The sequence below is a fragment of the Pedobacter alpinus genome (genome assembly GCF_042684645.1).
Classification (GTDB): domain Bacteria; phylum Bacteroidota; class Bacteroidia; order Sphingobacteriales; family Sphingobacteriaceae; genus Pseudopedobacter; species Pseudopedobacter alpinus.
Map to the genome: position 1 here is coordinate 1 of NZ_JBHULV010000045.1, position 57,671 is coordinate 57,671.

The 57,671-nt window shown below is 34.1% G+C and carries 41 protein-coding genes (1 of these 41 running past the window's edge); 20 read left to right on the forward strand and 21 right to left on the reverse strand.

Annotation, left to right across the window (positions count from 1 at the left end):
* Positions 1–258 (forward strand): hypothetical protein (locus ACFSSE_RS12675; RefSeq protein ID WP_379100964.1); only part of this gene is annotated, 258 nt, incomplete at its 5' end.
* Positions 259–446: 188 nt separating this feature from the next.
* On the opposite strand, the gene gltX is transcribed toward ACFSSE_RS12675, so the two are convergent.
* Together gltX and ACFSSE_RS12685 are read right to left on the reverse strand one after the other, a co-directional pair.
* Positions 447–1,961, reverse strand: a complete 1,515-nt coding sequence (gene gltX / locus ACFSSE_RS12680; RefSeq protein WP_379047089.1) for a glutamate--tRNA ligase — start codon at positions 1,959–1,961, stop codon at positions 447–449.
* 611 nt (positions 1,962–2,572) lie between these two features.
* Entirely contained in the window at positions 2,573–3,592 is a 1,020-nt protein-coding gene (locus tag ACFSSE_RS12685) for a dipeptide epimerase (protein ID WP_379047092.1), read from the reverse strand.
* Between the two features lie 113 nt (positions 3,593–3,705).
* On the opposite strand from ACFSSE_RS12685, the gene ACFSSE_RS12690 reads away from it, so the two are divergent.
* Positions 3,706–4,566, forward strand: coding sequence for a bifunctional helix-turn-helix domain-containing protein/methylated-DNA--[protein]-cysteine S-methyltransferase (locus ACFSSE_RS12690; RefSeq protein WP_379047095.1), 861 nt, complete (start codon positions 3,706–3,708; stop codon positions 4,564–4,566).
* A 686-nt stretch (positions 4,567–5,252) separates the two neighbouring features.
* Here the strand turns inward: ACFSSE_RS12690 and ACFSSE_RS12695 are convergent.
* Positions 5,253–6,590: a D-alanyl-D-alanine carboxypeptidase/D-alanyl-D-alanine-endopeptidase gene (locus ACFSSE_RS12695; protein ID WP_379047098.1), complete on the reverse strand. Its 1,338-nt coding sequence runs from the start codon at positions 6,588–6,590 to the stop codon at positions 5,253–5,255.
* An 85-nt stretch (positions 6,591–6,675) separates the two neighbouring features.
* Here ACFSSE_RS12695 and ACFSSE_RS12700 point away from each other — a divergent pair, with 85 nt between their 5' ends.
* Positions 6,676–7,920, forward strand: coding sequence for an aspartyl protease family protein (locus ACFSSE_RS12700; protein WP_379047101.1), 1,245 nt, complete (start codon positions 6,676–6,678; stop codon positions 7,918–7,920).
* A gap of 43 nt (positions 7,921–7,963) precedes the next feature.
* Here ACFSSE_RS12700 and ACFSSE_RS12705 read toward each other — a convergent pair whose 3' ends face one another.
* From ACFSSE_RS12705 to ACFSSE_RS12730, 6 genes are all read right to left on the reverse strand, one after another.
* Complete coding sequence (locus tag ACFSSE_RS12705; RefSeq protein WP_379047103.1) at positions 7,964–10,282, reverse strand: glycoside hydrolase family 3 N-terminal domain-containing protein; 2,319 nt, start codon at positions 10,280–10,282, stop codon at positions 7,964–7,966.
* A gap of 180 nt (positions 10,283–10,462) precedes the next feature.
* Positions 10,463–11,512 carry a family 16 glycosylhydrolase gene (locus tag ACFSSE_RS12710; protein ID WP_379047106.1) on the reverse strand — a complete coding sequence of 350 codons (1,050 nt, stop codon included), beginning with the start codon at positions 11,510–11,512 and terminating at the stop codon, positions 10,463–10,465.
* Between the two features lie 10 nt (positions 11,513–11,522).
* On the reverse strand, positions 11,523–12,422 hold the full coding sequence (locus tag ACFSSE_RS12715) for a PKD domain-containing protein (RefSeq protein WP_379047109.1): 900 nt from the start codon (positions 12,420–12,422) through the stop codon (positions 11,523–11,525).
* Positions 12,423–12,441: 19 nt separating this feature from the next.
* Complete coding sequence (locus tag ACFSSE_RS12720; protein ID WP_379047112.1) at positions 12,442–14,511, reverse strand: hypothetical protein; 2,070 nt, start codon at positions 14,509–14,511, stop codon at positions 12,442–12,444.
* Positions 14,512–14,522: 11 nt separating this feature from the next.
* On the reverse strand, positions 14,523–16,007 hold the full coding sequence (locus ACFSSE_RS12725) for a RagB/SusD family nutrient uptake outer membrane protein (protein WP_379047114.1): 1,485 nt from the start codon (positions 16,005–16,007) through the stop codon (positions 14,523–14,525).
* An 11-nt stretch (positions 16,008–16,018) separates the two neighbouring features.
* Entirely contained in the window at positions 16,019–19,117 is a 3,099-nt protein-coding gene (locus ACFSSE_RS12730) for a SusC/RagA family TonB-linked outer membrane protein (RefSeq protein ID WP_379047116.1), read from the reverse strand.
* A gap of 326 nt (positions 19,118–19,443) precedes the next feature.
* On the opposite strand from ACFSSE_RS12730, the gene ACFSSE_RS12735 reads away from it, so the two are divergent.
* From ACFSSE_RS12735 to ACFSSE_RS12810, 16 genes are all read left to right on the forward strand, one after another.
* Positions 19,444–22,341: a triple tyrosine motif-containing protein gene (locus ACFSSE_RS12735; RefSeq protein ID WP_379047119.1), complete on the forward strand. Its 2,898-nt coding sequence runs from the start codon at positions 19,444–19,446 to the stop codon at positions 22,339–22,341.
* Between the two features lie 188 nt (positions 22,342–22,529).
* A complete protein-coding gene (locus ACFSSE_RS12740) occupies positions 22,530–23,783 on the forward strand; it encodes a glycoside hydrolase family 88 protein (RefSeq protein WP_379047122.1) in 1,254 nt (417 codons plus the stop codon).
* The gene (locus ACFSSE_RS12745; protein ID WP_379047125.1) at positions 23,767–24,585 is read left to right on the forward strand and encodes an endonuclease/exonuclease/phosphatase family protein; all 819 of its coding nucleotides are present in this window, start codon (positions 23,767–23,769) and stop codon (positions 24,583–24,585) included. The genes ACFSSE_RS12740 and ACFSSE_RS12745 overlap by 17 nt, the downstream gene beginning before the upstream one ends.
* 204 nt (positions 24,586–24,789) lie before the next feature.
* On the forward strand, positions 24,790–25,371 hold the full coding sequence (locus ACFSSE_RS12750; RefSeq protein WP_379047128.1) for an RNA polymerase sigma factor: 582 nt from the start codon (positions 24,790–24,792) through the stop codon (positions 25,369–25,371).
* Positions 25,372–25,445: 74 nt separating this feature from the next.
* On the forward strand, positions 25,446–26,606 hold the full coding sequence (locus tag ACFSSE_RS12755) for a FecR domain-containing protein (protein ID WP_379047131.1): 1,161 nt from the start codon (positions 25,446–25,448) through the stop codon (positions 26,604–26,606).
* A gap of 255 nt (positions 26,607–26,861) precedes the next feature.
* Complete coding sequence (locus ACFSSE_RS12760; RefSeq protein WP_379047134.1) at positions 26,862–30,272, forward strand: SusC/RagA family TonB-linked outer membrane protein; 3,411 nt, start codon at positions 26,862–26,864, stop codon at positions 30,270–30,272.
* A gap of 13 nt (positions 30,273–30,285) precedes the next feature.
* Positions 30,286–31,752 carry a RagB/SusD family nutrient uptake outer membrane protein gene (locus ACFSSE_RS12765; protein ID WP_379047137.1) on the forward strand — a complete coding sequence of 489 codons (1,467 nt, stop codon included), beginning with the start codon at positions 30,286–30,288 and terminating at the stop codon, positions 31,750–31,752.
* Between the two features lie 152 nt (positions 31,753–31,904).
* Positions 31,905–33,371: a BNR-4 repeat-containing protein gene (locus ACFSSE_RS12770; protein ID WP_379047140.1), complete on the forward strand. Its 1,467-nt coding sequence runs from the start codon at positions 31,905–31,907 to the stop codon at positions 33,369–33,371.
* Complete coding sequence (locus ACFSSE_RS12775; RefSeq protein ID WP_379047143.1) at positions 33,371–34,867, forward strand: PQQ-dependent sugar dehydrogenase; 1,497 nt, start codon at positions 33,371–33,373, stop codon at positions 34,865–34,867. The genes ACFSSE_RS12770 and ACFSSE_RS12775 overlap by 1 nt, the downstream gene beginning before the upstream one ends.
* A gap of 3 nt (positions 34,868–34,870) precedes the next feature.
* The gene (locus ACFSSE_RS12780) at positions 34,871–36,085 is read left to right on the forward strand and encodes an Nramp family divalent metal transporter (RefSeq protein ID WP_379047146.1); all 1,215 of its coding nucleotides are present in this window, start codon (positions 34,871–34,873) and stop codon (positions 36,083–36,085) included.
* Between the two features lie 10 nt (positions 36,086–36,095).
* Positions 36,096–37,112, forward strand: a complete 1,017-nt coding sequence (locus tag ACFSSE_RS12785) for an NAD-dependent epimerase/dehydratase family protein (RefSeq protein ID WP_379047149.1) — start codon at positions 36,096–36,098, stop codon at positions 37,110–37,112.
* A complete protein-coding gene (locus ACFSSE_RS12790) occupies positions 37,112–38,176 on the forward strand; it encodes a dihydrodipicolinate synthase family protein (protein WP_379047152.1) in 1,065 nt (354 codons plus the stop codon). The genes ACFSSE_RS12785 and ACFSSE_RS12790 overlap by 1 nt, the downstream gene beginning before the upstream one ends.
* A 4-nt stretch (positions 38,177–38,180) precedes the next feature.
* Positions 38,181–40,133 (forward strand): hypothetical protein, encoded by a 1,953-nt coding sequence (locus tag ACFSSE_RS12795; RefSeq protein WP_379047154.1) that lies wholly within the window; start codon positions 38,181–38,183, stop codon positions 40,131–40,133.
* A gap of 10 nt (positions 40,134–40,143) precedes the next feature.
* Entirely contained in the window at positions 40,144–42,666 is a 2,523-nt protein-coding gene (locus tag ACFSSE_RS12800; RefSeq protein ID WP_379047157.1) for a family 20 glycosylhydrolase, read from the forward strand.
* A gap of 12 nt (positions 42,667–42,678) precedes the next feature.
* Positions 42,679–43,674 carry a Gfo/Idh/MocA family oxidoreductase gene (locus ACFSSE_RS12805; protein WP_379047160.1) on the forward strand — a complete coding sequence of 332 codons (996 nt, stop codon included), beginning with the start codon at positions 42,679–42,681 and terminating at the stop codon, positions 43,672–43,674.
* A gap of 132 nt (positions 43,675–43,806) precedes the next feature.
* Positions 43,807–45,222 carry an L-serine ammonia-lyase gene (locus ACFSSE_RS12810; RefSeq protein WP_379047163.1) on the forward strand — a complete coding sequence of 472 codons (1,416 nt, stop codon included), beginning with the start codon at positions 43,807–43,809 and terminating at the stop codon, positions 45,220–45,222.
* Between the two features lie 61 nt (positions 45,223–45,283).
* On the opposite strand, the gene ACFSSE_RS12815 is transcribed toward ACFSSE_RS12810, so the two are convergent.
* The 9 genes from ACFSSE_RS12815 to ACFSSE_RS12855 all read right to left on the reverse strand — a co-directional run bounded on the left by ACFSSE_RS12815 (position 45,284) and on the right by ACFSSE_RS12855 (position 54,321).
* Positions 45,284–46,960: a tetratricopeptide repeat protein gene (locus ACFSSE_RS12815; RefSeq protein ID WP_379047166.1), complete on the reverse strand. Its 1,677-nt coding sequence runs from the start codon at positions 46,958–46,960 to the stop codon at positions 45,284–45,286.
* Positions 46,961–46,977: 17 nt separating this feature from the next.
* A complete protein-coding gene (locus ACFSSE_RS12820) occupies positions 46,978–47,871 on the reverse strand; it encodes a PstS family phosphate ABC transporter substrate-binding protein (protein ID WP_379047169.1) in 894 nt (297 codons plus the stop codon).
* A 235-nt stretch (positions 47,872–48,106) separates the two neighbouring features.
* Positions 48,107–48,928 (reverse strand): energy transducer TonB, encoded by an 822-nt coding sequence (locus tag ACFSSE_RS12825; RefSeq protein WP_379047172.1) that lies wholly within the window; start codon positions 48,926–48,928, stop codon positions 48,107–48,109.
* A gap of 48 nt (positions 48,929–48,976) precedes the next feature.
* Positions 48,977–49,525 (reverse strand): ExbD/TolR family protein, encoded by a 549-nt coding sequence (locus ACFSSE_RS12830; protein ID WP_379047175.1) that lies wholly within the window; start codon positions 49,523–49,525, stop codon positions 48,977–48,979.
* An 18-nt stretch (positions 49,526–49,543) separates the two neighbouring features.
* A complete protein-coding gene (locus tag ACFSSE_RS12835; protein WP_379047178.1) occupies positions 49,544–50,155 on the reverse strand; it encodes an ExbD/TolR family protein in 612 nt (203 codons plus the stop codon).
* A 65-nt stretch (positions 50,156–50,220) separates the two neighbouring features.
* Positions 50,221–51,048, reverse strand: coding sequence for a MotA/TolQ/ExbB proton channel family protein (locus ACFSSE_RS12840; protein WP_379047180.1), 828 nt, complete (start codon positions 51,046–51,048; stop codon positions 50,221–50,223).
* Positions 51,049–51,330: 282 nt separating this feature from the next.
* Positions 51,331–52,914, reverse strand: coding sequence for a phosphoenolpyruvate carboxykinase (ATP) (gene pckA, locus ACFSSE_RS12845; protein WP_379047183.1), 1,584 nt, complete (start codon positions 52,912–52,914; stop codon positions 51,331–51,333).
* A 143-nt stretch (positions 52,915–53,057) separates the two neighbouring features.
* A complete protein-coding gene (locus ACFSSE_RS12850) occupies positions 53,058–53,411 on the reverse strand; it encodes a translation initiation factor (RefSeq protein ID WP_379047186.1) in 354 nt (117 codons plus the stop codon).
* A 37-nt stretch (positions 53,412–53,448) separates the two neighbouring features.
* On the reverse strand, positions 53,449–54,321 hold the full coding sequence (locus tag ACFSSE_RS12855) for a diacylglycerol/lipid kinase family protein (protein WP_379047189.1): 873 nt from the start codon (positions 54,319–54,321) through the stop codon (positions 53,449–53,451).
* Positions 54,322–54,520: 199 nt separating this feature from the next.
* Here ACFSSE_RS12855 and metK point away from each other — a divergent pair, with 199 nt between their 5' ends.
* Positions 54,521–55,774, forward strand: coding sequence for a methionine adenosyltransferase (gene metK / locus ACFSSE_RS12860; protein ID WP_379047191.1), 1,254 nt, complete (start codon positions 54,521–54,523; stop codon positions 55,772–55,774).
* 200 nt (positions 55,775–55,974) lie between these two features.
* Here metK and ACFSSE_RS12865 read toward each other — a convergent pair whose 3' ends face one another.
* The 3 genes in view from ACFSSE_RS12865 to cysS are tightly spaced (at most 35 nt apart) and all read right to left on the reverse strand, a layout consistent with a single transcriptional unit that may run on beyond the window.
* Positions 55,975–56,535: a DNA-3-methyladenine glycosylase I gene (locus ACFSSE_RS12865; RefSeq protein ID WP_379047281.1), complete on the reverse strand. Its 561-nt coding sequence runs from the start codon at positions 56,533–56,535 to the stop codon at positions 55,975–55,977.
* A complete protein-coding gene (locus tag ACFSSE_RS12870) occupies positions 56,535–56,879 on the reverse strand; it encodes a carboxymuconolactone decarboxylase family protein (RefSeq protein ID WP_379047194.1) in 345 nt (114 codons plus the stop codon). The genes ACFSSE_RS12865 and ACFSSE_RS12870 overlap by 1 nt, the downstream gene beginning before the upstream one ends.
* 35 nt (positions 56,880–56,914) lie before the next feature.
* Positions 56,915–57,671 carry the 3' portion of a cysteine--tRNA ligase gene (gene cysS / locus ACFSSE_RS12875; RefSeq protein ID WP_379047197.1) on the reverse strand. It continues 704 nt past the right edge of the window, so the window shows 757 of its 1,461 coding nt (coding positions 705–1,461); its start codon lies off the right edge, out of view; the stop codon is at positions 56,915–56,917.

Below are 57,671 nucleotides of genomic sequence, written 5' to 3' on the forward strand. Positions count from 1 at the left end.
TTTCGCAACTCAAAATTAGAATTATACAGGCCTTTTTTGTATATTATTTGTTCGGACAGTTATGATTTTAAATATTTAATAGTCAAAAACATATATTCAATATCACAACCGCACAGGCTTTCCTGCCCTCATGCCGGGCAATGGCAGATACTTTTTTTCCGCAAAAAAGTATCCAAAAAACTCTCGCCTGCGCCTGATGCTATGAGTGGCAGTGCTTTAACAATTTCATCTATTCCGCACCAGCCAAGGGCGAATTAACGGCAATTAGTGTTTTTACTTTAACCAAATAACGCGTAAAAATAATGAACAATAACAATCTAACTCAGGTTTATAGGCTCTTTGTGACATTATCATTTTAGTTAATTTTAGGGTATTATTGCTAAAGATAATTCTTCACAAAAAAACCCCTTGAAAAATCAAGAGGCTTTCTGATAAATATCAGAAATTTATTTAAAAGCTGCTAAAGCACTTTTAATTCTATTTATTGTTTCAGGAATTCCTATTTGGGTGGCAATTTCGAAGACTTGAGGTCCAAATTTTCCACCAACCAACATAATTCTAAAGGGCAACATTAATTCACCAACTTTTATGGCTTTTTCAGTTGCCAAGGTTTTAAATGTTGTTTCTAAATCGGCACTAGTAATACTTTTATTTGCTTCAATTGCCGCTATAAATGCATTAAAGTAATCTTCCTTATCAGTATTCCATTTTGGTTTTACTGCATCTGTATCAAATTTAGATGGTGCTTCAAAAAAGAATGCCGCTTGTTCATGAAAATCGGTTAATAAAATACAACGTTCTTTAACCATATCAATTACTTTCAATAAGTAATCATCGTTATCTGAATAAATTCCCTTATCGGTTAAAATATTTTTAACATAAGGCAATAGGTGTTCTGCCGAACTGGCTTTTACCCACTCGCCGTTGTACCATTTTGCTTTTTCGTAATCAAATTTGGCACCACCTTTATGTATTCTTTCTAAAGAGAAGTTTTTTATAAGCTGGTCCATACTAAATATTTCTTGGTCGCTACCATCATTCCAGCCTAGTAAGGCTAACATGTTGATAAAACCTTCTGGTAAAAAACCAGCTTCAACAAAACCTTGCGCCTTTTTGCCAGATGCAGCATCAATCCAATTGATAGGATAAACTGGAAAACCAAATTTCTCTCCATCGCGTTTGCTTAGTTTACCATGCCCGTCTGGCTTTAAAATAAGTGGCAAATGCGCCCATTGTGGCATATCTGCTGCCCAACCTAAGTATTTCCAAAGTAAAATATGTACTGGAGCTGATGGTAACCATTCTTCGCCTCTAAAGGCATGCGTAATTTTCATTAAATAATCATCAACAACAACAGCTAAATGGTAGGTTGGCATTCCGTCTGCTTTTAGCAAAACTTTATCGTCAACTTCACTGCTGTTAAAAGCTATATCTCCACGAATCAAATCTGTAAAAGTAACTTGTTCGTCTTTTGGCACTTTAATTCTTATTACATGTGGCGCACCTTCTTTTACCAAACTTTCTGCAGCTTCGTGTGGTATAGTTAAAGAATTTCTTAAAGTTTGACGCGTATTTTGATCATACCTAAAGTTTTCTATCACTTGTCTTTTACATTCTAATTCTTCGGAGGTATCAAAAGCATAGTAAGCGTGACCATCTTTTACCAATTGCTCTGCATATTGTCTGTAAATACTTTTTCTTTCGCTTTGGCGATAAGGACCGTATTCTCCACCGTTTCTGGTGCTTTCATCTTCTTTAATGCCGCACCAATCTAAACAGTTGTAAATATATTCTTCGGCACCTTCAACAAAGCGAGTTTGATCTGTGTCCTCAATCCTCAAAATAAACTCTCCGTTATTTTGTTTAGCAAAAAGATAATTAAACAATATGGTTCTTACACCACCAATGTGTAAACCACCGGTTGGACTGGGTGCAAATCGTACTCTAACTTTATTCTTCATTTTGATGGGGCTTTAAAAAATCGAAAAACAGCAAAAATCATGCTCGTTTTTTTAATTTCTCAAAGTTAATATTAAACAATTTAGAGATGGTAGTTTTTTTTAGTTGAATGTTAAGTAAGATGTTATTATTAATTAATAAACTGATTGAAAACCCTTTTTAAAGAAATTTTTCAACCTAAACAATTAACACCCATCAATTTTTGCTTTCTAGAAACGGGTTGGCTTTTTGGTTCGTATAAAAATCATTGCAAAAGCAGTAGTTGCAACCCCTATTATAAATGCAAAAACAGTACCTTGTGTAGCGTAATTTTTATAATTAAAATTTGCTTGAGCCTCTTCTGTTGATGTGTAGTATCCTAATTTCGTTGCTCTAGTTCAAAGAGAAGTTGACTGATAACCTTAAAATCTTCTGGCGCATCTTGAGCATTAGCCGTAGAAAATATGGCTATTAAGAAAAGAGTTAAAAGTTTCGATTTCATTGTTCTAAGTGCTTATAATTTGTATATACATTCTATTACATTTAGACAACAAATGTACAATCCATACACTACTATAACACTAAATATAAATATTTCATTTTACAGAAAGTTAAAAACTCTAAGGCAAAAACTCTACAAATCCCTCAATCCCAATCCCGGTAAATCTTCCAAAACATACTTTCCACCAACAAATTTTGGAGTTTTAAAAGGGTTGTTTGAAGTTAAGAATGGCCCGTCTAAATCTGCCCAATCGCATAAAGGAGCTAAAGCAATTCCAGCCAAAGTAGCAATGCTGGTTTCGCTCATGCAGCCAATTAATATTTTTAAATTATTGGCTTTTGCTTGCTCAATCATTTTTGAAGCCTCGTACATTCCGGCAGACTTCATTAATTTAATGTTAATACCATGGTAAACTCCTTTTGCTTTTACAACATCAGCTAAACGCTGTACGGCTTCATCGCCAACGGTGGTAACTGGGCTATGTTCTGTAAGCCAAGCATTGCCATCTATATCTTCTTTAGGCATAGGCTGCTCAATTAATAAAACACCATGCTCTTTTAGCCAATACGCCATTTCTAAACCTTCGTTTTTGTCTGTCCAGCCTTGGTTGGCATCAACATATAATGGCAAATTAGTAACAGATCGTATGGTCGAAATTAAAAGTTTGTCTGTATCTCTACCTAATTTTATTTTTAGGAGTTTAAAATCATCTGCCAAAGCATCGTTTACTTTTTTGATAATTATTTCTGGCTCATCAATACCAATGGTAAATGTAGTTTGGGGCATTAGATTGGGCGAAGCACCAAAAAGATCGTAACAAGGCTTGTTTAATAGTTTACCTGTTAAATCATGCAAAGCAATATCTACAGCTGCTTTTATTGCGGGTTGTCCAGCTGCCAAATCATCCATATAATTGATAATTTGTTCCATATTAAATGGAAAGCTGAATTTACTTAAATCAAGCTGTTTTAAAAAAGCGGTTGCTGTTTCAATATTTTCGCCCATGTAAGGCACCATAGATGCTTCTCCGTAACCTGTAAATCCTTCGTGGTTTATCTCAATGAGCATTAAAGGGGTTGATGTGCGAGAGAATTTAGCAATGGTAAAAGGGTATTTTAACGCTAGTTCAAAAGCTTTGTATTTTATTTGCATTTGATGATGATGTTAATGAGTAATCTATTCTAAGGTAAATAATTTAGCTCAAATAGCAAGTTTCGGGTTTGTAACAAACTATATAATGCATTAATTTGTTGAAAGCTTCAGGAATGACAGATCATATCAATTACCAACGTATAGCCAAAGCAATTACCTATTTAAAAGCTAATTTTAAATTGCAACCTAGCTTGGATGAAGTTGCGCAACATGTTGGATTAAGTCCGTTTCATTTTCAAAAATTATTTACTGATTGGGCAGGAGTTAGTCCGAAAAAGTTTGTACAGTATTTAAGCATAAATTATGCGAAAAGCTTGTTAAAAGAAGCCGAAACTAATTTGTTTGATACTGCTTTTGCTACTGGCTTATCTGGCACTAGCCGGTTACATGATTTGTTTGTGAATATTGAGGGGATGACACCTGGGGAGTATAAAAATGGAGGACAAAATCTCTCTATTAATTACAGTTTTCATACTACTTTTTTGGGAGAAATTTTAATTGCAAGTACTAAAAAAGGTGTTTGCTATTTAGCTTTTATAGATGAACACAATGCTTTTGAGTTATTGAAAGCTCAGTTTCAGAATGCAGTTTTTACTGAATGCAAAGATGATTTACAGGAAAAAGCTTTGTCCTTTTTTAAAGGACAAAAGTTAGAAAATAAAAGTATTTCTTTACACTTAAAGGGGACTGATTTTCAGCTTAAAGTTTGGGAAGCATTGCTAAAAATTCCTTTTGGTGGTTTAAGTACTTACGGTAATGTTTCTAATGAAATTAATAGCCCAAACGCGGCTAGGGCTGTTGGTACTGCTATTGGGAAAAACCCAGTTGCGTTAATTATTCCTTGCCATAGAGTGATACAAGGTAACGGATCTTTGGGTGGCTATATGTGGGGGCTTGAGTGTAAAGTGGTTATTTTGGGTTGGGAAGCGGGGAAAATTGATGGTGATTGTTTTAATGGGAATTTTCCTCTTTAAAAAGAAATTTTGTTTGAATCAATAATTATTTGCCAACTCCACGGGCTTTCCGTCCCTCTTGAGCAGGACCTACTCAAGTTCTTTTTTGCTAAAAAGAACCAAAAAGCTTTGGCTTCAGAATTTTTGTTCATTACACCTCAATAAATCTTTAGAACGCAATCCAAGTCGTGGGAATGGTATTGCTCTAAATAAGTTTCTGCAACACTTTTGCGGATTGCTGATGATTGTGCTTTAACTATGTTTTTGCAAAAGATTTCTTGGGCTACATTTCCAAATATTGTGAGGCCTACCTTGCAAGTTTGATCTGCTGATGGCTAAATAAATATAATTCCTCCCGGAGATTTCGCTGATTTACGCAGAACTTTAAGGATACGTGTTTTCATGATATTTCCTTGCTTTAAGAAATGTTTAAATCACCAAAAACTAAAAGCAAAAACTTTCATAACCCATAAATTCCGCCTTGTTTTTTGCGGATGTGATGAAGAAGTAAAAGCACTGCTAATGTAGCAAAAAACGCAGCGGAGAGTTTTTGGTTACTTTTTTCGGAAAAAAGTGACTAGCCTCCGCGGCAATGAGCGGGAGGATTTTAACAAAAAGAAAATTAAAAGTTGTACCCAGAATTTTATAACGCAGATTCCTATCCATGAGAAACTGTTGGGCATTAAAGTATCGACAAGCTCAAATTCCTAATAATTATTATGAATAAAAGTCAAAATCCTATCAACCTCTGCTCTAATTGTAGCTGTGGAATTAGTGAAATTGTTATTCATAAAAGAGAACAAATATTTTTTACCAGAAGCCCCAATTAAATAACCACTTAAATTATAGTTGTTGGATAAACTTCCGCTTTTAGCAAAAACAAATGGAGCATCGCTAGATTTAAACATGTTTCTGATGGTACCAGATTTACCCCCATTGGGTAATAAGGCAAATAAGCGCTCTTCGTTACCTACTTTATCATAAATTTTTTGCAAAAGCGCAGTCATATCTCTTGGAGTAAACAAGTTATGACGAGATAAGCCCGAACCATCTACCCATTGAATTTTATCTGGAAGGTCTTTTAAAAATGTTTTTGATGCCAAAGAGATTACGCTATCAGTACGCATGGTAATATGGTTTGCAGCAGCGCAGTTTAGTAAAATATGTTCTGCCATAAAGTTATCACTAGGTTGCAACATGTGTTTGTAAAGGCTATCTGCTTTTACGCTGTAAATGGTTTTTACATTTATAGGTATTTTACGCCAAGGTAATATTACTAATGGTTTTATAACTAAGCCAGTAGCCAATAATGTATCGTTAAGTAAGTTTTCTGTAAGGTTTCTATTTAGGTGTAATGGCACTGTTTGTTTATAGTTTACACTAACTGTTTTTGGAACCGTTAAGTTGTTGCTTTCCAAATCTCTTTTAACCGAATTTACATTTGAAGAAGCAGTAATTTCATTCAAATAAAGTGCTGATAAATTGGGAGTGTATTTTAAATGTCCTTGTGAACTTGCGCTAACTTCTGTAACGTTACCATACATCGGGAAATCAGTCATTTCTGTTTGGTAATAATCGTTATAATCGTTCCAATTCCAGCCGTAGCCTAATTTGTCTCCTTTATAACGTCCGCTAATTAAAAAAATATTTTTACCCGAGTTTTTAATAAAATCAAAGGCTTTGTGGTTTTTAAAATCCGGATGCAAGAAGGTAGCATCCGCCATAGGCCAAATAAATAAAGAGTCTTTTCTGGTACTATACTCAATTGACGGGATAGAATCGCCTAAAAAATTTAAAGCCGTATAAAAAGTGAAAAGTTTAGTATTTGAAGCCGGAGTAAAATATTTATCCTCATTTTTTTGAAACATGGTTTTATCCGTACCCAACTCTTTAATGGTAAAGCCCACATGGTGTTTACTCATGATAGGAGAATTATTCAGAATGTCTGCAATATTTTGGTAGGGTAAAGCCTTTGGTTTTTGTACTGCACAAGATGCTAAAAGGAGTACGCATAAAACATTTATTACAGTAAAAATTCTTTTCATAAAACAAATATTAGCGGTTGCAAATTACTAAATTGTATGTTAATCCAATTTTATAAGTTATTAACCAATTTATAAACAGCAAACAATGAGTTCCAATTTTTATAAACTCTTTTTTAATTTGCTTTTTGCCTGCATTTTCGCATTTATTATGCCAGTTTTTGGGCAAGGGGAGTTTGTGTTTTCTGGAAAAAGGAAGAAAGAGGTTTTAAGTTTTAAAAAAAGTAGGGGATTAATTATTCTACCAATGTATATCAATAATAAAGGCCCTTTTAATTTTGTTTTAGATACGGGAGTTGGGTCTGTAATTATCACTAACCCAAGTTTAAAAGACTCTTTAAATTTACAATATTTACGTAAAATTGAAATTAATGGCTTAGGCGAGCAAGAAAAAATTATTGCATATAGTACTCCTTTTTTAGATTTAAAAATTGGCAATGCAATGTTTAAAAGCGCTACTGTTGTTGTTTTAGCAGATGATGTTTTTAACCTATCTGGCTATGCCGGCTTACCTATTGATGGCTTAATTGGTCACGATTTTTTTAACAGTTTTTTGGTACAAGTTAATTACGAAAGCAATGTGCTAAAAATTTCAAAAAAAAGAACCTCAAAACTGCTTAAAAAAGGGACTAAAATACCGATAGAAATTAAAGAGAAAAAGCCATATCTAAATGCAACAGTTAAAACAGACCAAGGCGAGAAATTACCGCTTAATTTATTAATTGATACTGGAAGCGGACATCCTATAGTATTAGAAACCTATGGAAACAAGTCTTTCCCATTACCAGAAAAGTTTGTTATTGCCAATTTAGGAGTTGGTTTGGCGGGTAATATTAGAGGTTTTAATGGCCGAATAAAAGAATTAAAATTGGGTAAGTTTAGTTTTGATGATATTGTCGCCTCTTTTCCTTATTACGAGGATGTTGCGTCTAAAGTAACTAATAATAGCAGAAATGGAAGTTTAGGAAACCCCATATTTAGGAGGTTTAACGTGTTATTTGATTATGAACATAAAAGTATTTATTTAAAACGATTAGCTAATTATAAAATGCCATTTGAGTATGATATGAGCGGAATGGAGTTAGTAGCTGTTGGAGACAACTATGATAGATACCTTGTTACCCGGGTTGAAAGACAATCAGCAGCAGATGAATTTGGAATTATAGCCGGAGATGAAATTTTAAGCGTCAATTTTAAACCTGTAAATCAGCTTAGTTTAGAAGAAATTATAAAAATGTTTAGCTCTAAAGATGATAGGACTCTATTTTTAGAAATTAGCAGAGGAGAAAACGATGGCTTTGCTGGAGTTTTAACGTTAAAGAAAAGGATATAAAACAATGCGTATGGTTATAAATACGCATTGTTTATACTATTATCTATTGAACTGTAAAGCCCGTTTTTAAATTTGAAATGTAAATTTCAAAATCTCCTGCCTCAACAACTTCTTTACTTTCGTTGTTTATAAAAGAGAAATGGTTTTTTGAAAGTTTAAAAGTAACAGTTTTACTTTCGCCGGGTTTTAAATTTATTTTTTGAAACCCTTTTAAGCGTTTAACATCTGGTGATAGTGATGCATATAAATCTGCCAAATATAACTCAACAGCTTCTTTACCTTCACGTTCTCCAGTATTTTTAACATCAACAGTTACGGTTAAAACATCGCTTGCTTTAATTTTACTTGCACTCACATTTAAGTTTGAATAGCTAAAAGTGGTATAACTTAAGCCAAAACCAAATTCGTATTGCGGGTTATAATCAGCATCGTAATTATAAACGCCTTCTACAACGCTACGGCTTTCTGAAGGTTTATGGTTATAATTTGCTAATGAGTTTGGAAACTTAGGGTAGTTATAAGGTAGTTTACCTGATGGGTTTACATCGCCAAAAATAATATCTGCTAAAGCATCTCCGCCAAAATTACCCGGCAAATAGCTTTGTAAAACAGCTTTCATCTGAGGTTCAAATTTACTGATTAAACGCGGACGGCCTTCGTTCAAAACTAAAACTATTGGTTTTCCTGTTGCAGCTAATTTTTTTGCATATTCTGTTTGCATTTCCGATACGTATAAATCACTTAAATTACCCGGCGTTTCTGTATAAGTATTTTCGCCAAGGCATAAAACTACAACATCAACATCTTTAGCAGCGGCAATAGCCTCGTCCATATTATCAGCATATTCTTCAAAATATTTACCATCCATTTTATAGCTTATGCCCGCAATAAATTGTGCTTTATTAACACCTATTTTGTTTTGGATTGCCTTTGCTATGGTATTGTATTTTGCTGCAAACTCATCAACTTTTTCGCCTTGCCAGCTATAACTCCAACCACCATTTAAAGTTCGCATACTATTTGCATTTGGGCCAGTAACCAAAACTTTAATATCCTTTTTTAACGGTAAAACCTGATTGCTGTTTTTTAATAAGGTAATAGATTCTGCAGCGGTTTGGTAAGCAGCTAGTTCAAATTCTTTACTGCCAAATTTTGGGTAATCTTTAAAGTTAGTAACTGGTGTTTCAAATAAACCTAACTTAAATTTTAATTTTAAAATACGTGTTACAGCTTCATCTATGTGGCTTTGTTTAACTTTTCCTTCTTTTACCAAAGCCACTAGATCATCACAAAATGGTTCAAACTGGTAGGCAATCATAGACATATCTATCCCGGCATTTATAGCTAACATTACCGCTTCTTTGTTAGAGCTTGCCACTCTATCACGGTTATATAAATTTTCTATATCGCCCCAATCTGTTACAACTAAACCTTTAAAGCCTAATTCGTTTCTTAATAAATTGGTTAATAATTTTGGGTTTGCATGTACAGGTACTCCGTTAATTAAACCAGAATTTATCATAATAGTGTGCGCACCAGCAGCTATTGCAGCTTTAAAAGCTGGTAAGTGGTATTCTCTTAAAGCTTGGTCTGATATGATTGCTGGTGTACGGTCTTTACCAGAAAAAGCAACTTGATAACCTAAAAAATGCTTTAAGCAAGAAGCTACATTAAAAGGAGAAGATATATTGTTATCATCACCTTCGTAACCTTTAATTACTGCTTTACCAATTTCTGAAGTTAAAAATGGGTCTTCTCCATAGGTTTCCCAAATACGAGGAAAGCGAGGATCGGGTCCTAAATCTAATACTGGCGCAAAGTTCCAAGGAATTCCGCTTGCTCTGGTTTCGTAAGCTGTAATTTTAGCACCTTCTTTTATTAACGCTATATTACGCGTTGCTGCTTGCCCTATTTGTTGCGGAAAAAATGTTGCTCCGGCAGTATAAGTTACACCATGTATGGCATCAATACCATAAATAATAGGAATATTTAAACGACCAGAACCTTTTTTCTGAATTTCTGAAATGATATTATACCAAACTTCTGTTGTTCTGGCTCTGTTATTTGCAGTATTTAAAACAGATCCAACTTTGTATTTTCCGAAAGCCAAATCAAGCATTTTAGGATCAAGCACAACAGGTTCGTCACTGGTAAAACGATCTTTACCTTTTGTAATTACATCTAAAGTAATTTGTGCCATTTGCCCAACTTTTTCTTCTAAAGTCATTTTTTGCAAAAGTGCATTTACCTTGACATCAACTGGCGAAATGGTTGTTTTAGTTTGCGCCAAGACATTAAACTGAATGCTACAAAGTGAGGTTATAATGAACCCGTAAAGGATTTGTTTTTTGAAAATTTTCATATTGAAAATGTTTTTTTCGATTAGTTTTACGTTAACCTTAGTAGTGGACACCGAACGCCAGTTGGCAGATTAGCCCTTAGGCAGTACAAACGTACAAAGTGTTTAAACGCCATTATTAATTTTAAAAAAGGGAATGTTTTGCAACAAACCCTAATTTGCTTAAACCAGCTAACCTAAATTTTATTTATAAACTCTTATATAATCTACTTCCATTATGGCACTGGTTATGGCTGGATCTAAAGTGCCACCAAAATTACCTCCCATTGCTACATTAAGTATAAAAAAGAAGTTTTGATTAAATGGAATTGACGATGAATTATTTACTGTATGCACTGTTTGCCCATCCACAGTCATTTTAATTACAGATGCAGACCACTCTAAGCCGTAAATGTGAAACTCTGTAGTTGCGTTTGCAATTGTACGAGTAGCGCCATTTGCCGAGCCGCCAAAACGACCGGGGTAATGTAAAGTGGCATAAATTTTATTCAAATCTCTACCCAAATGTTCTGCAATATCAATTTCACCACATGCTGGCCAACCCACTGCATCTATATTGCTCCCCAACATCCAAATTGCAGGCCATGTACCTACACCGGCAGGCATTTTGGCTCTAACTTCTACCCTACCGTATTTAAAATCAAATTTGCCTTTTGATAACATACGAGCAGATGTATAAGTACTGCCACTGTAGTTTTCTTTTTGTGCCTTAATTTTTAGGATACCGCCTTCAATATTAACATTTTGCGAGCGATTGGTATAGTATTGTGACTCTGCATTTCCCCAGCCATTATCGCCAGTTCCAATATCATAACCCCATTTTGTTGCATCGGGTGCGCCATCTGCATTAAACTCATCAGACCATGCTAAACTATTTCCACTTCCGGCTTGTACGGTTATTTGTATATCGGCAGTTTTTTTAAGGGTTAAACCCGAATTGCTTATCGCTGTAACACCTACCTTATAGGTTCCTGATTGATTGTATTGATAGGTAACCGTTCCGTTTGTGCCAGTTTGTACAACGCCGTTTCCAAACTCATAATCGTAAGTAACAGCATTGGTTGCAGTAGCCTTAAAAGCTACTGAACCACTACCATCTGAACTTATATTTGCACTTAACTGCAAGTCTGTAGGAGCTACTTTATTGTCTGCACCCTCTGATCCTGATTTTTTACAACTGGATGTAGTTATAAAAAGCAAGAGTATTAAGATGTCGATTTTAAAATTTCTCATAGTTTTAATTTTAAGGTTTTACAGTTAATTTTTGGTACCAAGACAATCCGTCTGAACCGATATTTCGAAGAGTAATTTGGGTGTCGGTAAGTGCTATTATTTCATAAGTTACACCTCCTGTACCAAAATTTATGATACCATTACCCGGAACTGTAAATTGTATACGAGTTGAAATAGCTGGTGTTGATGCTGATGTTGCATTGGCAAAGCCTAATTTCTTTTTGCCACCAGTATTGATAGGATAAGAACCATCTCCTCCACTAAAGCCGTAAGATGATGTTGAAGCGGCTAGAGAGAATGATGCGCCTTTGTTATTTACTGTCATGTAAATATTGTTACTGGCATCTTTTTCAAAAGTTATTTCATCATCATAAGCGTATGCTTCTCTAGTATTAGGGTCTGCACTGTAACGATTGGAGAAAAACTTATCAGCATCACCTACACCAAAGTGTCCAACTACATTTTTATCAGTTATCCAAACTTTACTAGCACCGCCTGTTAAAGATGATATAACATTTGCCGGAATTTGAAAATCTACAAATACGCGTATTTTTTTGCTTGTTGTAGAGGTTAAACCACCAGTACCAACCGCATTAACCGTGATGGTATAATCTTTTGTACCAGGCTCTGAGTATTTGTGTTTGATTGTTCCAGAAGGAACAATTTCTGTAATACCATCGCCATAATCTACTTTATAAGTAATTACATTACTTGCTGTAGAAGTAATGATAACCTCACCAGTTCCGTTGCCTGTTGGCGCAGCAGTTGTTGCACCAGTGATAACGGTTGTTAGGGTAACATCTGTTGGTGCTACTAACTCGCCATAAGAATATTCTTCTTTTTTACAAGCGCTTAATAAAGCGCCTGCAAAAAGAAATATTGCCAGTATTGATTTTATATTTTTTGTCATGATTTTAATTTTTTAGCCCTTAAATTTGAGTAATATCATCCATGTAATAGGTGAAATTTGCAGAACCATCACCCACTGTACCTAAATCCATAATCCAAACGATGCGTGTGTAAGAACCTGCAGGTATAGCAGAAAAATCGAAGGTTAACTCTTCCCAAGCATTTGCTGTGGTACTTAAAACTTCTTTTTCATACTGTGCTCCATTTGGACCTTCTACTTTTAGTAAATATTTGGCACCAACTCTTGGAGAATAAACTTTCATTTTCATGGTTTTTTTAACCGAAAAGTTTATTGGATTTACCAATTCCAATGCGCTACCAGCATAAACAGCTCCCGCATTTTTTACCATTTTAGCAACTTTAGAACTAGTGTTAATTCCGCTAGCACTTGGGTTGTTTACTACAGAAACTACTCCACCTTCAAAATCGCCAAAAGCATAGGTGATTTTAGTTGATTGAAAAGTGACTGGGAGCGCTAAATACTCTGGAATTACATTGGCGGTTAAGAAGGTAACATCATCCCAATAAAAAACTTTACCATCTCCGGCTTTTCCAAAGTCAAAGAAAAGAGAGGCCATATCGTAATTATTAGCAATGTTTAAAGCTGATGTTCCTGCTGATGAATTAGCAAAATCAAAAACTAAAGTTTCCCAAGTGTTTGCTGCTAATGTCATGGCTTCTGTTTCTACAGATTTTGTATTATCAGTATGGTTTTCAACTTTTAATCTTACTCTAATACCAGCAGCTGGCGAGTAAACTCTAATGCTCATTTGAGTTTGCGTAGCTGTGAAAGGAATTTTTGAAGCAAAATAACTTCCCATTGTTGTACCCGCCCAAGTTTCGGCACCAGATGGCTTTGTGGTTTTTGCTACTTTATTTGATCCACCGGCTGGGTCAGCGGCAGCTTCGTTAGTGTTTGCATTTCCAAAATCGGTAACTGTATAGTTTACATTAGCTAAATCGAATGTTACTGGCAAACTTAAAACGCCAGTTGGCATTTGGTTGGTTAGCCTAATATCATCAAATAACCATGTAAAGTTTGCAGTACCATTTCCCATAGTGCCGTAATCAAAAATTAAAACCAGGTTATTATAAACTTTAGCGGCATCTATTGTGCGGTAATCAAAAGCTAAATCTTCCCATTGGTTTGCAACAGTTGTGGTTACTTCTTTTTCGAAATTAATTGTACCGTCTGCGGCGTTTTCTACTTTTAACAAAACTTTTGCTCCTACACGCGGAGAGTAAACCTTCATTCTGAAAACTTTATTAGCCGTAAAATTGATATTTTCGCCAAGTTTAAGTACACTACCACCCCAAGGTTGCCCAGCGTTTTTTACCATTTTACCAACTTTGGCACTTGTATTAATACCACCCGAATTTGGGTTAGCTATCACTGTAACTACACCGCCATCAAAATTAGAAAAAGCGTAATTTAATGTGGTAGATTCGAATGTTACTGGTAGTAAAACAGGATCAACAATACTGATCACTTTGGTAAAAGTTGTTGTTGCAGCACCACCACTAAAAGCGATTATTCTTACCGTATAATTTCCAATAGCAGCGTAAACATGGCTTACTACATCGCCTTCTAAAAACGTAACAGGAACTTCATTAGCACCGGCATCGCCATAGTAAACTTTAAACATGGTTTCAAAATCTGCTTTTGCACTCACATTTAGTTTAAAATTATTTGCGGCATCAATAGCGGTTGTTACCACCAAGTTTTCTGGTGCTTTAAAAGAAACTGTAAGTGGCTGTGTAGCTTCGGTGGTTTTACCACTAGCATTATAAGCTACTATTTTAACATTAAAAACACCTTCGGCATATTTATGTACTATGTTAGCACCTGGTTGCACTTTTGCAGGAATTGTAGTTGCATCACCAAAATAAATATCGTAAGCTGTTGCTCCTTCGCCATTTGGTGTTATGGTTACTAAACCTGTATTGTCTTGTGTAATTTCAAACAAAGCGCTTAATTTATCGGGTGCACTTTCGTTTTGTACAAAAGAAATATCATCATAAGTTTTTTTACATGCTCCTACAACTAAAGTTAGGAGAACAATGCTTAATATAAATCTATATTTTCTCATCACATTTAAAATTAATTGTAGTTAGGATTTTGTGTTAAACCAGAGATATCAACTTCTTGTTGTGGTATAGGGAAAACTTCGTTTTTACCAACTACAAAACCAGTAATTTTACCAGCAGCTTGGCCAGTTCTTACTAAATCAAAAAAGCGATCGCCTTCCATAGCTAATTCTAATCTACGTTCGTCCCAGATGGCTTGACGTAAAGCAGTACCTGTTAAACTAATATTATGTAATTGATCTGCAAATGCTCTTTGGCGTACACGGTTTAAATAAGTTTGTGCTTTAGTATCATTTGGCGCTGTTGCTCTGTTATTAGCTTCGGCTGCCATTAACAATACATCTGCATATCTTATTGTACGGTTATTAGTTAAATAATTTAACTCTACTTGGCCAGATGTTTCGCCTTTACGTGGTAAATACTTTTGATTGTATAACCCTGTATTTTTATAAGGAGCTACTTGGTAAGTAATATTAAATTGTGGATTAGCAGTTTTGTATGCTTCAATATCTAAAACGGTAACCGCTTTTCTTGTATCGCCAGTTGTGTAAGCATTAGCTAAGTTTTGAGTTGGCAAATTTGAACTCCATCCTTGTCCGTAAGGGCTATCGCCTGTTAAATTACGAATACCCGCTAACTGTACTGCTAAATTTCCTTGTCCGCGGCCGGCGTTATCCCAATCAAAAAATGGACTTAAATTAGAATATTGTATTTCAAATACAGATTCGGTTCCGTTTTCGCCAGCTTGTAAGAAAATATCTCTGAAATTTGTAACCAAACTAAAAGGTCCGTTTACTACATTTTCTAACATAGCAGCGGCTTCTGTAAATTTACCTTGATATAAATAGGCTTTACCCAATAATGCTTGAGCAGCAAATTTTGTAACTCTTCCTTTTTGAATGTTTGAGTTTGGTAAAACTGCAATTGCCTTTGTTAAATCTGCAACAACTTGATCATAAACTTGTTGTTTAGTAGCTCTAGTTAAAGCTCTAGAATCACTTACAGATAATCTTTTATCAGTAAATACAGGTACACCTCCAAATATTTTAACTAATTCAAAGTAGTAATATGCTCTTAAAAAGTAAATCTCACCATACAAAGCATCTTTACCCGTAAAATCTAGTTTAAGTTTATTTTCTTCTAAATAGTTAACGCGGTTAATACCTTCGTAACAAGATTTCCATATCTCTGCTAAATTACCATTATTTGCAACAACTTGATAATCATCTATTTGTTGCAGCGGTATTTGATCTGTAGCGTTTTCGCCACCAGCAACTGAGTTATCAGAAGCTACATCTCCAATTACAGGTACTGCCCATAACCATTGTAATGGAGAGTAACATCCAATTACCATTTTTTGGTAATCATCTGTGGTTTTTAAATAATCATCTGCTGTTATGATATAGTCTTCTTTTGGGCTATAATCCACAAACTTTTCGCAGCTTGTGGTAACAGTAATTAATAAAAGAAGAGTGATTATATATTTATTATTTTTCATCTTATTTCTTTTTAAAATTTAATATCTAAACCCATAGAAAATGTTCTTGCTTGTGGGTAAGCGCCTCTATCAATACCAGAGTCTAATATTCCACCAGAGATTTCTGGGTCAAAGCCCGAGTATTTTGTAAACGTATAAGCGTTTTTAACTTGTGCGAATAAACGTAAACGAGAAATTACTTTGCTTTTTAAAACTGAAGAAGGTAGTGTGTAACCAAATTGGATGTCTTTAATTTTAGCAAAAGAACCATCTTCAACATATCTGCTAGATACCCTAGTGTTCCTATTACCATCAGAAAAAGTATATCGAGGATTATTTGGATCATTTGTACTTCCTTCACCTGTCCATCTGGCTAATACACCGCGGTATTTATTAGTTGTATTTAAATTTCTTTCATACGCTCTGTAAATATCGTTACCTACAGAAGCGTAAATGAATGTATTAAAATCGAAGCTTTTATAAGTTAAGCCAAAGCTGTAACCCATTGTAAAAGTTGGAAATGGGTCGCCTATTTTTGTACGATCTAAATCGCTTATAATACCGTCTTCATTAATATCGGCAAATTTAATATCGCCAGGTTTTGCATTTGCTTGAGTTGGACTTGCAGTTATTTCCGCTGTATTTTGGAATAGGCCAATTGCTTGGAAACCGTAAAAATAACCTGGTGTAAAACCTTTTTCAAAACGAGTTACATTTTGAGATGGAATTCCATAGTATCCGCCATCTATTCTACCTCCATTAGTTTCGGTCACTTCATTTTTTGATGTTGTAAAAGTAATGTTGGTGTTAAACTTTAAATCTTTTGTAAAATCTTCTTTGTATCCTAAGGTAATATCAAACCCGCTGTTTTTGGTAGTACCAATGTTTGCAAAAGGAGATGCTGCAGAACCCAAGTAGAGTGATAATGTTGGAATAAATAATAATCCACTTACGTTTTTCTGAAAATAATCTGCAGTTAAACTAAATTTGTTTTTATAAAAAACTAAATCAAAACCAATGTTCATTTGCTTTTGTTTTTCCCAAGCTAAATCTTCGTTTTTAAACGACCCAATGGTTGCACCTGCTACTGTTTGTTCGTTACCAAAAGTATAACCAGCATTTTGACCTAGGCCATAGCTATAAATGTCTGTTGATATTCTTTGTATTTGGCGCTGTGCATTATCATTACCTGTAATACCATAACTCCCTCTAATTTTTAAGTAATTAAAAAAATCGGATTCAAAAAAGTCTTCCTGAGACACTACCCAACCTAAAGATCCGGCATAAAAGAATGCAAATCTATTATTAGCTCCAAAAGTGGTAGAACCATCTCTTCTTGCAGAAAATGAACCTAAATATTTCTCTTTATAATCGTAATTAACTCTACCAAAATAAGACATGTTTCTATTCTCATATTGGAAAGAACCGACGTTTAAACCAGATGTTGGCGCTACACCCGTTGCTGATGAAATGTCTGCATATTCCCAAGAGTTAAAAGGTACATCTTGACGAGAACCGTTTATTGAATTACCTGTTACTTTTGCTAAAGAATAACCACCAACCACATCAAAATTATGGTCTTCTGCTACTTTAAAGTTATAGTTTATAAAGTTTTCGAAAGTGAAGTTATAATAGGTAGTTTTAGATTCAGAAACATTGTTATGCGCTCCTGTTTTAGCATTACCTGCAGCATCTAGTGTAGAATTAATGTGTGCATCTCCATAATAAGATAGTGGGGTAAAGCCTTTACCAGTAACATCTGTATTGGTATAACCGTATCTTGCTGTAACTTTCAGGTTTTTTAAGATATTATATTGTGCTTCTAATTTACCATATAACTTATTGGTATTAGACTCGTTGTAAGTATCAGCTAACTGCGTTAGAGGATTATAAATTTCTGATAAAATGTTATTACTTACCCCATATTTACCGTAAGTATTAGGTACATTATTTAAAATAGGAACTGTTGGATCAAAATTTAAAGCATTTGAAATAACACTATTGATTGAGTTTTCTGGAACTCCAGATCCCTTAATATTTACAAAACTTGTGTTTGCAATAAATTTTAATTTTGAGCTTAGTTTTAAATCTAAATTAACAGTTCCGTTGGTACGGTTAAAGAAAGATTTATCGCCACCGCCAACTATACCATCTTGCCCTAAGTAACCTGCGGAAACAAAGTAATTTACAAATTCGCTTCCGCCTCTTGCATTTACATTGTGTGATTGCATGGCAGCATTCTTAAAAATCTGGTCTTGCCAATTTGTACCAACACCTAAAGTAGATAAATTAGGGAAAATGATATTTCCACCAGCTGCTACACTACCTTCATTAATGATAGCACCATATTCTGTAGCGTTTAAAACACCAATGGTACTCATCACCTGTTGAACACCATAGTTACTTCCAAAACTGTATTGGGGTTTTTGATTGGTTTTACCACTTTTTGTAGTAACTACAATAACTCCGTTACCCCCTTTTATACCGTAAATGGCAGTAGTTGCCGCATCTTTTAAAATATTGATAGACTCAATATCTGAAGCGTTAATAGAGTTTAAATCGTCTAACGTTTGGATAGAACCATCCACAACCACAATAGGATCGTTACCAGAGTAAGAAGGAATACCTCTAATTAAAAAGGTTGGCTTAGCTCCCGGCGAACCAGGAGAGATTACCGTAACACCCGAAGCTCTACCTTGTATAGCATCCTCAGCCCTTACTGGATTTAACTTTTCTATATCTTCGCCTTTAATTACTGATATAGCACCCGATATTTGAGTAACCTTTTGAGTTCCGTAACCCACAACAACAACTTCTTGTAAACTTGTTTTGTCTTCTTTTAAAATAATATTAAAAGTGGATTTACCTGCAATCATAATTTCTTGGGAAACAAATCCTATATAAGAAACTTTTAAAACTGCATCTGCTCCATTTGGAACATTAATAGCAAATGCACCAAGTGCATCAGTTTGAGCACCTAAACTGGTGCCCTTAATACTTATGCTAACTCCTGGCAATGTAACACCGCTTTCGTCGGTTACTTTACCCGTTACTTTTATTTCTTGCGCTTTTAGAGCTACAGAAATAGAGAAAAATAGCATAAGAAAAAGTAATGTATTTTTTCTTTTCATTTAATGGTTATTTAGTTATTAATTGGTTGGTTTTGATTAAAACGGCAATTGGATTTAGCCATATAATCACATTACAAATGTAATGTTACTGTTTGGTGGGTTACAATTTTTAGGTACTAGCAAAACCATACATTTTACTTAAAAACCAATTTAAACAGGTTTTAGAAGTACTACTTTACTACTACATCATATAAATTTACACAAAAAACAATGTTTTTAAATTAAAATGTGGGTATTATAAAAAACAGAATTAAAATTGTGTACCTTTTGTAAAGCAAATTTTTTAGAAAATATAAACACCTGTTTACATACCTTCATTTTAAAGCATGAAACGCGTTTTATTAACATTTTTATTTATAATCAATACTGTTTATTTATGGGCACAATTAGGCATTTCTCAAATCAACAACTTTAGCTCATTAAACTACAAAGGAGGTACCCAAAACTGGGAAATAGACCAAGATAAAAATGGCATTATGTATTTTGCCAACAACGAAGGCTTACTTACCTATAATGGTAAATATTGGAAATTGTACCCATTACCAAACAAAACCATTGTGCGTTCTGTAAAAGTAGCTCCCGATGGAAAAATATTTGTAGGTGCGCAAGACGAAGTTGGCTACTTTTTCCCTAATGAATTTGGGGTTTTAACCTTTAATTCATTAAAAGACTTGATACCAGCAGCAGATAGAAAGTTTGCCGATGTTTGGGATATAGTAATGTCTAAAAACGAAGTTTACTTCCGTAGTACCACCAAAATTTTCCATTTAAAAGACACTATTTTTAATGCATACAAAAGCAAGGGTGTTTGGGAGTTTTTAGGCGAGGCTAACCAAAGAGTATTTGCGCAAGATACTTCAAAAGGCCTTTTAAGCTTTAAAAATGGTACTTGGGATTTAATATGTAACCACCCAGATTTAAAGAACATTTTAATTACATCTATTTTACCTTTTAATGGTGATACCTTATTAATTACCACCAATAAAAACGGACTTTATTTATTAAATGGTGCTACTTTAACAAAGAAAAAAACCATTAATGATAATATTTTTTTTAACCATAGAATTTACCAAGCTATTACCATAAACAAGGATTGGTATGCCTTGGCAACTGTATCTTCTGGATGTTTAATTATAAATAAAGAAGGGGAAATTATTCAGCAGTATAACTATGATGATGGTTTACAAAAAAATAATTTACGGAGTATTTTTAAAGATAAACATAACAACCTATGGCTTGGTTTAGATGATGGTATTGATTTTATTGCTTTTAATAACGCAATAAAATACATTTACCCAGATAAGTTAAAACAAGCAAGCGGTTACGCTACTAGTATTTTAAACAGTACACTTTATGTGGGCACATCTAATGGGGTGTTTGCTTCGCCAATTCAATCTCAAATAGAAGATTATAGTTATTCTAGCAAATCATTTTCTGAAATTAATGGTACACAAGGCCAGGTTTGGAATTTAAACATCATTAATAATCAATTGCTTATTGCACATGAGGACGGCGCTTATACTTTAAATGGCAACAAAGCCCAGCAAATTTTTCATTACCCAGGAACATGGCAATTTCAGGCAATTTCTAGTTACTCGCCAACAGACCAGCTTGTTGCAGGTACTTATAATGGCTTACATCTAATTAGTTATCAAAACAATCAATTTATAAATAAAGGAGTATTAGCAAATATTGAAGAGTCTTTGCGTTTCATAGTTTATGATGCCAATGCTAATGCTGTTTGGGCTTCTCATCCATACCGTGGGATATTTAAATTTCAGCTCAATTCATCCAAAACTAAAATTATAAACAAGCAACTTTTTACTCAAAAAAATGGTTTACCTTCTACTTTAGGAAATTATGTTGCTAAAATTAAAAACAGGGTAGTTGTTGCTACGTTAAAAGGAATTTATGAATATGACAGTGTAAAGCAACAATTTTCACCATCGCCAACATTATTTAAAGTATTCGAACCAACTAATTACCAGTATCTTAAAGAAGATTCTTATGGTAATGTTTGGTTTGTTACCAATAAAAAAGTTGGTGTGATAGATTTTAATAGAAAAGAGGGCAAAAATAATTACAATGTAGTTTACTTTCCTGAACTTAATGCAAAAGTGGTTGCTGGTTTCGAAAACATATATCCATACAATAGTAAAAACATATTTATAGGTGCTAACAAAGGTTTAATTCATATTAATTACGAAAAATACTTAGAAAACATAAAGCCTTTAGAGCTTAACCTTACTCAAGTAAATCTCATCAATCAAAAAGACAGTTTAATTTTTGGAGGTTATTTTATAAACGAAGGGAAATTAAGTAAAACTCAAAATGAAAATCAAATTCCAAAAATTTCTTTTCAAAATAACTCGCTACATTTCGAATACGCATCTACCCTTTACGAACAGCAAAACAATATAGAATATAGCTACAAACTCAAAGATTTTGACAAAAGTTGGTCGGTATGGAGTAGTAAAAGTGAGAAAGATTATACCAACTTACCTAATGGCAAATATACTTTTGAGGTTAAAGCCCGCAATAACTTAGGTGGAGAGTCGCAAACTATGCGTTATTGTTTTATAATTTTACCGCCTTGGTACCAAACATGGTGGTTTTATATACTATGCTTTTTTACACTTTGTTTTATAATATATTTAATCATTCTGAGGCAAAAAAAGAAATACTTAAAAGAACAAGAGTATTTAAGAAAAGAACATCAATTAGAAAAGGAACATAACGAAAATGAGATTGTAAAACTGCAAAACGAGAAGTTAGAGGCTGATGTAAATTTCAAAAACAAAGAATTAGCAACCACCACCATGCACTTAATGCAAAGAGGCAAACTATTATCAAAAATTAAAGAGGAGCTTTTGCCAATTGTGAAAACAGAAAACATAGAGGAAAGTCCCGAAGAATTTAAGAAAATATTAAGCCTAATTAATGATGCAGAAAGAGCCGATAATGATTGGGAGCATTTTGCCATTCACTTTGACCATGTACATTCAAATTTTTTAACCAAATTAAAAGAACGTATTCCTACACTTACCGCCAACGATTTAAAATTATGTGCTTATTTAAAAATGAACTTAAGCTCTAAAGAAATTGCCCAATTAATGAGTGTAACAATTAGAGCTGTGGAAGTAAGCCGTTACCGTTTGCGTAAAAAACTAGATGTAACATCAGACACTAATTTGTTTAATTATTTGATAGAAATAACAAGTTGAAACCCTTAAATTATCTAACTTTTGCTTTAAAAATTAATTAGCGTTTACACAAAAACACCATTTCTAAATAGGTAAAACACACATTTCCTTCAGATATAAATAAAATTATTAAATACCTGTGGGAGTTTCTTCTCTTTTAAGCTCTTGTTAATAACAGACTCTAAATTTAAAATTTAAGCTTATTAATAATGATGAAACGAAAAATATTGGTTTTAAAATATTCTTTTTTAGCCATTTTACTAATTTTATTAAACACATTTAACGTAAACGGACAAGATGAATTTGTAAAGAAAAGTTTTACAACGGCAGACCCACTTTACACCAATTTATTAAAAGCTACTGAAGGTAATTTTAAAAACTATCCACACTCCTTTTTAGAAAACGGTAATATTAAATATTATCAAATAGACGAATGGACAGGTGGTTTTTGGCCTGGCTCTTTATGGTATATGTATGAGTACACTAAAGAAGAAAAATGGAAAAAAGCGGCCACCGCTTGGACAAATTCTTTAGAAAGTAACCAATATAACACCAAACACCACGATATTGGTTTTATGATGTATTGCAGCTATGGTAATGCCTTAAAATTTGATGATAATCCAAAATACAAAGAGATTTTAATTCAATCTGCTAAATCATTAACTCAACGTTACTCGCCTGTTGTTGGCTCCATACAATCTTGGAACACCCGAAAATCTAAAGGTGATATTAACCTTTGGGAATATGCTGTAATTATGGACAATATGATGAATTTGGAGCTGCTATTTTACGCATCAAAAGTAACTAATGACCCCGTTTATAAAAATATTGCTATAAACCATGCTGCCAAAACTATGCAAAACCATTTAAGGGCAGATTATAGTTCATATCATGTTGTTAATTACGATCCAAAATCTGGAAAAGTGCTACATAAGCAAACGCTTCAAGGCTTTTCTGACGAATCTACTTGGGCAAGAGGCCAAGCTTGGGGCATTTACGGCTTTACTACAGTTTACAGAGAAACAAAAGACAAACGTTTCTTAAAAACTGCTGTAAAAATGGCCAATTTTTTTCTTGATCATCCAAACCTTCCAAAAGATAAAATTCCTTATTGGGATTTTAATGTTGGGCAACCCGGGTTTAAACCAGATTGGGATTTTGACCCAAAAAGATTTAAAGAAACGCCAAGAGACGCCTCGGCAGCAGCAATTACAAGCTCTGCTTTATTAGAGTTAAGCACTTACGTAAAGGGTAAGCAAAAACAAAAGTTTTATAACGCAGCTTTAGCTATGCTTAAATCTTTAAGTAGTGATACTTATTTAAATACAAATAATGCAAATCCATATTATTTATTAAAGCACAGTACAGGTAATTTACCTAGCAATAGAGAAATTGATGTGCCTTTAATTTATGCAGATTATTATTTTTTAGAAGCCTTAACTAGGTATGAAAAATCTAAATAGCTTTAATTATAAATGGCCAATACTTTTATTAGTATTGGCTTTTTCGGGATGTAAAATCAACAATAAAAGTACAAATAACCAGCAGTTTATTGTTAAAGTAATGTCTTACAATATACACCATGGTAACCCGCCAGGTTATGAAAATAAAATTGATTTAAAAGCTATAGTAGAAACTATTAAGAATGCTGATGCTGATATTGTTGCTTTACAAGAAGTAGATGTAAATACCAAAAGAAGTGGCAATATAAACGAAGCCGAAATTTTGGCAAAAGAACTTGGTATGTTTCTGTTTTTTTCAAAAGCTATAGATTTTGATGGTGGTGATTACGGTTTAGCTATTATTTCAAAATATCCGCTAACGGAAACCCATTTTGAAAAGTTGAGCTTAGCCGCCGATGCTAAAGCCGAACCTAGAATACTACAAATGGTTACTGTAAATATCCCCAATCAAAAACCATTTGTATTTGCAAATACGCATTTAGATGTTTTAAATACTGGTAACAGACCGCTACAAGCTAAACAAATTGTAGCTATTGCCAATAAGCATAAGCTTCCATTTATTATTGCAGGCGATTGGAATGCTACACTAAATAGCACTACTTTAAGTATTATGGATGAAGCATTTACCAGAACTTGTTCAAACTGCCCAGTTACTTGTATAGAAGAAGGAGAGAACGGAGCAATAGATTTTATTGCATACACAAAAAGCGCTCCTTTTAAAACAAAAAATTATAGCGTGTTTAGTGACAATTATGCATCAGACCATTTTCCTATTTTAGCAGAAATTATAATAACTAAATAGCTATGTTTTAGGTTAGAAACAAAATTTTTAATTAAGCAAACAATACAGTATAAATATCTATAGTAGAAATAAATTAGATGCAATAAATATATTTAATTTAATTTGGTTAAATATTGAAGCCATAAAGTTTTACGCACTGTAAACTTTTTAAGACACAAGAAGTTGTTTTATCCAAAATAATCGATATTTTTGATTTGATCCTAAATGATTTTAGCCAACGAAAATAGAGAGTCGGATCTGTTGTTATTAAAACAGATAAAAGCCAATAACATGTTGGCCTTTGATGCTTTGTATGAAAAATATTGGGAAAAAGTTTACAATGCAGCCTTAAAAAGATCTAAAGACCCAGATTATGCGAAAGATCTTACTCAGGATATTTTTCTGAAAATTTGGGATAAACGGGCAGAATTACAAATAGATAATTTAGCGCCTTACCTTTATATTGCAGTTAGAAACAACGTATTTAAGTGGATAGAAAAAGAGCAAAAATTTACACCAATACCGGAACTTCTTGCCCAATTAGCACAAGATAAAAACCAAGCCGACGCAGAAATTTTACGCAAAGAATTTATGCAAAAATATGAAGCATTGGTAAACACACTCACCCCAGCGCAACAACAAATTTTCCGCATGCGCTTTAATGAAGATTTAAGCACTAAAGAAATTGCCGAACGCTTAAATATCAGTCGTAAAACGGTACAAAACCAATTAGCAAAAAGTATATTACAGCTTCGTACATCTTTTGATTTGCTTTATTTTGTATTAATGATTCAATTTTATAATTAAAAAATAATTTTCTGTGGGACTTTTCCTCTTTTACCGGTCTATGTATAAAAGGCTTGGTACAAGCCATTACAATAATGGATAAAAAAGAATTTTTAAAATTAGTAACTAAATATAATCAGGGAACAGCTACGGAAGAAGAAAAGTCTTTTTTAAACACCTACGATCAACTTTTTGAAGAACTAGAAAACCCATTAGATGAGTTAAAAGCCGAAGATAAAGATAGATTGAAACAGAATATGCTTAATGACATTAAGCTTAAAATGTTAGCTGAGCCCGTACCTTATAAAGAAAGTAACAATTGGAAATGGATAGCCGCAGCTATGTTTATAATTGCTTGTAGCGCAGCATTGTTTTTTACAATGTCAACTACTCAAAAGCAAACAGCCGAAATTCAAGAACACCACACAAAAGACACGCTAATTACTCCAGGTTCTAACCAAGCAGTACTTACTTTAGCAAATGGCAAACAAATCACTTTAAATGATAAAGCCAACGGACTTTTAACTGAAGAAGCTGGTGTTATTATATCAAAAAATGAAGATGGCTTATTAAAATATGAAATAGCTGCAAACGCTGAAGCTACAACCCATACCATGAGCACTCCTAGAGGAGGGCAATACCAACTTATTTTAGCAGATGGTTCTAAAGTTTGGCTAAATGCCGATTCTAAAATAATTTTTCCAAGCCGTTTTGATGGCGATGAAAGAAAAGTAGAAATTTTTGGTGAAGCTTATTTTGAAGTAGCAAAAAATAAAGACAAGCCTTTTAAAGTTGTTTCAAACAATCAAATTATTGAAGTATTAGGCACTCATTTTAATATCAATAATTATGCTGATGAACTTGCTGCAAAAACTACTTTGCTAGAAGGTAGTGTTAAGATAAGCCCATTAGTTAATGGTACTATTAATAATACTGCGGCAAAAATTTTAAAACCTGGTGAGCAGGCAATTTTAAATAACGGAGAAAGTAAAGTTAAAGTTGCCCAAACAGATTTAGAAGCTGCAATAGCATGGAAAAACGGATACTTTAGATTTAACAAAATAGACATGCAAAGCATGATGAGACAAGTAGCCCGTTGGTACGATGTAGATATTGAATACGAAGGTGCTATAAGCAAAGATTTATTTGTTGGAAACTTAAGAAGAAGTGATGACATAAAAGAAGTGCTCCACATTTTACAGTTGGGAAAAATAAATGCAACCATTAAAGGCAAAACTATTATAATATCAAATTAATTATTTAACCTAAATTTTAAAAATTATGAAGAAAAGTTAACCCCTAAAAAAAAGAGGCTTACTTTAAACAAGAAAACCGGAGTGCGCTAACACTTCCGGTTTCCGGTTTCCTTTAAAAGGAAATGTTTAGGCTAAACCCTAAAAGACCATCTGATAATCTCATTTTATTAACCCAAACTTTACAAAAGTATGCAATTAAAATTTCATAGTAAAACCCACAAAAGCGGGTTTTTTACTCCAAAATTGTTTCTAAAAATGAAACTAACTGTAATTTTATTGATCATTGGTTGTTTGCAAATTAGTGCAAAAAGCTTCTCTCAAAACATCAATTTAACAGGTAAAAATATACCATTAGAAAAGGTATTAACCGAAATAGGTAAACAAAGCGGTTATTACTTTTTTTACAAGTATAACGAGCTTGTACAAGCTAAACCTGTTACCATTAGCTTAAAAAACGTAAGCTTAGAAAAAGCATTAAACGAGAGTTTTAAAAACCAACCTTTTACCTATGAAATAGATTTAAAAACTATAGTTGTTACCAAAAAAGAAGTGGTGGTTGAGCAAGTTGCTTTAGCGCCCGTAAAAGGAAAAGTATTAGATGAAAAAGGGCTTCCTTTACCTGGTGCAGCCATAAAAGTTAAAAATCAAAATCAAGTTACCATGACAGATGTTAACGGGAACTTTAGTTTTGATGATTTAGCAGCAAATGCTGTTTTAGTAATTAGCTATACAGGTTATTTAACACAAGAAATAAGCGTTGCTGGGAAAACTAACATCTCTGTAACACTTAAAGAAGACAGCCAAAAGTTAGATGAAATTGTTTTTGTTGGTTACGGTACGCAACAACGTAAAGATGTAACTGGTGCAGTAAGTTCTATTGGTGCTAAACAAATAAAAGATCAACCTGTTGTAAGTTTAGATAATGCAATGGCAGCACAAATGGCTGGCGTACAAGTTACTCAGGCATCTGGTGCACCAGGTGGTGGTTCTACTGTAAGAATTAGAGGAGCAGGTTCTTTAAGTGCCGGAAACGAACCACTTTATGTTGTAGATGGTTTTCCTGTTACTAATGATTTTAACCAAAGAAACAATCCATTAAATACAATTAACCCTGCTGATATAGAAAACATTCAGGTTTTAAAAGATGCTTCTGCAACTGCCATTTATGGTTCTAGAGGTTCTAATGGTGTAGTTATCATCACTACAAAATCTGGTAAATCTGGTGTTTCTAAAATGGATTTCAGCATTACAACTGGTGTGCAACAGGTAGAAAAAACTTTAGATGTTTTAAACGCTACAGAATTTGCTAATTACATTATTGAATCTAGAAATAATGCTTGGGTAAATTCAGGTACTGGGCGTTTAGCTACAGATCCAAACTCGGCTCGTTTAAACAACGTGATGTATTTAATTCCAACTGCTTTTAACGATCCAAATTCTTTAGGTGAAGGAACAAATTGGCAGGATGAAATTTTTAGAACTGCCCCAATGAGCAATTATCAAATCAATTTTTCTGGCGGTTCCGATAAAACAAAATATTTTATCTCTGGTGGATATTTAACACAAGATGGAGTGGTTTTAAATTCAGATTTAAAACGCTATTCTTTCCGTTTAAATGTAGAGTCTCAAGTAAATAAAAGAATTAAAGTAGGCGCAAATTTAACACCATCTTATACCTTTTCTAATCAAACCTTAGCAGAAGGAAATTGGCAGGGTGGTGGTATTATTCAATCTGCTATAACTGCTAATCCCGCTTTAACTCCTTATGATGCAAACGGGAATTACACTAAAATTACTGGGCAACGTATTGGAACTAGTGAGGTGGATAACCCTGTTAAAATTGCTAGAGAATACTTTCACCAGCAAGGTAATTTAAGATTATTAGGAACCGCTTTTGTTGAGTTTAACTTGGCTAAAGATTTAAACTTTAAAACCTTAGTAGGTGCTGATGTTAGAAATTTTTCAGAAGACATCTTTAATCCGTCTATAATTAACCCAAACAGCGTAAACCCAACTAAGCCTTCGCTTGGTACAAATAACTTAACCGAAAACAGAAATTGGTTATCAGAGTTTACTTTAAACTATGCTAAAAAAGTTAAAAAGCACTCTTTTGAAGGTTTATTAGGTTATACCATCCAAAAAGAAAACTTTAATGCCAGTTCTATTAATGGTACCAATTTCCCTAATGATCAAATCAAAACCATTAATGCAGCAGGTTTAATTTCTAGTGCATTATCTAGAAAAGAAGAATGGTCATTATTATCATACTTAGCTCGTTTAAATTACAGCTTTAATGATAAATACTTATTAACCGCAACTTTCAGAACAGATGGTTCGTCTCGTTTTGGTGCTGATAATAGATGGGGTTCTTTCCCTTCTGTTTCTTTGGGTTGGAGAGTTTCTGAAGAAGATTTCTTGAAAAGTGTGAATTGGATTTCTGATTTAAGATTGAGAACTAGTTATGGTATAACAGGAAATAATTTTATTACTAATTATGGCGCTATCGGTTTAACCGGACAAGAAAATTATGTTTTTGGTAATGCTGGAGGTGTTTTAAACAACGGTATCAGATTAACAAATATCCCTAATAGCAGATTAGGATGGGAGCGTAACAAACAACTTGATTTAGGTTTAGAATTAGGAATTTTTCAAAACCGCATTGCAGTTGCAGCAGATTATTACAATAAAAGAACTTCTGATTTATTGTTAAACGTACCTGTACCAACTTTAACAGGTTATACTACTGCGTTACAAAATATCGGAGAAATCCAAAATCAGGGTTTTGAATTTACCTTAACTACTAGAAACACTGTAAAGGCTTTTAAATGGACAACAGATTTAAACTTATCTACCAATAATGTAGAGGTTTTAGCCTTAGGTCCTGATGGATCACCAATATTAGCCAGACAAGCAACTTTTGCAGCAGGTTCTACTCACATTACAGAAATTGGTGCAGCACCAGGTTCATACTTTGGTTACAAAGTTATTGGTGTTTACCAAAACGCATCCGATGTTGCAAACAGTGCTACTTTTAAAAACTCAGCTGGGGTACCAACTGTAAAGCCTGGTCAATTAAAATTTGCTGATATCAATGGAGATGGTGTTTTAACTGCCGCTGATAGAACAAATTTAGGTAACCCATTCCCTGATTTTACTTACGGAATGACCAATACATTCAATTACAAAAACCTTGATTTTGCTTTCACCTTACAAGGTGTGCAGGGTTTTGAAGTATTAAATGCAGCAAGAAGATTTTATGGTAATTACGCAGGTTCTTACAACGTTTTAGCCAGTACTGCAAACGGATGGAAATCAGAAACTGACCCAGGCGACGGTGTAAGCCCACAAATTGATAGAAACTTTAATGGTTATGCAGCAACATCCGTAATTAATAACGTTACCTCACAATTTGTTGAAGATGGCTCTTTCTTAAGAATCAGAAACATCACTTTAGGTTATAATTTGCCACAATCTGTACTTAAAACTTTAAAAGTTGCTAACGCAAGGTTAAACTTTACTGTTCAAAACGCTTACACTTTTACAAAGTACGAAGGTTACAACCCAGAGGTGAGTGTAGAAGGCGCAAATCCTTTAGTTCCTGGAGTTGATTCTGGCGGTTATCCATTAGCTCGCACATTTATGTTTGGTTTAAATTTTGGATTTTAATACAACAATTGATATGAGAAATATTAAAACATTATTTGCTGCAGGCGTAGTTATTATACTATCTGCTAGCAGTTGCAAGAAAGATTTTTTAGAACTTGCTCCAATATCTCAACAAAACGGTAACAATTTCTATAAAACAGCTGAGGATATGAAAAATGCCCTTACAGCAGCTTATGGAGGCCTACAGTACGGCGGTTTGTATTATTCTTCTATGCACATTATAGGAGATTTACGTTCTGATAACACAGAAATTACCAACCCTAATGCTGGCGCAGATCAACAAGCAGTTGATAATTTCACCAATTTACCTACTAACTCTATCAGTAGCACAACTTGGGCAGGGCATTACCAAGCTATCCAAGCTACCAACATCGTGATAGAAAAAATAGAAGCGGTAAACATGGATGCGACTTTAAAAGCAAGATACACTGGCGAAGCAAAATTTTTAAGAGCTTTAATGTATTTTAATTTGGTACGTATTTTTGGCGATGTGCCTTTGGTAACTAAAGTAATCAATAACCCACAAGAAGGTTATGATTATGGAAGAGAAACTACCGCTAACGTTTACGCTCAAATTATTGCAGATTTAACAGCTGCAGAAGCTTCTTTACCTTTTGAATACACAGGTGTTGATATTGGTAGAGCAACAAAAGGCGCAGCGATGTCTTTATTGGGAAAAGTTTATTTAACACAAAAGAATTGGACCTTAGCAGCAACAAAATTAAAAGAAGTAATAGACCAAACTGCCAGCAATAAATATCAATTATTACCTACTTATGCAGGTGTTTTTGGTATTGCAAATGAGAATAACAGAGAGTCTATTTTTGAAGTTCAGTTCAAAAGAGCAGCTACTGGTGAAGGTAGTCCGTTTACCAATCAGTTTGCGCCAATAGGTTCTGGTACTGCGGTAGTTTCTGTAGGTAACCCATTGGGGCAAAACATCCCCACTGCAAATATGAACAGTGCTTATGAAGCAAATGATGCAAGAAAGGCAGTATCTATGCGCACAAGTTATGTACTAGCTGGTAATACAGTTAATCATAATTATGTGGTTAAATACAGCGGAACACCTGCTGCAAATTTAGACAGCGATAACAACTGGATTGTTTTAAGATATGCTGATGTATTATTAATGTATGCCGAGGCCTTAAATGAGCAAGGTTATGTAGCTGATGGTCCCGCTTTTACATATCTAAATCAGATTAGAACCCGAGCAGGATTAGGGGCTAAAACGAGTAATAACTCTAATTTAGCTTTAAGAGTTGCAGATCAAGGAGCCTTCAGATTAGCAATTGAACAAGAAAGACGTGTTGAATTGGCTTTTGAAGGTCATCGTTGGTTTGATTTGGTACGTACTGATAGAGCTTTAGCTGTTTTAGGCACAAGCGGAATGTTGGCACACCATGCTGTTTTCCCAATTCCGCAATCTCAAATTGATATCAACCCGAGTAAAATCAAACAAAATCCAGTATATAATTAATTAAAAAAGAGACAACTATTGGTTAGTTTAAAAAGAGCAGCTCCTTCATTCTAAAAGATGAAGGGCTGCAATTTTTAGCCCTTTTTTAAGAGTTTAAATCTTGTTCAATAAGAACATCAGCTACGCTTTTGACTAAATTTTAATAAAACATCATGAACAGAAAACACATATTTCTATTCTTAATTTGCTTTTTAGTAGTGCAAATTTTAAAAGCGCAACAGGTAAAAACTTTAAACATAAAAGATACTGGTTACAGAGGGATTTGGTACAGCAACGAACCTTCTAAAGATGAGTATGTTTACAAATATAGCGGCGGTTTAGCTACTTATCCGGCAAATCACTATCCATTTTCTATATATGTTGCCAAAGTAAATAAAACTTTTTTTTGCTACGGCGGTGCAGATGTTGAAGGTAAAACTTTGCTCCACGCAGTTTCTTACTTTGATCATAAAACAGGTAAAGTACCAAAACCTACCATCGTTTTAGATAAAAAAACCAATAATGCGCATGATAATCCAGTTATGAACATCGATAGAGATGGCTACATCTGGATTTTTTCTACCGCACATGGCACTAACGGCCCATCTTATGTTCATAAAAGCTTAAAACCTTATGATATTGATGCTTTTGAGCAGATAAAGGCAACAAAAACCGTAGATGGTAAAACAGTACCGATGAATAATTTCTCTTATGTACAAACATGGTATCAACCAGAAAATGGATTTATTAATCTTTTTACACATTACGACAGGCAGGTGATACCAAACCAACCAAGTAAGCCTCGTAGAACCATCAGCTTTATGACCAGTAAAGATGGTATCAATTATTCTACCTGGAATGATTTAGCTACAATTGAAGAAGGACACTACCAAACCAGTGGGCAATACAAAAATAAATTAGGCACTTCTTTCAATTATCATCCAATTAAAGAAGGCGAAAACGGCTTAAATTACCGAACCAATTTATATTACATACAAACACAGGATTTTGGAAAAACATGGCAATCAGCAAATGGGAATGCTTTAGAAATTCCTTTAAAAGACATTAAAAATAGTGCATTAGTTAAAGATTATGCCGCTTTAGGCCTTAATGTTTATATTAACGATTTAGCTTATGACCAAAACGGAAACCCCGTAATATTATACGTAACCAGCAAAGGTTACGAAGCAGGGCCAGAAAAAGGACCAAGAACATGGCATACCGCCCGGTTTGATGGCGAAAATTGGGAAATATTACCTCTTGCAAATTCTGATAATAATTATGACATGGGTTCTCTTTATATTGATGATAAAGGAACATGGCAAGTTATTGGCCCAACCAACGTAGGCCCTCAGCCTTACAATACAGGTGGCGAAATGGTATTATGGAAAAGCAATAATCAAGGTAAAACCTGGAAAAGTAAAGCCATAACAAGCAATAGCCCTTTCAATCATTCTTATGCCCGCCGCCCAGTAAACGTAAACAAAGGTTTTTATGCTTTTTGGGCAGATGGACATGGCAGAGAACGTTCTTTATCACATCTTTATTTTTCTGACAGTAAAGGAAACGTTTATCAATTACCAGAAACAATGGATGCTGATTTTATAAAACCTATTAAACTAAAGAAACCTAAGAAATAATGACAAGATCTTTAGGCTACCTCTTTATCGTTTTGGTCACTTTTTGTATTGCTTGTTCATCGCAATCAGAAAATACATCGCTCCCAATTATTGATAATATCGCTTTATCAAAAAGTCTTTTAAAAGTGGAGGTTTTAGCTAAAGACTTAAATGTGCCATGGGATTTGGCTTATGCCGATGATGGATATTTGTGGTTTACCGAACAATCTGGCAGTATATCAAGAGCGCACCTTACAACCGGACAAAAAACTAAAGTTTTAACCATAAAAGAAGTTTGGAGTTTACGTACAACTGGTTTATTAGGTTTGGCCATTCATCCAGATTTTAAAAGAAACCCTTATGTGTTTGTAAATTATACAGTTAAGCAAGACACTACCGTTTACAACAAATTGGTAAGGTATTATTTTGCAAATGACACCCTAACGCAACCCAAATTATTACTAACAACAGTTGGTTACAGGGCTCACAATGGTTCTAGGTTAGCAATCTCCAATAATGGTAAACTTTTGTGGGCAACAGGCGATGCTTACAATGGCAATAATGCTCAATCATTATCTAGCTTAAACGGTAAAATTTTACGCTTAAATTTAGATGGCAGCATACCAAAAGATAATCCTTACCCAAATAGTTACGTATGGGCCCGTGGATTTAGAAATATGCAAGGCTTAACAGTATCTGATAAAGGTAAAGTATATACATCTGAACATGGAGATGCCATAGAAGATGAAGTGAATCTGATAGAAAAGGGGGGAAATTACGGCTGGCCATTTATTGAGGGAATGCATAACAAGCCAGAAGAATTGGCTTTCGCCGATGCTCATCAAACAAAAGAACCTTTAAAATCGTGGACACCAGTTATTGCACCATCAGGCATTAGTTATTACAATAGCAGCTTAATTCCCGAATGGAAAAACAGCCTTTTATTGACCACCCTAAAAGCAAAAAGTTTTAGAGTGCTTTCATTAAACGATGATGGTACACAAATAAAAGCAGAAGAAGTATTTTTTGAAAACCATTACGGCCGCTTAAGAGATGTTTGTTCTGACGCCGAAGGCAACATTTACATCAGCACCAGTAACCATGATTGGAATCCGCAGCCCGGTTTTCCTTTATCAGGCGATGATAAAATTTTAAAAATCAGCCCAGCAAAAAAGCCAACACATAAACCCTTAACAGCGGTTAAAGTTCAAAAAGGCAATGCTGCAATTGATGGCGCTCAACTTTACAATAGCTACTGCGCCTCATGTCATCAAACTAATGGACAAGGTGTAAAAGACGTCTTTCCTGCTTTGGCTGGTTCTAAAAATGTAACGGGTTCTACCACAACATTAATTAAAATGGTTCAAAACGGTATTAACAGTAAAAGCGGTCAACAAATGCCTTCATTCTCATTCTTAAAAGATCAAGAAACGGCTGCCATTCTTACTTACATCAGAAAAAGCTGGAACAATAAAAGTAGTGCTATTACTCCACAACAGGTAAAATCAAATCGTTAAACCATGGAAAAGAAAGCACAAAATAAATTTATAAAAACATTAATAGGTTTAGGCCCAGGCATCATAACTGCCGCTTTAGTTTTTGGCCCTAGTAAAATGACCATTACTTCTCGCTTAGGTGCAGAGTATGGTTATAGCACATTATGGGTGGTAGTAGTGGCTATTTTCTTTATGCTCATTTTCACCAATATGGGCGCAAGAATAGGCTTAAGTAGCCAGTTAAGTTTACTTAACTTAATCAGAAATAAATGGAGTAAATCTGTTGGAATTGTTATTGGAATTGGGGTGTTTTTAGTTGCAACTTCTTTCCAGGCTGGCAACTCTATAGGTGTAGGTATTGCCATTGCAGAAGCATCTGGCACAAAACCTTGGCTTTGGGTGTTAATATTTAACGCTTTGGGCATTAGCTTACTGTTTTTCAGAAGCTTTTACAAAACACTAGAAAAATTGATGATTGCATTGGTTGCGTTAATGCTCATCTCATTTATTACTACATTGTTCTTAGTAAAACCGTCGTTTAGCGGTATATTAAATGGCTTCATACCTAATTTTACTTTAGGTTCTGGCCCGTTATTAATTGCATTTGTTGCGTCTTGCTTTTCTATTGTGGGTGCTTTTTATCAATCCTACTTGGTGCAAGAGAATAGTAAATCAAATCCTACAGAAGCTTCAAAAAACAAAAGTTTTACGGGTATTTTAATTTTAGGATTTATGAGTGCCGTAGTAATTATTTGTGCAGCTGCGGTTTTAAACCCACAAGGAATAAAAGTAAATAGTGCATCGGAAATGTCTAAAGCCTTAGAGCCACTTTTTGGTACTTATGCCGCAGATTTATTTTTAGCAGGCTTATTTGGCGCTTCTTTTTCATCATTAGTAGGTAACGCTACAGTAGGTGGAAGTTTAATGGCTGATGCGCTTGGTTTTGGTTACCGTTTAAGTGATAAAGCAGTGCGCTTATTTATTGCATTAGTAATGGTTTGTGGAGCTGCAATTGCCATAATATTCGGAAAATTACCTTTAGAACTCATCATTTTTGCACAAAGTGTAACCATCTTTTTAGTCCCTTTTATTGGCTTTACCATGTACGTAATTGCCAACGATGCTCAAATTATGGGCAAATATCAAAACAACCGCTTAGCAAAAATAGCAGGAGCTTTAGGCTTGTTATTATTAACTGCTTTAGCGGTTTGGAATTTTTATCAGCTTTTTATCAAATAGAAAATAATAAATGAAAGATTTACATCAATTAGAGCTTGAATTAACAAAACCTTCTGCAGCTTTAATCGCAGATATAAAAAAAATAGAAGGAGATATCATCTTTTTAGGAATAGGCGGAAAAATGGGCCCAAGTATGGGTAAATTAGCTGTTGATGCTATAAAAGCAGCAGGAATTAGTAAAAGAGTAATTGGTGTTTCTCGTTTTTCTGATGAGAAAGCCAAAGCAGAGTTAGAAGCTTATGGTTTAGAAACCATTGCCTGCGATTTATTAGACGATGCACAATTACAAGCTTTGCCTTATGCTAAAAACATCATTTATTTAGCCGGAAATAAATTTGGAACCACCGGAAAAGAAGGTTTTACCTGGGCTATGAATGCATATTTACCAGGTAGAGTAGCAGAAAAATATAAAGATTCAAATATTGTCGCATTTTCATCTGGCAATGTATTGCCATTTGTACAAGTAACTTCTGGCGGCGTATCTGAAGAAACCACACCAGAACCAATTGGCGAATACGCACAATCTTGTTTAGGCAGAGAAAGAGTTTTTGAATACTTTGCTCAAAAAAACCATACACCAACTTTAATTTACCGTTTAAATTACGCTGTTGATTTTCGCTACGGAGTAATGATGGAGATTGCAAAATCTGTTTTGAACGAAAAAGAAATAGATTTACGTACCGAAAATGTAAATGTAATTTGGCAAGGCGATGCTAATGAAATAGCGCTTCGTTCTTTATTGCATTGCGAAGCCCCTGCAAAAATCTTAAACGTAACTGGCCCAGAAATTTTGTCTATTAAATGGATTGCAGAACAATTTGCAATCATTTTTAACAAAACACCAAAATTTATTTACGAAAGTGCAGGTACCGCTTTATTAAACAATGCTTCGGCTTGTCACAAATTATTTGGTTACCCAAAAGTTACAGTCAGAGAAATTATTGATATTACAGCAACTTGGTTATTACAAGGTGGCGAAGAGTTTGGAAAAGCAACACATTTTCAGGAAAGAGGAGGGAAATTTTAATGAAAACTTTAAATCAATCATTACTTACACATTTACAAGAAGGAACGGTTTTTCCTGCACATCCATTAGCATTAAATGCTGATAGAACTATTAACGAGGAAAAACAAAGACAGTTAACCAGATACTACATAGCTAGCGGGGCCGGAGGTGTAGCAGTAGGTGTGCATTCTACGCAGTTTGAAATTAGAGAACCTGCAATTAACTTATTTGAAACAGTTTTAAAATGGGCTGCAGAGGAAGTTGAAAATGCACAACTAAAACGCCCTTTTATAAAAATAGCTGGAATTTGTGGCCCAACTATACAAGCAAAAGAAGAAGCCAAATTAGCCGTTAAATACGGTTACGATATGGGTTTACTAAGCATGGGCGGTTTGCAAAATTATACCGAAGACGAAATATTAGACCGAGTTAAAGAAGTAGCTGCAATAATCCCTGTTTTCGGTTTTTACCTACAGCCATCTGTAGGTGGTAGAATTTTTAGCTATGATTTTTGGCTAAAATTTGCCGAAATAGATAATGTAATGGCTATTAAATGTGCATCATTTAACCGTTACCAAACATTAGATGTAATGCGAGCTGTTTGTAATAGTTCCCGTTGTAACCAAATTGCCATGTACACAGGTAATGATGACAATATTGTTGCCGATTTAATGACCACATACAGTTTCGATGTAAATGGTAAAAAAGTAGAAAAGCAATTTATTGGCGGTCTTTTAGGGCATTGGGCCGTTTGGACTCATCAAGCGGTTTCTCTTTTAGAAGAAATTAAATTGTACAGAAAAAATGCTAGTGCCCAATCTTCAAAAGAATTATTGAGCAAGGGCGTAGAAATTACAGACGTAAACGCGGCTATGTTTGACCCAGCAAACCATTTTCATGGCTGTATTCCGGGTATTCACGAAATTTTAAGGCGACAAGGTTTGCTAAACGGAACTTGGTGTTTAAACCCAGAAGAGAAACTTTCGGAAGGGCAATATGAAGAAATTAGTAGAATATACAACGCTTATCCGCACTTAAACGACGATAATTTTGTACGCACTTTTTTAGCGAACGATAAAATTTAATCAGATGAAATTGAAAAAAACTTTAATGCTTTTAGTGCTCATTACATTTATGTTATCAGCTACTCATGGTCAACAAGAGCAGGGAAAATTTACCAATCATGGGCCACAATTAACCGCTTCTATGATACAAGGAAGTATTTTTGTAACCACAACTGATGGTACAGAAATGATTTATACCGTGGTAAGAGGAGAACCAGCTCATTTATTGGGTTATGATGTAAAAACCAAGGCATTAAAGTTAGATAAACCTTTGGGCGATGCAGATGGCGTTTGGGATATGGCGCAGGCCAGCGATGGCGCTTTGTATATTCCCGGAGCAAGTGGAAGCTTATTTAAACACATCCCGGGTACGCAAGAAATTGAAGATTTAGGGATAGCCTTAACAGGTGAAACCTATTTGTGGAACTTAACGGCTGGTAAAGATGGCGAAGTTTTTGGAGCCACTTATCCGGGTTGCAGGGTTTTTAGATATCACCCAAAAGATGGTTTTTCTGATGTTGGAAAAGGACCTTTAGTTGAAGGAGAAAACTATGTACGTAGTTTAGCTTTTCATCAAAAAACAGGCTTACTTTACGCAGGCGTAGGTTCTCATGCTCATTTAATAGAAATTAACCCAAAAACAGGAACAAAGCAGGCGCTTTTACCTAAAAATTTTCAAGAAAAAGAGTTTGTTTACAGCTTAGAAATTGTGCCAGGTAAAAATGGTAACGACCGCCTTTTTGCGCTTCTTACATCTGGTAGTTTAACTTTAATTTATAACCTTAAAACCAAAAAATTTGAGCAAGAGGTTGAAGGTATGGATATGAAGGCAATTATTGCCAACCCCAAATCAAAACAAGTTTTCTATACCGGGCAATCTAATTTGATGCAATTTAATCCATCTAAATCAATAGCTCTAAAAAAAATAATAGCCGAAAAAACTGGAAGTGCAAATGCCTTTTCATGGGGGAAAGATAAAAATCTTTACTTGCTAAATTCTGCTGGTGAGTTAGTGCAATACAATCCTAAAACAAAAAACACAAGTGTTGCACAATTAGAAATTCCGGGTCAGCCTATACCAATTAATGCAATTATGGCCGCACCAGACGGTAAAATTTGGACGGGTGGATATTTAGCCGGCGGACATGCTACTTTTAACCCACAAACTGGAATTAACGAAAAACATGTTGGTTTAGACCAAACTGAAGGTATGGCTGTGCAAGGCGATAGCATCTACTTCGGAATTTATCCGAAAGGGAGATTTTATGTTTACAACACCCATAAGCCTTGGGATATTAAGCAATATAACCCTAAAAAAATTGCGCAAATTGAAGAACAAAGTAGATCATTTGCAGTTTTAAGTACTTCAAAACAAATGATGGTTTTTGGAATGATACCCGAGTACGGGAAGTTAGGTGGAGCATTAGTAACTTATGACATAGCTAAAAACCAAACACAAACTTATCAACCAATTAAAGACCAAGCTATTGCAAGTTTAGTTCAAAGTAACGAAACTGTTATTGCAGGCACAACCATTTCGGGCGGCTTAGGCATAAAACCATCTCAAAAAGAAGCTGTTTTATTTGGTTGGAATTTAGCCAACGCTAAAAAAACTTTCGAAATTACCCCCGTACCAGGTGCCACAGCTATTACTAGTTTAATTAAAGGACCAGATGGTAATGTTTGGGGTATTGCAGATGGTGTTTTATTTATATTTGACGCTATGCAACAAAAAGTGTTATCAACCAATAAACTTTATGATTATCCACCTTTTAAAAGCCATGTATGGCGAAGTGCTTTTTTAGTTCTTCACCCCAACGGTCAAGTTTACGGCACAGATAATAATCAGCTTTTTAAAATTGACCCAATTACCAAAGCCTGTACTTTAATTGCCGAAGACGCAGCTTTATTGACTATGGATAAAAAAGGAATTTTGTATTTTAAACGTAAAACCAATTTATGGTCTTACCAACCTTAAACGCATCAAAATGAAGTCACTTATCATCTATTTATTGTGTTTACAGTCCTTAACTGGTATTGCACAAACTTTTAATACAGATAAAATTAAAGTTAAATGGAACTTAAAAGAAAATAACTACGGAGGCAGCTCTTCTTTTATGGCAGATTTTGTAATAATCAATGAAGGTAAAAATAGTTTTCCTATTCAGGCTTCAGAATTATACTTTTCTTATCCCCGTAAGGTTACGGAGGTTTTAAGCAAAAATGCAACATTTAATAATTTAGGCGGAGAGTTTTGTAGTATTCAATTTGCAGAAAATTTGGGTTTACTTGCACCAAAAGATTCTATAAAAGTAACTTATTTGGCTCTTGGTAAATCTATGAATTTAACAGATGCACCATCGGGCTTGTATTGGGTTAATAAAAAATCAAACCAAAGTTTCCCTGTTGCTAATTTCATCAAAAACTATCTCCCAAATAAAGAAAAATCTGTTTTAAAGTTATCTCCAGCAAAGGTTTATGCTAAAAACAAAGACATTTCATTAATACCCGCCCAGCAACTACAGCCCATTTTACCTACACCGGTTTTCTATAAACCTGCATCTGGTCAATTTCAATTAACTACTGCAACAGTTTTAAAATTTGATAGCAGTTTTACTAACGAAGCAAATGAATTTAACGCTGAACTACTACAACTATTAGGAAAAAAACTAAGCGTAAATAACAAAGTTGTCCAATCAGTAATTCATCTCAAAAAGGTAACTGGCTTGGCAACAGAAGCTTACCAAATTATTGTTAATAAAGATGAAATTGTAATCTCTGCTAGTTTTCCCGCAGGTATATTTTATGGCTTACAATCATTAAAAATGATGATGCCAGCAAATAGTTGGGCAAAAAAACAAAAGTCTATAGCTATCCCTTGCGCCAACGTAAACGACGAACCAAGATTTGGATATCGCTCTTTTATGTTAGATGTAGCTAGAAATTTCCAAACCAAACAACAAATATTTAAAATTTTAGATCTGCTGGCTTTATATAAAATCAATACTTTTCATTTCCATTTTAGTGACGATGAAGGTTGGCGTTTAGAAATCCCGGGATTGCCAGAATTAACAGAAATAGGAGCCAAAAGAGGACATACTTTAGATGATAGTGATCAAATTCATCCTTCTTACGGCTCAGGTGCCGAAAATAATTTCCCAGGTACAGGTTTTTACAGCAAAGCAGATTTTATTGAAATTTTAAAATATGCGAAAACGCGTCATATTAAGGTTATTCCCGAAGTTGAAACACCCGGTCATGCCAGAGCTGCCATTAAAGCAATGGATGCAAGATATCGTCGCTTTATGAAGTTAAATAAGCCAGAAGAAGCAAAACGTTATTTATTGACAGACACACTTGACCAGTCTATTTATACATCTGTACAAGACTTTAATGATAATGTGATGAATATTGCATTGCCTTCTACCTACACATTTATAGAGAAAGTAGTTGATGAAATTAAACAAATGTATGTAGATGCGGATGCTCCTTTAGAAACCATCCACTTAGGTGGAGATGAAGTTCCACAAGGCGTTTGGCAAAAATCTCCGGCCATTAAGCAATTTATGCTAAATGAAAACATTAAACACTATGATGATTTATGGTATAAATATTTAGCAAAAGCCAATGAAATTTTAAAAGCTAAAAATCTTTATTTATCTGGCTGGGAAGAAGTGGCCATGCGAAAAACTAAATTAGATGGAAAGCCTTTATATATTGCAAATCCAGATTTCAGTATCCAAAACTTTCATGCTTATGTATGGAATAATGTTTGGGGTTGGGGACAAGAAGATTTAGCTTACCGGCTGGCAAACGCAGGCTACAAAGTTATTTTAGCACCTGTAACTAATTTCTATTTTGATTTAGCTTACGAAAAAGATGCTGACGAACCCGGTTTATACTGGGGTTCTTACTTAGATGTAGATAAACCCTTTTATTATAACCCATTTGACCATTATAAAACTGCAAAAGAAGACCCATTAGGAAACCCAATTGATACCTTAATATTTAAAAATAAAGAACGCTTAACAGATTATGGTATTTCAAATATTGTAGGTTTACAAGCTCAAATTTGGTCAGAAAAAATTAGAGGGCCGCAGCAATTAGAGTATATGTTGCTTCCTAAATTATTAGGTTTTGCAGAGAGAACTTGGGCACAAACACCCAATTGGATTACCGAAAACAACCCTGAAAAAGCAGATGAGTCTTATCATAAAGATTGGAATGCATTTGTAAATATTTTAGGTCAAAGAGAATTAAAACGCCTAGATCATTATGCTGGAGGATTTAACTATCGTATTCCAACGGCAGGTGCAACAATAGAAAATGGTAAAGTTTTAGCGAATTTGCAATTGCCCGGTTTCTCCATTAAATACACCATAAACGGGACCGAGCCAAATATGAATAGCAAAACTTACACCTCTCCTATCCCATCAAAAGGAATCATCAAATTAAAAGTTTTTAATACCAACGGCAGAAGTGGTAGAACTGTAGAAGTTGAAAATCCTTAATCTGTACTAAATATGACAGCTCCTTTAAATCGGAAAAAATTTATAAAATACTCCATTTTAACAGGTTTAGGCTTATACTTAAAACCGTTAACGGCTTGGGGTAATTTTTTAGATGGTAAAAAAATTGGAATCATAGGATTAGATACAAGCCATAGTTTAGCTTTCACAAAGCTGCTTTTTGAAGACACCAGAAATGAATTTGAAGGTTATAAAGTAGTTGCTGCTTACCCATTTGGCAGTAAAGACTTAGCGTTAAGTATAGAAAGAATTCCAATACAAACAGAAGAAATTAAGAAATACAATGTACAGATTGTAGATTCTATTGCTGAACTTTTAAAAAAAGTGGATGTTGTTTTATTGGAAACTAACGACGGAAGATTACACCTAAAACAAGCTTTAGAAATAATTAAAGCTAAAAAACCATTTTTTATAGACAAACCAATGGCCGCTTCTTTGGCAGATGCTAAAGCTATTTTTAAAGCTGCAGCAAAACATAAAGTGCCGGTTTTTTCATCATCTTCTTTAAGGTTTATGACTATGGTTACCGATGTAAAATCAGGGAAATACGGCGAAGTTTTAGGTGCAGAAACTTATAGTCCTGCTACTATAGAAAAAACCCATCCAGATTTATTTTGGTATGGAATACATGGGGTAGAAACTTTATTTGCTGTTATGGGACCCAATTGCCAATCTGTAACACGCTTTTTTAACGAAGGTGCAGAAGTAGTAGTTGGTACTTGGGATAAAAACAGAATAGGAACTTTTAGGGGTTTGCGTTCTGGTAAAACAGATTTCGGTGGAACTGCCTATTGCCAAAATGAAATTGTAAAACTAGGCCCTTATTTGGGTTATAAACCTTTACTAAAAGAAATTATTCAGTTTTTCAAAACTGGTGTCTCTCCTGTAAACCAAAACGAAACCTTAGCCATATTAGCGTTTATGGAAGCCGCACAAGAAAGTAAAGAAAATGGCGGAAAAACAACCTATCTACATTTTATTAAAGAATAAATCGGCTTATAATGCTGTTTTATCAAACTATGTAACATCCCTAATATTTTAATTTTAACCTAACAGTATGGTCATTATAGTTTATACATTTGACTGTTAAACCATAGCGTAACCACTGTAATCTTATAAAAAATGCAATATTCTGTTTTTGATATTTTCAAGATTGGTGTAGGCCCTTCAAGCTCGCACACTTTAGGCCCATGGAGAGCTGCACAGAGCTTTATTAATGCGCTTATTGCTGATGATAAACTAAAAGAAGTAAACGATATCAAAGTTTTTTTATATCGTTCATTAGCCAAAACAGGGATTGGGCATGGCACAGATATAGCCGTAATGTTAGGTTTAAGCGGATATGATCCTGTGGTAATGGATGTCAACGAAATCCCTAATATCGTTGCTGATATTAAAGAGAAGCAATTACTAAATCTAAATGAAACACACCAAATAGATTTTAATCCTGCTATTAACATCATTTTTAATAAAACTGAGTTTTTACCCTTTCACCCAAATGGACTTACTTTTTGTGCAGTTTTACAAAGTGGGCAAATTTTTAAAGAAACCTATTACTCTGTGGGTGGTGGATTTATTCAAAAAGAAGATGAAGAATCTTTCCTAAAAACAGAAATCAAATATAAACATACCTACGCCAATGCAAACCAACTTTTAAAGCTTTGTATCACTAATAACAAAAGCATTAGCGATATAGCTTTAGAAAACGAACTTATAAATATCAATGAGCATGATTTAAAAGCCGGAATTTTAAATATATGGGATGTAATGCTAAGTTGCATTTATAGAGGTTGCCACACAGAAGGCATATTACCAGGTGGTTTAAATGTAACAAGAAGAGCTGCTGCAATTAATAATAGTTCATTAGAGCAAAAGCAATATGCTAATCGCCAACTTTGGTTAGCTGCAATACCTAAACACGGTAGCGGCTTTAATTATACACTTAATTGGCTGAGTTGTTTTGCGCTTGCTGTTAACGAAGAAAATGCCTCTTTTGGTAGAGTAGTAACCTCACCAACAAACGGATCTGCTGGAGTTATACCAGCAGTTATGCTTTATTATAAACTTTTTTGTAATGGTGATGAAGATAATTTGATTCGCTTTTTACTAAATGCCACACAAATTGGAAGTTTATTTAAAAATGGGGCAACAATTTCTGCTGCAATGGGTGGCTGCCAGGCAGAGATTGGCGTTAGTTCTGCAATGGCAGCTTCAGCACTAACAGAAGTTTTAGGCGGCACACCAGCGCAATGCCTAATGGCCGCAGAAATTGCAATGGAACACCACTTGGGTTTAACCTGCGACCCTATTAAAGGTTTGGTACAAGTTCCTTGTATAGAAAGAAACACAATGGGTGCAATTAAGGCCATTACCGCTTCGCAATTAGCTTTAAACAGTGATGCAGATAAGGCTAAGGTTTCTTTAGATGATGTAGTTAAAACCATGTGGGAAACCGCTTTAGATATGAATGAGAAATACAAAGAAACCTCAGAAGGTGGCTTGGCAATTCATATTCCAATTAGCTTAACAGATTGCTAAAACAAATAAGCCGTTGAATCTTAGATTCAACGGCTTATAATATAATTTCTATTTCCAATACTTATTTAGAAGCTTTTAAAGCTGCCAATGCATCTTTTATCTGTTGATTATCTGGCGATAATGCTAATGCCTTTTCAAAGTAATCTTTAGATTTAACTTTGTCAGTTTTGATATAGTACGCTCCTAAAGACGAATAAGCTTCAGATAAGTTTCTTTTGTTAGCATCTGTTAAAGTTTCTTTTGCTAATGTTATTTCTACAAACTTATCAAAAGCAGCTTTTACTTTATCATTCTCCGTAACCGGATCTAAATAATACTCTACCCTAGCTAAATATAGATAAGCATCAGCATTTTTCGCTTTTTCTGCTACATAAGTAAAAGCACTATCGGCAGCTAATAACGTATTCTTAATCTCTGTTGGGTCAGCAGAAGGTTTATTCACTAAAGCAGCGTAATGAAAGTAATTAGAGTAACCTAAGTAAAACCAATCAACAAAAGACGCTTTCGGTAATTTTGTTAATTTATCATAGTATTTGGCCGCCAAATCATATTTCTTTGCAGAAAAATAAGTTTTAGCAATATTTACTAATACTTCATTATTGGTTGTATCCAACTCATAACCTTTCACATAATTAATAATAGCTAATGAATCTTGTTTATCTGCTTGGTAAGCTTTACCTAAATATAAATAATCATCTGCTATAATACGACTTTTATCAATTTCACCAACAAATTTAGTTAATGCATCTATACCTACAGCAGTATTGTTGTTTTCAATTGCTGCATAACCTCTAAATCTCCTTGCTAAAATATAATCCTTTTTAAAATCTGAAGAATTAATAAATTCTGTAGCAGTTTTCTCTAAACCTGCATAATCACCAGCATTTAATAAGAAAATTAAATATCTGTATCTAGATTCTGCAGATCTATCTGTTAAATCTAAATATTTAGAATAATTTTCCTTGGCCTTGGTTAAAAACTCTGCTCTTCTTGTTGGTGCAGCAGAAGTCCAACGGTAATAATTTTCTGCCAAAGCTCTGTAAGCAGGGCCATAATTAGCGTCTTTAGCAACAACAGCTTTTAAATTTGTTTCTGCCAATTCAAAGTTAAAGGCTTGAGTCCAAATTTCTCCGATATTAACTTCAACTCCTAATAAATTATCTTTCAAATTCATTGCTCTTTGATACTCGGCAACCGCTTCGCTATTTTTATTTTGTGCTTTGTAAGCATTACCCATTGCTATGTGTAATTCAGCATCTTTCTCACCGTTTTCTTTAGCTTTTTCAAACCATTCAAAAGCTTTAGTTAAATCTCTTGAAGCAGCATAAGTATAGGCTTTACCTATATATATGTATTCTAAGAAATCTTTTTTACGCATATCTTCAGTTGCTTTAGCAAAATTTGCTTGCGCTGCTGGCTCATTTTTTTCAAAAAGGTTTACTGTACCTAAACCAATTTGGTTAAGTGTGTATTTTCCTTTATCGTCTGCTGCAATACCTTTCTGAAAAACAGTTTTTGCAGAATCAGGCATATTTAATTGTAAATATAAATCGCCATAATAAAAATAGTTTTCTGGTGTTGATTGTGCTTGTACCAAATTACTAAATAAAGATTTTGCCTTCTGAAATTGTTCAGCATTTACTGCTCTTCTTGCATCCTCCAGACTCTGAGCCTGAGTAAAGGAAGCAACAAGCATAACACTCATTGTACCTAATGCTATTTTATTTACTATATTCATTTTCGATTGTTTAAACGTTAATTTCTAAATTTTATTTGTCGGCTAGGTAAAGAATCTGGAGCTAAACCAGATTTTAAAATAATTCTTTGACCTATCTCACTTGCAAGAAAAGCTGCAAAACCTGTGCCTAAACCTGCTTTACCTTGACAATTAATTAAATACAAATCTCTAATTAATGGGTAATTATTAACTTTTAGATTACTTTGAGTAGGTTTTTCATAAGTTCCTTTTACCGTTTTAACAGCTACAAAGTTTAAATTTGCTACTTCTTTTGCGATATCAGGTGTAGGCCTTTTCATCCAAGCAACACTAACAATACCTATTGCTTTAGGGTTTTCATTTACATACTTAATTACTTCCTTATTGGTTTTTAAAGCATAAACATTTTTTGGAAAATCTTTAACACCAGTAATTTCCATTAAGTAAGCTACTGTGCTAGATTTTGGATTATCAAAAACAAAAGTTAGGTTTCTTTTTGAAGTGCCATTAAATACAGCCTTAATTTCATCAATGGTAATTAAAGAATCAGCATTGTTTTTGCCTGTAATTAGAGCAATTCCATCTATAGCAAACTTTGTGTTTCTTATCACTATATTCTTTTTCTCAAAATGAGCTGCTTCGGATTTTGATAATAAACGTGACATAATGGCTACATTATTACTGTCAGTCATTAATTGACTTATTATATCTTTTTCGGGTAAATAAGTGATCTTAATTTCTGCTCTTTTGTAGCTATTAGCAAAAATTTCATATTCGTCATCTACAATTGGATAAAGAGACTCATCAGCAACTAATTTACCTTGCCCATAAGTTACATGCTCCTCTTTATTGCTTTGTTGCCCGCAGGAATGTAAAATGCTTTGTACAAAAAATAAAACCAGAACTATAAAAGTCCCATTTCTTTGGATCATCCGGGTTTTTGATTAATAAGTCTTATAAATCTAAAGAAAGAGTAAACTATCAATAGCAAACCAAATGCTATTTTCCATATTTTTTCTACTCCGTACATTAAAGGGAAATTTTCCCAAAAAATGATACTAACCCCAATAAAGAAATATAGGGCAAACATCACAAGGCCTAAAATGAACAGAAATCGCTTTGTGGGCGATTTCTGTCTATCTGAAAATTTTTGGTAAGCCATTAAATTTACTGTTGCAATTGGAAGAAAATTGGAATGGTGTAAGATACACGCACATTTCTTCCGTTTTGAACACCTGGATTCCATTTTGGAGAGTTTTTAAGAACCCTTACAGCTTCTTCATCACAACCTCCGCCAATTCCTCTTACTACTTTAATATCTGTTAAAGAGCCATCTTTTTCTACCACAAACTGGCAAAATACTCTCCCTTGTATACCTGCATCACGAGCAACCGGTGGATATCTTAAGTTTTTGCTTAAAAATTTACCAAATTGTTCTATACCACCAGGGAACGTAGGTAACACTTCCACATTTGTAAAAATTTGGTTAGAGTCCTCAGTTTTTTCCTGATTTATTGGCCCTTCTCCAACTGGTGTGTTAATTACAATTTCAGCATTAGGATCACCTTTAATGGTTTTTTGACCAGGGTCAGCTTTCTCTAATTCCTTTACAGTTGGTGGTTCTTCTTCCACAACCTCTTCATCAGGTTTTACAACCGGAGGAGGGAATCTAACCTGATCCACTTTTGGTGGAGGTGGTTCAACCGGTGGAGGTGGAGGTGGTGCTTTCTCATCAACAGGAGGAGGCGAAGCCAAAACTACTTCCGTAAGTATGTCCTTTTTTGCAGTATCTTCAGGTACAAAACCCGAAAGATATTTTATAATGATTGGTGAGGCAATTGCTAAGGAAAAAATCAAACCCCCAATGATAACAGCTCTGTTGGTATGTTTAACATTGTCTTTACGAAGCTGGTAAGCACCGTATTCTTTGTTTCTACCCGCAAAAACTATATCAATCCAATCTTTTTTTAAGATGTCCAGTTTAGACATGATTTTTTAGTTTAAGGTATAAAATTAAACGTGTTAATTATCAAATTATTAATCGTTAAATACTCCTTGGTCTTTCATTAAACCAATTTCAGCATTTTCAATTTTGTTGTTAATACCATAAGACGGTACCGCAGCAATTTTTATTTCATCAAGTATGTCAACAAAATTTTTATAATTTGATTTGTCTGAAGGTTTAATAATTACCATTAGTCCTTTTTCTGGATTTCCGGTTGCCGCAACTACTTTCTTATTTGCATCAATAAGAGATTCGCGGATACCTTTTTTTCCATAATTATCAACTGTTGGTGCATTATCTCCTAATACGCCCATGTACCAAACTATTTTATTATCTGATCCTAATAAAACAGTCATCGTTCTCGATGCCTTCACATCTAAAACTTCGTCTGGGTTTTTCTCATCCTTATCAGGCATAAACATGTCCATTGCCTGTGGTTTGGCTAATGTTGTGGTTAGCATAAAGAATGTAATTAATAAGAAAGCTAAATCTACCATGGCGGTCAAATCTACCTTGGTTGATTGTTTTTTACTTCTTACTTTCTTGCCTTTGTCCCCGCCGGAGGTATCTAATTCTGCCATTTTGGTATATTTTAAATATTAATCTACTCCCTCTAAAGAAGTGATTAAACTAAATTTATTAATCTTTTGATCTTGAAGAATGTCAACAATTTTTCTAATAGTTGGATATTCCTCTTTTGAATCTCCTTTTATTGAGAATCTTAAATCAACATTGTGTAATTCTTTAGTAGCATACCTTGCTGACAAAATCCACTGCTTAAGCTCATTATTAGCTCCAGAATCAGAAGGAATACCTGGTTGTTTCAATTCCAATCTTTCTGAATTATCTAATGCAATAAACTCCTTAATGCTGGCTATTGGAACACCAAAACTTTCTATTAAAGCGAAACGTTTTTTCTCTTCATCTGTAAAAGTGATTTGGTATTGCTCGCCCATACGCTCCAAAGTATTAATTCTCACATCTTGACCAACTACTCCAAAAAACACTTTACCCTGCCCTATAGTAAGGGTAGAAATATCAGTATCTGGCAACTTAAACGTAGTTGTAGAAGATGGTGTTTCTACAGGCAGAGGTTCTGGTTGACGAGCAGTTGCCGTTAAGATAAAGAAAGTAAGTAGCAAGAAAGCTACATCACACATCGCCGTCATATCCGTTGATGTACTTTGTCTTTTAATTTTTACTTTTGGCATCTTGTTTTTTTATTTAATTTATCAATTGATTAAAGAGCTAAAAGCCCTACAAAAAAATTAAACTACTATTTGTGTGTAGCAGCGTAAGTTTGTACAATTGAGAAACCAGCTTCATCAATTGAGTAGGTTAAGCTATCAATTTTAGAAGTAAAGAAGTTATAAGAAATAACAGCCACTAATGAAGTTGCAATACCAGTTGCTGTGTTAATTAATGCTTCAGAAATACCGTTTGCTAATTGAGCTTGATCTGGCGCACCAGCTGTTGCTAAACCACCAAATGCTTTAATCATACCTGTTACAGTTCCTAATAAACCACCTAATGTACCTACAGATACTAATGTAGCTATAATAGTTAAGTTTTGTTCTAACATCGGCATTTCTAATGCTGTAGCTTCTTCAATGTCTTTTTGTATAGCTAAACATTTTTGTTCAGTATCCATTACTACGTCACTTTCAACAGCTTTATATTTTTTCAAACCAGATTTAATTACCGCTGCAACAGAACCTTTTTGTTTGTCACACTCGCCAATTGCTGCATCTACATTGTTAGAAGCTAAAAAACCTTGTACTTTTCTAACAAAAGCATCAACATTTCCTACTCCTGCTGCTTTGCTAATTACAAAGAAACGTTCAATAGAAAAAACAAATGTCATTAATAACATAGACATTAAGAATGGTACAATATATCCGCCTTTGTAAATCATTCCAAAATAATTTCCAGAAATTGGGTGGTTTGCGTTATCTCCGCCTTCAAAGTTTGATCCGTCTCCCATTACAAAAATAAATAGAATCCAACCAATTGCAATACAAATTAAGATAGCTAATCCTGCGAAAATTCCTGAACCTTTAGAGTTCTCTTTTTGAGCAGTGGTAGGTTTTGGTGCGTTTGCCATTTTTTTTTAGTTTTTAGTTTTTAAATTTAAATTAATGTGTGTATTTATTTTTTGTTTTTAATAATGCGAATAACAAATTTATGATTTAAACTTTAAAATCAAAATTTTATAAAATTCAACTGAAATCAATTGTTTATGGCTTAATTGTTAAGTAAATGTTAACTATAAACGTTAAAATAAAAAAAGATTGTCTTACGGGACAATCTTTTACAATGAAAACTATTTTTGACTTAAAAAACAAATTAAAACCACATTATTTTAAATAATAAAATTTGTTTTGCGTTAAACAAAAGCAACTTCCTCTTCCGGATTTTCAACAAATTTGTTGTAATTTATCATTAAATCTCGCCTAAGTTGCTTTGCTTTCTTATCATAATCTGCTGGATTTAACCATGTTGATTTTGGAGTAAGTATTTCAGAAGGCACACCGTTACATGATGTAGGCATATTTAATTCAAAAATTTCATCTTTAACATATTTTGCTTTATTTAAATTACCATTTAATACTTCGTTAATAATAGCTCTAGAATAAGATAAGTTTATTCGCTCACCTACTCCGTAAGGCCCTCCTGTCCAACCGGTATTAATTAACCAAACATTAACATCCGCTTCATCTAATTTATTGCCCAATAATTTTGCATAACTTTTTGGTTTTAAGGGTAAAAAGGCCTGACCAAAGCAAGCAGAAAAAGTTGCTTTTGGTTCATTTATCCCAGTTTCTGTACCTGCTACTTTAGCTGTATAACCCGATATAAAATGAAACATTGCTTGTTTCTTTGTCAGTTTTGAGACTGGCGGCAACACTCCAAAAGCATCGGCCGTTAAGAAAAAAATATTTTTTGGCGCATTAGCTTTTGATACTTTTAATGCGTTTTTTATGTAATTAATTGGATAAGCAACCCTTGTATTTTCAGTTTTACTAATGTTTGTAAAATTTACATTACGTGTGCCTTCTTCAAAACAAATGTTCTCTAATAGCGCACCAAATTTTATAGCTCCGTAAATATCTGGTTCTTTTTCTTGGCTAAGGTTAACACATTTTGCATAGCAACCTCCTTCAAAATTAAAAACGTTGTTATTACTCCAACCATGTTCATCATCTCCAATAAGTGCCCTATCAGGATCAGCAGAAAGCGTTGTTTTACCAGTGCCTGATAAGCCAAAAAATATTGCGGTATCTCCACCACTACCAACATTTGCAGAACAGTGCATAGATAATACGCCCAATTGTGGCAACAAAAAGTTTAAAACAGAGAAAATTCCTTTTTTAATTTCTCCCGTATAACCAGTACCTCCTATTAAAATCATCTTTTTTTTAAAATTGATGATGGAAAAATTAGCTTGTCTGGTGCCATCTTGTTCTGGTGAAGCTTTAAATCCAGGCGCAGCAATGATAGTCCACCTTTCTAACTCTCTAAATAAAGTGTTTTTGTGAGGGCGTAAAAATAAATGGTGGGCAAAAAGATTTTGAAAAGCATACTCAGTGATTACATTCAAACCAATCTGATAATTTTCATCGGCACCAGCCATAGCTTCTCTGGCAAACAATTCATTTTTAGTGTTCAAGTATTGAATAACTTTAGCAAATAATGCGTCAAAATTATCTGGAGAAAATTTGATATTGATATCGCCCCACCAAACTTTGTCTTTGGTGACATCGTCTTCAACAATAAACCTATCTTTGGGAGATCTTCCGGTAAATTCGCCAGTATCTATAGCTAAAGCACCAGATTCTGATAGTAAGCCTTCTTTCCTAATTAGTGCTTTTTCCACTAATTGAGGCACACTTAACTGATAATGTACAGCTACATTATCAGAAAAATTTAGCTTACAAAAATTACGTAATTGTATTTTTGCAGTTTTCATAATTATAATTGGTTAATGCAAAAATATAAATATTAACGCACTAAAACCAAATTTAACTACTTAAAAATCAGCAAATTGTATCATGTACACTAAGGTGTAAGTTCTTAATAATCAAGCACAAATATGTAAATACTTAGTGTATTTTAACCGCCAATTTTCTTCACTTTATAGCCATCAGCTAAAAGTAAATCAATTATCTTTTGTCTAAAATCTCCTTGTATTAAAATTTCGCCATCTTTAACAGCACCACCAACACCGCATTTAGTTTTCAGAACCTTTCCTAAAGCCTTCAAATCATCCTCTACACCTATAAATCCGGTAATTAAAGTTACTGCTTTGCCTCCACGCTGTTTTTTATCAAGCTGCACCCTTAAATTTTGATGCTGAGGTTTTAATGTTTCATCTTCTGATTCCTCATAGCTATCTAATTTTTGATCTGGGTTGGTGGAGAACATCAAACCATCAAAACCTGAAAATTTTTTCGACTTCTTATCCATATTTTTAAGAATAATTAATTTATTGTTGAAATAAAAATTAAACAATAAGCACTAAAGCTAAATGTTTAACAGAAAAACTAAGCTGCTTCCCCATGTTTACTGGTTCGCCGTCCACATGTACAGGACCTTCACTTTCTCTATTAATTATAAATTTTTTCGCTTTTATAATCTCCACATATTTAGACCCTGCCGATGTTTGTGTAAACATCCTTATTACTAAAGAAGGAAAAATAAACAATGGAAAGGGTTTTATAATACAGATATCAATTAACCCATCTTGTACAGATGCGGTTGGAGAAATGTGTGCATTATTTCCATATTGGGAAGAATTTGCCAAGCTTAACATAAATGCTTTACGTTTAATCTGGCCGCCATTTACATTTATGCTATAATTTTGAGCTTTATAACTTTTGATTTCCTTTAAAGTAGATTTTACATAACCTATAAAACCTCTTTTTTCACTATCAGCAAAGTGAGCACTAATGTGAGCATCAAAGCCCATACCGGCCATATTCACAAATTTTCTGTTGTTTAATAATCCAACATCAATTTTTAAGGTTTTTAATTGATTTATTCTTGTAATAGCTTTTGCGTTATCTAAAGAAATACCTAAAGTTCTAGCCAGTCCGTTGCCAGACCCACAAGGAATAATAGCCATTGTTTTACCCGATGATTCTAAAACACTTGCCACTTCATTAATAGTACCATCACCACCAACAGCTACAATTATATCAAAATCATTATCAATTGCTTCTTGTGCTAACAAAGTAGCATGGTTACTATATGCTGTGTAAATAATTTGTGCATCAAACAGTTGGAAATCTAAATATTTATCAATTAAAACAGGGATAAATGTTTTGTTTAAGCCACCAGATATTGGATTTATTATAAAAATTATCTTCTTCTTCAAAAACCTGACAATTAAATTTTGTACAAAGTAATTCTTATTTTTTCAATAAATAAAAATTGTTATATCTTTGCAGCATAATTAGTGGAATGATTTGATATGATTGCAACCACGTAAAAAAAACGCTAAAGCATTATTCGTTAAGTATTTACCGCAATCCGTCCCCCTTTCCGTAACTTTAAAAATTTAATAAATTAATAATATGCCTTATTTATTTACATCAGAGTCTGTTTCTGAAGGACATCCAGATAAAGTTGCTGACCAAATTTCAGATGCTTTAATTGATAATTTTTTAGCTTTTGATAAGGATTCAAAGGTTGCTTGTGAAACTTTGGTGACTACCGGACAGGTTATTTTAGCTGGAGAAGTAAAATCTAAAACTTATTTAGATGTTCAAAAAATTGCAAGAGAGGTCATCAGAAAAATTGGTTATACCAAATCTGAATACATGTTTGAAGCAAATTCTTGTGGTGTTTTATCTGCAATACATGAGCAGTCTCAAGATATTAACCAAGGAGTTGACCGTAGTAATCCGGAAGAACAAGGTGCTGGTGACCAAGGGATGATGTTTGGTTATGCAACTAACGAAACTGATAATTATATGCCTTTAGCTTTAGATTTAGCGCATAAATTATTAATTGAATTGGCTGTTTTGCGCAGAGAGAATGGGGTAATTAATTATTTAAGACCAGATGCAAAATCTCAGGTTACTATTGAGTATGATGATAATCATCAACCTGTAAGAATTGATAGTATTGTAATTTCTACACAACATGATGATTTTGATGAAGAAGCAAAAATGTTGGCTAAAATTAAAAGTGATATTATAGCTGTTTTGATTCCGAGAGTTAAAGCCGCTTTAAAACCAGAATTACAAAGCTTATTTAACGATCAAATTAAATACCACATTAACCCAACTGGTAAATTTGTAATTGGTGGCCCACATGGTGATACTGGTTTAACAGGTAGAAAAATTATTGTGGATACTTACGGTGGTAAAGGTGCACACGGTGGTGGTGCTTTTTCTGGTAAAGATCCTTCTAAAGTTGACCGTTCTGCTGCTTATGCAACCAGACACATTGCTAAAAATTTAGTTGCAGCTGGTGTAGCTGATGAGGTTTTGGTACAAGTTTCTTACGCTATTGGTGTTGCTGAGCCTTGTGGTATTTTTGTTAACACTAATGGTACTGCAAAAGTTGATTTAAACGATGGTGCAATTGCTAAAAAAGTGGAAGAAATTTTTGACATGCGCCCTTACTTTATTGAGCAACGTTTAAAATTAAGAAACCCTATTTATTCTGAAACTGCTGCTTACGGACACATGGGACGTAAAAATGAAGTTGTTACAAAAACTTTTTTTGGTACTAGCGGCGAAGAAAAAACGGTAGAAGTGGAATTGTTTACTTGGGAAAAGTTAGACTTTGTAGATAAAGTTAAAGCCGCTTTCGGGTTGTAATATAGTTTTATTATAAAAGCCTTGGGTTAAGTTAAAGCTTAACCCAAGGCTTTTTTTTGTGGTTTTTTCTATTAACCACAAAGGTCACAAAGTTTTTTTCACAGAGAGAAACAAAGCTGGGCGTATTATTTCAACCAAAGATTACGCAGAACACACAGAGCTGGGTGGTAAATAAGGTTATAGAATATTTCGAGATTACCTTATCTAAAACTACAATCTAAAGCATGATCATTTACCATACCTGTTGCTTGCATGTATGCATAGCAAATGGTAGAGCCAAAAAACTTAAAACCTCTATTTTTCATATCTTTAGCAATTGCATCAGATATTTGTGATGTGGCTGGTGTTAATTTGCTATCTGTAAGTTTATTATCAATGGGTTTGCCATTTGGTGTAAAAGAGTACAAATAACCATCAAAAGAGCCAAATTCTTTTTGAATACCTAAAAACAGTTTTGCATTGTTTACTGCAGCAACAACTTTTAGACGGTTTCTTATAATTCCAACATCTAATAAAATTCTTTCTATATCTTCTTGAGTAAAAGCGGCAACTTTCTCTGCATCAAAATTGGCAAATAACCTACGGTAATTCTCTCGCTTACGCAAAATAGTAATCCAACTTAAGCCAGCTTGGGCAGCTTCTAAAATTAAAAATTCGAACAATATTTTGTCGTCATGTACTTCTTTACCCCACTCTTCATCGTGGTATTTGGTATAAAGTTCATCTGAACCGCACCAATGGCATCGTTGAATTTCATCCATTACTGTTGTTGTAACTCGTCCCAATATTCTAATGCTCTGCGGTAGTGCGGAATTACAATTGAACCACCAACAAGGTTAGCAATCATAAAAATTTCATTTAGTTCATCGGTGTTAACTCCTGCATCGTAGCATTTGCCCAAATGGTATTTTATACAATCATCGCAACGTAAAACCATTGATGAAACTAAGCCTAACATTTCCTTTGTTTTAACGCTTAAAGCTCCATCAGCATAAGAGGTAGTATCTAAAGCTAAAAACCTTTTGATATTGGTATTTGCCGTTTCGGAAATACGAGCATTCATTTTGGTGCGATAACCGTTAAAGTCTTCTATCAATTTACCCATTTATGTCTTTATTTAATTAATCAAAATTGTAGAAATCAATTCTTACTCCAAGTACTGCCTTCTTTGCCGTCTTTTACATCAAAGCCAATTTCATTTAAACCAATTCTGATTTTATCTGACGTAGCATAATCCTTGTTAGCTTTTGCGTCGGTTCTTATTTTTAAAATAAAATCCATTACAGGTGCTAAATCATCAGTTGCTTGAATATCGTTTTTTAAGCCTAAAACATTTTCTACAAAAGTGGAGATCAAAGTTTTTAAATCGGCTAAATCATTCTCGGTAATTTGCATTTTACCATCGTGTACAGAATTAATGATTCTTGCTACATCAAATAATTCGGCAATTAAAACTGGAGTGTTAAAGTCATCATTCATGGCAGATTTAAACTTAGCTTCTATAGCTTTAACATCAATATCAGAATTTACGCTTGTTTTTAGTTTTTCTAATAAAGAAATGGCGTACATTAATCGCTTAAAGCCTTTTTCACTAGCATCTAAAGCATCATTAGAAAAATCTAAAGTACTACGGTAATGTGCTTGTAACATAAAGAAACGAACCACCATTGGGCTGTAGCCTTTATTTAATAATTTATGATTCCCAGAAAATAATTCGTGAGGTAAAAAACTGTTTCCTAAAGATTTAGACATTTTTTGTCCGTTTACAGTAAGCATATTGGTGTGTACCCAATAATTTGCTGGTTGCTGACCACAAGCTGCAACATTTTGTGCTATTTCATTAGTATGGTGCGTTGGAGCTAAGTCCATGCCGCCGCCATGTATATCAAACTGGCTA

Coding starts and splice junctions, on each gene's coding strand:
- gltX (WP_379047089.1), bottom strand. CDS start 1,961: ATGAAGAATAAAGTTAGAGTACGATTTGCACCCAGTCCAACCGGTGGT.
- ACFSSE_RS12685 (WP_379047092.1), bottom strand. CDS start 3,592: ATGCAAATAAAATACAAAGCTTTTGAACTAGCGTTAAAATACCCTTTT.
- ACFSSE_RS12690 (WP_379047095.1), top strand. CDS start 3,706: ATGACAGATCATATCAATTACCAACGTATAGCCAAAGCAATTACCTAT.
- ACFSSE_RS12695 (WP_379047098.1), bottom strand. CDS start 6,590: ATGAAAAGAATTTTTACTGTAATAAATGTTTTATGCGTACTCCTTTTA.
- ACFSSE_RS12700 (WP_379047101.1), top strand. CDS start 6,676: ATGAGTTCCAATTTTTATAAACTCTTTTTTAATTTGCTTTTTGCCTGC.
- ACFSSE_RS12705 (WP_379047103.1), bottom strand. CDS start 10,282: ATGAAAATTTTCAAAAAACAAATCCTTTACGGGTTCATTATAACCTCA.
- ACFSSE_RS12710 (WP_379047106.1), bottom strand. CDS start 11,512: ATGAGAAATTTTAAAATCGACATCTTAATACTCTTGCTTTTTATAACT.
- ACFSSE_RS12715 (WP_379047109.1), bottom strand. CDS start 12,422: ATGACAAAAAATATAAAATCAATACTGGCAATATTTCTTTTTGCAGGC.
- ACFSSE_RS12720 (WP_379047112.1), bottom strand. CDS start 14,511: ATGAGAAAATATAGATTTATATTAAGCATTGTTCTCCTAACTTTAGTT.
- ACFSSE_RS12725 (WP_379047114.1), bottom strand. CDS start 16,007: ATGAAAAATAATAAATATATAATCACTCTTCTTTTATTAATTACTGTT.
- ACFSSE_RS12730 (WP_379047116.1), bottom strand. CDS start 19,117: ATGAAAAGAAAAAATACATTACTTTTTCTTATGCTATTTTTCTCTATT.
- ACFSSE_RS12735 (WP_379047119.1), top strand. CDS start 19,444: ATGAAACGCGTTTTATTAACATTTTTATTTATAATCAATACTGTTTAT.
- ACFSSE_RS12740 (WP_379047122.1), top strand. CDS start 22,530: ATGATGAAACGAAAAATATTGGTTTTAAAATATTCTTTTTTAGCCATT.
- ACFSSE_RS12745 (WP_379047125.1), top strand. CDS start 23,767: ATGAAAAATCTAAATAGCTTTAATTATAAATGGCCAATACTTTTATTA.
- ACFSSE_RS12750 (WP_379047128.1), top strand. CDS start 24,790: ATGATTTTAGCCAACGAAAATAGAGAGTCGGATCTGTTGTTATTAAAA.
- ACFSSE_RS12755 (WP_379047131.1), top strand. CDS start 25,446: ATGGATAAAAAAGAATTTTTAAAATTAGTAACTAAATATAATCAGGGA.
- ACFSSE_RS12760 (WP_379047134.1), top strand. CDS start 26,862: ATGAAACTAACTGTAATTTTATTGATCATTGGTTGTTTGCAAATTAGT.
- ACFSSE_RS12765 (WP_379047137.1), top strand. CDS start 30,286: ATGAGAAATATTAAAACATTATTTGCTGCAGGCGTAGTTATTATACTA.
- ACFSSE_RS12770 (WP_379047140.1), top strand. CDS start 31,905: ATGAACAGAAAACACATATTTCTATTCTTAATTTGCTTTTTAGTAGTG.
- ACFSSE_RS12775 (WP_379047143.1), top strand. CDS start 33,371: ATGACAAGATCTTTAGGCTACCTCTTTATCGTTTTGGTCACTTTTTGT.
- ACFSSE_RS12780 (WP_379047146.1), top strand. CDS start 34,871: ATGGAAAAGAAAGCACAAAATAAATTTATAAAAACATTAATAGGTTTA.
- ACFSSE_RS12785 (WP_379047149.1), top strand. CDS start 36,096: ATGAAAGATTTACATCAATTAGAGCTTGAATTAACAAAACCTTCTGCA.
- ACFSSE_RS12790 (WP_379047152.1), top strand. CDS start 37,112: ATGAAAACTTTAAATCAATCATTACTTACACATTTACAAGAAGGAACG.
- ACFSSE_RS12795 (WP_379047154.1), top strand. CDS start 38,181: ATGAAATTGAAAAAAACTTTAATGCTTTTAGTGCTCATTACATTTATG.
- ACFSSE_RS12800 (WP_379047157.1), top strand. CDS start 40,144: ATGAAGTCACTTATCATCTATTTATTGTGTTTACAGTCCTTAACTGGT.
- ACFSSE_RS12805 (WP_379047160.1), top strand. CDS start 42,679: ATGACAGCTCCTTTAAATCGGAAAAAATTTATAAAATACTCCATTTTA.
- ACFSSE_RS12810 (WP_379047163.1), top strand. CDS start 43,807: ATGCAATATTCTGTTTTTGATATTTTCAAGATTGGTGTAGGCCCTTCA.
- ACFSSE_RS12815 (WP_379047166.1), bottom strand. CDS start 46,960: ATGAATATAGTAAATAAAATAGCATTAGGTACAATGAGTGTTATGCTT.
- ACFSSE_RS12820 (WP_379047169.1), bottom strand. CDS start 47,871: ATGATCCAAAGAAATGGGACTTTTATAGTTCTGGTTTTATTTTTTGTA.
- ACFSSE_RS12825 (WP_379047172.1), bottom strand. CDS start 48,928: ATGTCTAAACTGGACATCTTAAAAAAAGATTGGATTGATATAGTTTTT.
- ACFSSE_RS12830 (WP_379047175.1), bottom strand. CDS start 49,525: ATGGCAGAATTAGATACCTCCGGCGGGGACAAAGGCAAGAAAGTAAGA.
- ACFSSE_RS12835 (WP_379047178.1), bottom strand. CDS start 50,155: ATGCCAAAAGTAAAAATTAAAAGACAAAGTACATCAACGGATATGACG.
- ACFSSE_RS12840 (WP_379047180.1), bottom strand. CDS start 51,048: ATGGCAAACGCACCAAAACCTACCACTGCTCAAAAAGAGAACTCTAAA.
- pckA (WP_379047183.1), bottom strand. CDS start 52,914: ATGAAAACTGCAAAAATACAATTACGTAATTTTTGTAAGCTAAATTTT.
- ACFSSE_RS12850 (WP_379047186.1), bottom strand. CDS start 53,411: ATGGATAAGAAGTCGAAAAAATTTTCAGGTTTTGATGGTTTGATGTTC.
- metK (WP_379047191.1), top strand. CDS start 54,521: ATGCCTTATTTATTTACATCAGAGTCTGTTTCTGAAGGACATCCAGAT.
- ACFSSE_RS12865 (WP_379047281.1), bottom strand. CDS start 56,535: ATGGATGAAATTCAACGATGCCATTGGTGCGGTTCAGATGAACTTTAT.
- ACFSSE_RS12870 (WP_379047194.1), bottom strand. CDS start 56,879: ATGGGTAAATTGATAGAAGACTTTAACGGTTATCGCACCAAAATGAAT.